Annotated in this window: 48 protein-coding genes, 5 tRNA genes and 1 other annotated feature (1 of these 54 running past the window's edge); of the genes, 10 read left to right on the forward strand and 43 right to left on the reverse strand. The window is 38.6% G+C overall.

From position 1 onward, the window contains the following. Positions 1-385 precede the first annotated feature (385 nt). From clpB to rluD, 3 genes are all read right to left on the reverse strand, one after another. Entirely contained in the window at positions 386-2,959 is a 2,574-nt protein-coding gene (gene clpB, locus C0T34_RS15525) for an ATP-dependent chaperone ClpB (protein ID WP_109850429.1), read from the reverse strand. Between the two features lie 145 nt (positions 2,960-3,104). Next, positions 3,105-3,836, reverse strand: coding sequence for a purine nucleoside phosphorylase YfiH (gene yfiH / locus C0T34_RS15530; protein WP_098943923.1), 732 nt, complete (start codon positions 3,834-3,836; stop codon positions 3,105-3,107). Next, positions 3,837-4,814 (reverse strand): 23S rRNA pseudouridine(1911/1915/1917) synthase RluD, encoded by a 978-nt coding sequence (gene rluD, locus C0T34_RS15535; RefSeq protein WP_075672439.1) that lies wholly within the window; start codon positions 4,812-4,814, stop codon positions 3,837-3,839. It abuts the gene before it with no gap. 135 nt (positions 4,815-4,949) lie between these two features. Between rluD and bamD the strand changes: the two genes are divergently transcribed. The 3 genes from bamD to pheA all read left to right on the forward strand — a co-directional run bounded on the left by bamD (position 4,950) and on the right by pheA (position 7,754). Next, complete coding sequence (bamD, locus tag C0T34_RS15540; protein WP_098943924.1) at positions 4,950-5,684, forward strand: outer membrane protein assembly factor BamD; 735 nt, start codon at positions 4,950-4,952, stop codon at positions 5,682-5,684. 271 nt (positions 5,685-5,955) lie between these two features. Then, positions 5,956-6,291 (forward strand): ribosome-associated translation inhibitor RaiA, encoded by a 336-nt coding sequence (gene raiA, locus C0T34_RS15545; protein ID WP_075672427.1) that lies wholly within the window; start codon positions 5,956-5,958, stop codon positions 6,289-6,291. Between the two features lie 155 nt (positions 6,292-6,446). Continuing rightward, positions 6,447-6,561 (forward strand) — a sequence feature (Phe leader region). Between the two features lie 35 nt (positions 6,562-6,596). Then, a complete protein-coding gene (gene pheA, locus C0T34_RS15550; RefSeq protein WP_098943925.1) occupies positions 6,597-7,754 on the forward strand; it encodes a bifunctional chorismate mutase/prephenate dehydratase in 1,158 nt (385 codons plus the stop codon). Positions 7,755-7,826: 72 nt separating this feature from the next. Here the strand turns inward: pheA and C0T34_RS15555 are convergent, their stop codons facing one another. The 8 genes from C0T34_RS15555 to ffh all read right to left on the reverse strand — a co-directional run bounded on the left by C0T34_RS15555 (position 7,827) and on the right by ffh (position 16,191). Next, complete coding sequence (locus C0T34_RS15555) at positions 7,827-9,167, reverse strand: anaerobic C4-dicarboxylate transporter (protein WP_075672423.1); 1,341 nt, start codon at positions 9,165-9,167, stop codon at positions 7,827-7,829. A gap of 851 nt (positions 9,168-10,018) precedes the next feature. Then, entirely contained in the window at positions 10,019-11,143 is a 1,125-nt protein-coding gene (tyrA, locus tag C0T34_RS15560; RefSeq protein WP_109850430.1) for a bifunctional chorismate mutase/prephenate dehydrogenase, read from the reverse strand. A 36-nt stretch (positions 11,144-11,179) separates the two neighbouring features. Then, a complete protein-coding gene (locus tag C0T34_RS15565) occupies positions 11,180-12,274 on the reverse strand; it encodes a 3-deoxy-7-phosphoheptulonate synthase (RefSeq protein ID WP_098943927.1) in 1,095 nt (364 codons plus the stop codon). A 408-nt stretch (positions 12,275-12,682) separates the two neighbouring features. Beyond that, positions 12,683-13,036, reverse strand: a complete 354-nt coding sequence (gene rplS, locus C0T34_RS15570; protein WP_023580978.1) for a 50S ribosomal protein L19 — start codon at positions 13,034-13,036, stop codon at positions 12,683-12,685. A 52-nt stretch (positions 13,037-13,088) separates the two neighbouring features. Further along, on the reverse strand, positions 13,089-13,841 hold the full coding sequence (gene trmD, locus C0T34_RS15575; RefSeq protein WP_006534750.1) for a tRNA (guanosine(37)-N1)-methyltransferase TrmD: 753 nt from the start codon (positions 13,839-13,841) through the stop codon (positions 13,089-13,091). A gap of 38 nt (positions 13,842-13,879) precedes the next feature. Next, positions 13,880-14,425, reverse strand: a complete 546-nt coding sequence (gene rimM / locus C0T34_RS15580) for a ribosome maturation factor RimM (protein ID WP_006534751.1) — start codon at positions 14,423-14,425, stop codon at positions 13,880-13,882. 18 nt (positions 14,426-14,443) lie between these two features. Next, on the reverse strand, positions 14,444-14,692 hold the full coding sequence (rpsP, locus tag C0T34_RS15585; protein WP_098943928.1) for a 30S ribosomal protein S16: 249 nt from the start codon (positions 14,690-14,692) through the stop codon (positions 14,444-14,446). Between the two features lie 137 nt (positions 14,693-14,829). Next, on the reverse strand, positions 14,830-16,191 hold the full coding sequence (ffh, locus tag C0T34_RS15590; RefSeq protein ID WP_109396311.1) for a signal recognition particle protein: 1,362 nt from the start codon (positions 16,189-16,191) through the stop codon (positions 14,830-14,832). 173 nt (positions 16,192-16,364) lie between these two features. Between ffh and C0T34_RS15595 the strand changes: the two genes are divergently transcribed. Both C0T34_RS15595 and C0T34_RS15600 read left to right on the forward strand, forming a co-directional pair. Further along, positions 16,365-17,165: an inner membrane protein YpjD gene (locus C0T34_RS15595; RefSeq protein ID WP_069367097.1), complete on the forward strand. Its 801-nt coding sequence runs from the start codon at positions 16,365-16,367 to the stop codon at positions 17,163-17,165. Between the two features lie 34 nt (positions 17,166-17,199). Next, a complete protein-coding gene (locus C0T34_RS15600; RefSeq protein ID WP_109850431.1) occupies positions 17,200-18,474 on the forward strand; it encodes an HlyC/CorC family transporter in 1,275 nt (424 codons plus the stop codon). 44 nt (positions 18,475-18,518) lie between these two features. Here C0T34_RS15600 and C0T34_RS15605 read toward each other — a convergent pair whose 3' ends face one another. From C0T34_RS15605 to gpt, 20 genes are all read right to left on the reverse strand, one after another. Next, on the reverse strand, positions 18,519-19,268 hold the full coding sequence (locus C0T34_RS15605) for a hypothetical protein (protein WP_098943930.1): 750 nt from the start codon (positions 19,266-19,268) through the stop codon (positions 18,519-18,521). Positions 19,269-19,461: 193 nt separating this feature from the next. Next, a complete protein-coding gene (luxS, locus tag C0T34_RS15610) occupies positions 19,462-19,977 on the reverse strand; it encodes an S-ribosylhomocysteine lyase (RefSeq protein WP_098943931.1) in 516 nt (171 codons plus the stop codon). Positions 19,978-20,139: 162 nt separating this feature from the next. Next, positions 20,140-21,720, reverse strand: coding sequence for a glutamate--cysteine ligase (gene gshA / locus C0T34_RS15615; RefSeq protein ID WP_098943932.1), 1,581 nt, complete (start codon positions 21,718-21,720; stop codon positions 20,140-20,142). A 175-nt stretch (positions 21,721-21,895) separates the two neighbouring features. Further along, positions 21,896-21,972: transfer RNA gene (locus C0T34_RS15620), tRNA-Arg, on the reverse strand. Between the two features lie 51 nt (positions 21,973-22,023). Then, positions 22,024-22,100 (reverse strand) — tRNA-Arg (locus tag C0T34_RS15625). A 55-nt stretch (positions 22,101-22,155) separates the two neighbouring features. Further along, positions 22,156-22,232, reverse strand: a tRNA-Arg gene (locus C0T34_RS15630). A gap of 89 nt (positions 22,233-22,321) precedes the next feature. Beyond that, positions 22,322-22,398, reverse strand: a tRNA-Arg gene (locus C0T34_RS15635). Positions 22,399-22,407: 9 nt separating this feature from the next. Beyond that, a tRNA-Ser gene (locus C0T34_RS15640) sits at positions 22,408-22,500 on the reverse strand. 465 nt (positions 22,501-22,965) lie between these two features. After that, positions 22,966-23,154, reverse strand: coding sequence for a carbon storage regulator CsrA (gene csrA / locus C0T34_RS15645; RefSeq protein ID WP_004244778.1), 189 nt, complete (start codon positions 23,152-23,154; stop codon positions 22,966-22,968). Between the two features lie 221 nt (positions 23,155-23,375). Continuing rightward, entirely contained in the window at positions 23,376-26,003 is a 2,628-nt protein-coding gene (alaS, locus tag C0T34_RS15650; RefSeq protein ID WP_098943933.1) for an alanine--tRNA ligase, read from the reverse strand. An 896-nt stretch (positions 26,004-26,899) separates the two neighbouring features. Continuing rightward, a complete protein-coding gene (gene recA, locus C0T34_RS15655) occupies positions 26,900-27,970 on the reverse strand; it encodes a recombinase RecA (RefSeq protein WP_098943934.1) in 1,071 nt (356 codons plus the stop codon). 107 nt (positions 27,971-28,077) lie between these two features. Continuing rightward, complete coding sequence (gene pncC / locus C0T34_RS15660) at positions 28,078-28,584, reverse strand: nicotinamide-nucleotide amidase (RefSeq protein WP_098943935.1); 507 nt, start codon at positions 28,582-28,584, stop codon at positions 28,078-28,080. Between the two features lie 36 nt (positions 28,585-28,620). Further along, complete coding sequence (gene lplT / locus C0T34_RS15665; protein WP_098943936.1) at positions 28,621-29,820, reverse strand: lysophospholipid transporter LplT; 1,200 nt, start codon at positions 29,818-29,820, stop codon at positions 28,621-28,623. Beyond that, positions 29,820-31,979, reverse strand: a complete 2,160-nt coding sequence (gene aas / locus C0T34_RS15670) for a bifunctional acyl-ACP--phospholipid O-acyltransferase/long-chain-fatty-acid--ACP ligase (protein ID WP_109850432.1) — start codon at positions 31,977-31,979, stop codon at positions 29,820-29,822. The genes lplT and aas overlap by 1 nt, the downstream gene beginning before the upstream one ends. Before the next feature lie 103 nt (positions 31,980-32,082). Continuing rightward, positions 32,083-32,595: a shikimate kinase AroL gene (gene aroL, locus C0T34_RS15675; RefSeq protein WP_098943938.1), complete on the reverse strand. Its 513-nt coding sequence runs from the start codon at positions 32,593-32,595 to the stop codon at positions 32,083-32,085. A gap of 145 nt (positions 32,596-32,740) precedes the next feature. After that, complete coding sequence (locus C0T34_RS15680) at positions 32,741-33,994, reverse strand: glutamate-5-semialdehyde dehydrogenase (RefSeq protein ID WP_109850433.1); 1,254 nt, start codon at positions 33,992-33,994, stop codon at positions 32,741-32,743. An 11-nt stretch (positions 33,995-34,005) separates the two neighbouring features. Beyond that, positions 34,006-35,109, reverse strand: coding sequence for a glutamate 5-kinase (gene proB / locus C0T34_RS15685; RefSeq protein WP_098943940.1), 1,104 nt, complete (start codon positions 35,107-35,109; stop codon positions 34,006-34,008). Positions 35,110-35,224: 115 nt separating this feature from the next. Continuing rightward, complete coding sequence (crl, locus tag C0T34_RS15690; RefSeq protein WP_098943941.1) at positions 35,225-35,626, reverse strand: sigma factor-binding protein Crl; 402 nt, start codon at positions 35,624-35,626, stop codon at positions 35,225-35,227. 71 nt (positions 35,627-35,697) lie between these two features. After that, on the reverse strand, positions 35,698-36,948 hold the full coding sequence (frsA, locus tag C0T34_RS15695; protein WP_098943942.1) for an esterase FrsA: 1,251 nt from the start codon (positions 36,946-36,948) through the stop codon (positions 35,698-35,700). A 203-nt stretch (positions 36,949-37,151) separates the two neighbouring features. Continuing rightward, a complete protein-coding gene (gpt, locus tag C0T34_RS15700; RefSeq protein ID WP_006534780.1) occupies positions 37,152-37,613 on the reverse strand; it encodes a xanthine phosphoribosyltransferase in 462 nt (153 codons plus the stop codon). 352 nt (positions 37,614-37,965) lie between these two features. Between gpt and pepD the strand changes: the two genes are divergently transcribed. Then, positions 37,966-39,423, forward strand: a complete 1,458-nt coding sequence (gene pepD / locus C0T34_RS15705) for a beta-Ala-His dipeptidase (protein WP_075672395.1) — start codon at positions 37,966-37,968, stop codon at positions 39,421-39,423. A 296-nt stretch (positions 39,424-39,719) separates the two neighbouring features. Then, positions 39,720-41,882: a TonB-dependent siderophore receptor gene (locus C0T34_RS15710; protein WP_109850434.1), complete on the forward strand. Its 2,163-nt coding sequence runs from the start codon at positions 39,720-39,722 to the stop codon at positions 41,880-41,882. Between the two features lie 77 nt (positions 41,883-41,959). Here C0T34_RS15710 and dinB read toward each other — a convergent pair whose 3' ends face one another. Continuing rightward, complete coding sequence (dinB, locus tag C0T34_RS15715; protein WP_109850435.1) at positions 41,960-43,015, reverse strand: DNA polymerase IV; 1,056 nt, start codon at positions 43,013-43,015, stop codon at positions 41,960-41,962. 233 nt (positions 43,016-43,248) lie between these two features. On the opposite strand from dinB, the gene C0T34_RS15720 reads away from it, so the two are divergent. Continuing rightward, complete coding sequence (locus tag C0T34_RS15720; protein WP_098943945.1) at positions 43,249-44,121, forward strand: glycerophosphodiester phosphodiesterase family protein; 873 nt, start codon at positions 43,249-43,251, stop codon at positions 44,119-44,121. Between the two features lie 98 nt (positions 44,122-44,219). Here C0T34_RS15720 and nqrM read toward each other — a convergent pair whose 3' ends face one another. From nqrM to C0T34_RS15760, 8 genes are all read right to left on the reverse strand, one after another. Then, positions 44,220-44,447 carry a (Na+)-NQR maturation NqrM gene (gene nqrM / locus C0T34_RS15725; protein ID WP_023580998.1) on the reverse strand — a complete coding sequence of 76 codons (228 nt, stop codon included), beginning with the start codon at positions 44,445-44,447 and terminating at the stop codon, positions 44,220-44,222. Between the two features lie 19 nt (positions 44,448-44,466). Continuing rightward, the gene (locus tag C0T34_RS15730) at positions 44,467-45,489 is read right to left on the reverse strand and encodes an FAD:protein FMN transferase (protein ID WP_098943946.1); all 1,023 of its coding nucleotides are present in this window, start codon (positions 45,487-45,489) and stop codon (positions 44,467-44,469) included. Between the two features lie 80 nt (positions 45,490-45,569). Beyond that, complete coding sequence (gene nqrF, locus C0T34_RS15735) at positions 45,570-46,796, reverse strand: NADH:ubiquinone reductase (Na(+)-transporting) subunit F (protein ID WP_023581000.1); 1,227 nt, start codon at positions 46,794-46,796, stop codon at positions 45,570-45,572. A gap of 16 nt (positions 46,797-46,812) precedes the next feature. Continuing rightward, positions 46,813-47,409, reverse strand: a complete 597-nt coding sequence (nqrE, locus tag C0T34_RS15740; RefSeq protein ID WP_006534792.1) for an NADH:ubiquinone reductase (Na(+)-transporting) subunit E — start codon at positions 47,407-47,409, stop codon at positions 46,813-46,815. Between the two features lie 5 nt (positions 47,410-47,414). Then, positions 47,415-48,044: an NADH:ubiquinone reductase (Na(+)-transporting) subunit D gene (locus C0T34_RS15745; protein WP_069367077.1), complete on the reverse strand. Its 630-nt coding sequence runs from the start codon at positions 48,042-48,044 to the stop codon at positions 47,415-47,417. Then, the gene (locus C0T34_RS15750) at positions 48,037-48,822 is read right to left on the reverse strand and encodes a Na(+)-translocating NADH-quinone reductase subunit C (protein ID WP_075672381.1); all 786 of its coding nucleotides are present in this window, start codon (positions 48,820-48,822) and stop codon (positions 48,037-48,039) included. Before C0T34_RS15750 ends, C0T34_RS15745 begins: the two co-directional genes overlap by 8 nt. Then, on the reverse strand, positions 48,815-50,053 hold the full coding sequence (locus C0T34_RS15755; RefSeq protein WP_088493505.1) for an NADH:ubiquinone reductase (Na(+)-transporting) subunit B: 1,239 nt from the start codon (positions 50,051-50,053) through the stop codon (positions 48,815-48,817). The genes C0T34_RS15750 and C0T34_RS15755 overlap by 8 nt, the downstream gene beginning before the upstream one ends. A gap of 3 nt (positions 50,054-50,056) precedes the next feature. Continuing rightward, complete coding sequence (locus C0T34_RS15760) at positions 50,057-51,397, reverse strand: Na(+)-translocating NADH-quinone reductase subunit A (protein ID WP_098943949.1); 1,341 nt, start codon at positions 51,395-51,397, stop codon at positions 50,057-50,059. 415 nt (positions 51,398-51,812) lie between these two features. Here C0T34_RS15760 and C0T34_RS15765 point away from each other — a divergent pair, with 415 nt between their 5' ends. Then, positions 51,813-52,580, forward strand: a complete 768-nt coding sequence (locus C0T34_RS15765; protein WP_098943950.1) for a murein L,D-transpeptidase family protein — start codon at positions 51,813-51,815, stop codon at positions 52,578-52,580. Here the strand turns inward: C0T34_RS15765 and C0T34_RS15770 are convergent. Then, positions 52,551-53,318 carry a class II glutamine amidotransferase gene (locus C0T34_RS15770; protein WP_098943951.1) on the reverse strand — a complete coding sequence of 256 codons (768 nt, stop codon included), beginning with the start codon at positions 53,316-53,318 and terminating at the stop codon, positions 52,551-52,553. The genes C0T34_RS15765 and C0T34_RS15770 overlap by 30 nt on opposite strands. A 53-nt stretch (positions 53,319-53,371) precedes the next feature. After that, entirely contained in the window at positions 53,372-53,950 is a 579-nt protein-coding gene (gene lpcA, locus C0T34_RS15775) for a D-sedoheptulose 7-phosphate isomerase (RefSeq protein ID WP_006534804.1), read from the reverse strand. A gap of 238 nt (positions 53,951-54,188) precedes the next feature. Between lpcA and fadE the strand changes: the two genes are divergently transcribed. After that, a complete protein-coding gene (gene fadE, locus C0T34_RS15780) occupies positions 54,189-56,636 on the forward strand; it encodes an acyl-CoA dehydrogenase FadE (RefSeq protein ID WP_109850436.1) in 2,448 nt (815 codons plus the stop codon). A gap of 110 nt (positions 56,637-56,746) precedes the next feature. On the opposite strand, the gene lysA is transcribed toward fadE, so the two are convergent. Next, positions 56,747-57,671 carry the 3' portion of a diaminopimelate decarboxylase gene (gene lysA / locus C0T34_RS15785; RefSeq protein ID WP_098943954.1) on the reverse strand. The gene runs 317 nt beyond the window's last position, so 925 of the gene's 1,242 nt are visible here — the last part of the coding sequence; its start codon lies off the right edge, out of view; the stop codon is at positions 56,747-56,749.

Consider the following 57,671-nt stretch of genomic DNA (forward strand, 5'->3'; position numbering starts at 1 on the left):
CGAGGAGGTGCATTCTACATCTTCCTCATTCAGTGTCAAGCGTTTATTTTCAAGGCTTTTCACTTTTTTCTTTGTTCTCTCAGCTAACTCACTTAGCGTGGTTTGCCGTGACAACGAGGGCGCATTATAGGGAGTTTTCTGAATGTGACAAGTATTATTTAAAAAAAACTTTCCGACAGCGCACTTAGTAATCAAATTAGCCTTTTTGGTATAAATAATAGACAACCTTTGTCTAAAAAAGTTTCAAATATAAAAAACACTATTTATAGATTATCTTTATTCTCCCTCATTAAGACATAAAACATAAAAAAAGAGGCTTATATAAGCCTCTTTTTCAATTTAATGGCATCTCTTCTTTATCAGAATCAATAGAGAAGAAGCTCTATTACTGTTTTGCAATTATCTTATTGTCATCTAAATCTAAGATAATCTCTTTACCTGGTAATAATTTGCCAGACAAGATATCTTGAGCTAATGGGTTTTCAACCTCTTGCTGGATAGCCCGTTTCAATGGACGTGCACCATAAATTGGGTCGAATCCAACTTCGCTCAATTTCTCTAATGCAGCGCCTGTAATTGTAACGTGATAACCACGCTCTTCTAAACGCTGGTATAAACGACGCAACTGAATTTGTGCAATCGCAGCAATGTTTTCTTTACCTAATGGATGGAATACCACAACCTCATCAATACGGTTAATAAACTCTGGTCTGAAATGATGGCCAACAACATCCATCACAATAGTTTTCATTTCAGGGTAATCAATTGTCCCGAAACGTTCTTGAATTAAATCAGACCCTAAGTTCGATGTCATAATCACAACTGTATTACGAAAATCGACAGTTCTACCTTGTCCATCCGTTAAACGACCATCATCCAATACTTGTAATAAGATATTGAATACATCTGGATGCGCTTTTTCAACTTCATCTAATAAGATGACTGAATAAGGGCGACGGCGAACGGCTTCTGTTAAGTATCCACCTTCTTCGTAACCAACATATCCTGGAGGCGCACCCACTAAACGAGAAACAGAGTGTTTTTCCATAAACTCAGACATATCGATACGAACCATTGCATCATCACTATCAAACAAGAAGTTCGCTAATGCTTTACACAACTCAGTCTTACCAACCCCTGTTGGTCCTAAGAATAAGAACGAACCAATTGGACGATTAGGATCAGATAATCCAGCACGACTACGGCGGATAGCATTAGATACTGCACTTACAGCCTCAGCCTGACCAATAACACGTCTATGTAATTCTTGTTCCATTCTTAGCAGTTTTTCACGTTCCCCTTCTAGCATTCTAGATACAGGAATACCTGTCCAACGCGCTAAGATCTCAGCAATTTCAGCATCAGTGACTTTATTGCGTAACAGCTTCATATGCTTATCTTCAGCTTTATTAGCTTCGGCAAGCTGTTTTTCTAATGTCGGAATTTGCCCATATTGGATCTCTGACATTTTAGCTAAATCACCACTACGGCGAGCTTGCTCTAATGCAATACGTGCTTGTTCTAATTCAGACTTAATATGCTGAGTACTCGTAAGCTCCGCTTTTTCTGCTTTCCACTCTTCTTCCAAAACAGAATATTCTTTCTCTTTTTCAGCAAGTTCTTCATTTAGCATTTCTAAACGTTTTTTACTTGCGTCATCAGACTCTTTTTGCAGTGCTTGTTGCTCAAGTTTAAGCTGAATAATACGTCTATCAAGTCTATCTAATGCTTCTGGTTTTGAATCCATTTGCATACGTAGGCTCGCACCCGCTTCATCAATCAAGTCAATCGCTTTATCTGGCAACATACGATCAGAAATATAGCGATGAGATAAAGTCGCTGCGGCAACAATCGCAGGATCGGTAATTTGAACATGATGATGAAGCTCATAACGTTCTTTCAGACCACGCAAAATAGCGATTGTGTCTTCTACTGTTGGCTCTGCCACATACACTTTTTGGAAACGACGCTCTAATGCTGCATCTTTTTCAATGTATTGACGATATTCATCAAGTGTTGTTGCACCGACACAATGCAACTCACCACGAGCTAATGCAGGCTTTAACATATTTCCCGCATCCATAGCGCCATCGGCTTTACCTGCGCCAACCATTGTGTGTAATTCATCAATAAACAGAATAACACTACCTTCCTGTTTAGATAAATCATTTAAAACGGCTTTTAAACGTTCTTCAAATTCACCACGATATTTAGCACCAGCTAATAACGAGCCCATATCCAAAGAAAGTACACGTTTATTTTTTAAACCTTCAGGGACTTCGCCATTAACAATACGTTGAGCTAAACCTTCAACTATTGCCGTTTTACCTACCCCCGGTTCACCAATAAGTACAGGGTTATTTTTAGTACGGCGTTGTAGAACTTGAATAGTTCTTCTTATTTCTTCATCACGACCAATGACAGGATCGAGTTTGCCTTGTTCTGCTCTTTCCGTTAAATCCACAGTATATTTTTTCAATGCCTGACGTTGATCTTCTGCATTTTGATCGTTCACTGTTTCTCCACCACGTATTTTTTCAATCGCTATCTCAAGACTTGCTTTATTCGCTCCGGCTACTTTTAGCATGTCAGCAACTTGACCACCGGTTTCCATAGCAGCTAAAAGAAAGAGCTCTGATGAAATAAATTCATCACCTTTTTTCTGTGCCAATTTATCGCACAAATTAAGGTGCTTAATTAAATCATTTGAGGGATGAACCTCTCCACCAGCACCTTCGACTTTAGGTAATCGAGACAAAGCATCATTAATTCGCTCGTTAAATTGCGATGCATTAACACCTACAGATGTTAATAGAGGGCGAATTGAGCCACCTTGTTGATTAAATAACGCACTCAGTAAATGTATGGGTTCTATAAATTGATTATCGTTCCCAAGTGCCAATGACTGGGCGTCTGCGAGAGCTTGCTGGAATTTATTGGTTAATTTATCCAGACGCATAACACCTCCAAGTAAAATTTAAAGTAAAATTCGTAACTGGAGAATAGATGAGGTCATTTTGACAATATTCAAGCTCAAAATAAAAATTTTGAGCAAAAATATTTATCAATATTTGAGATAAGTGAGAAAAACATTGAGAGGAAGTTTATTTAATCCAGATTAATGATGCCATTCGCCCTGTTATATGCTCTCGTCTATAAGAGAAAAAGCGCGATGGATCAGTTACAGTACAAAAATCACCACCATAAATCTGAGTTACTCCACTTTCCTGTAAGGTTATTCTCGCTAACATATAAATATTAGCTAAGTATTTACCATTGTGGGGAATAAAAGCAGGCTCAAAGGCAATATTTTTTTCGATAAACGCCAACCGAACTTCTGCACCGACCTCAAAAGCGGTTGCTCCAATTGCGGGCCCTAACCATGCCATAATTTGATCTTTAGGTGCTTTAAAATGCGCAAGTGTATTTTGTAATACACCGTGGCAAAGCCCTCGCCATCCACCATGAGCTGCGCCAACTTCTGTTCCATCAACAGTTGTAAAAAGGACAGGCAAACAATCTGCCGTCATAATTGCACAAACTTTTTTTTCAGTAGAGGTATAAAGGGCATCACCTTGTACTTCATTATTTTTCTCAGTATTTAGTGTAACAACATGAGTGCCATGAACTTGTTCGAGCCATAGTGGCATTTCAGGCAATTGAGCTTGTTGACAAAGTCTGCGTCTATTTTCTTCGACATCAGACAATTTATCACCAACATGAGTACCTAAGTTGAGGCTATTATAAGGTGGCAGACTAATCCCCCCTTCCCTCAAGGTACTACAAGACCCAATATTTTCAGGTTGTGGCCAATCTGGAAAAATCAATGAAGTCATTTACCAATCCATTTCATCTTTAAATTGTTCAACGTCAGCTTTTAGCACATCGATAAGCTTAACCATATCATCAGGTAATGGTGCATGCCATTCCATTTCAATACCCGTTATTGGATGATAAAGACGTAGCATCGTTGCGTGTAGAGCTTGTCTATCAAATAAACGTAACGTTTCACGTAATTCATCTGAAGCCCCTTTTAAAGGACGAGGTCTTCCTGCATAAAGCTGATCACCAATTAACGCATGGTGAATATGAGCCATATGAACACGAATTTGGTGAGTACGGCCGGTTTCTAAACGTAAACGCAAACGTGTATGAGCACGGAAATGCTCCATTACACGATAATGTGTTACTGCTGGTTTACCCATTGGGTGCACAGCCATATGAGTACGTTTAGTTGGATGTCGAGAAATAGGTTCATTCACTAATCCACCTGCCGTCATTCTTCCTGTTGCAACCGCTTCATACTCACGGGTGATTTCACGACGTTGTAAAGCTTCTACTAAATGCGTTTGAGCAGGAACTGTTTTTGCAACAACCATTAAACCTGTTGTATCTTTATCCAATCGGTGGACAATACCTGCACGAGGTACATTAGCAATCTCTGGATAGCGATAAAGTAATGCGTTTAATACGGTGCCATCTGGGTTACCAGCACCAGGATGTACAACGAGATCTCTTGGCTTATTGATAACTAAAATATCATCATCTTCATAGACGATATTTAACGGAATATTCTGAGGCTCCCAGCGAACTTCCTCTTCAATTAAGGCATCGACTTCAATTTTTTCACCGCCAAGCATTTTTTCTTTTGGCTTATTGATGATTTTATCGTTAACCTGCACTCTATTGTCTAAGATCCACTCTTTTATACGAGATCTTGAATAATCAGGGAACATTTCGGCCAAAGCTTGATCTAAGCGTTGACCCAGCTGTGAATCTGCGACTGTAGCATTAAGTCGTATTTGTTGAGACATAAATAATTTTCTATTAATTAAGTTAGTGTTTTGACGGCACAGCCGTTTCATTTAAAATGAGTTATAGTGTAACCGATTTCAGGGGAGCTTCACGGAGAGACTCCCCAAACCTATTCAGAGGATAATCAATACGTGATGAGACGCATTAAATACCTGGTGGCAGCGGCCACTGTAAGCCTGTTACTTGCTGGCTGTTCGAGTTCGGACAAAGACGCTACTGCCGATATGTCGCCTTCTGAGCTTTACTCAACCAGTCAGGAAAAATTGCTAGATGGCAATTATGGAGCGGCTATCAAACAATTAGAGTCTCTCGATAATCGCTATCCTTTTGGCCCTTACTCGCAACAAGTTCAACTCGATCTGATTTATGCTTATTATAAATCAGCGGAACTACCAATGGCGATTTCTGCAATCGACCGTTTTATGCGATTAAACCCAACCCATCCTAATATCGACTATGTTCTTTATATGCGTGGCTTAACAGCTCAAGCATTAGATGATAGTGCATTACAAGGGTTCTTTGGTATTGATCGTTCAGACCGTGATCCTCAACATGCAATCGTAGCATTTAAAGATTTTAGTCAATTAGTTCGTTACTATCCAGACAGCCTTTATGTCGCCGATGCAACCAAACGCCTAGTCTTTCTTAAAAACCGTTTAGCGAAGTATGAGCTTTCTGTTGCGAAATTCTATACTAAACGAGGGGCTTATGTCGCGGTTATTAATAGAGTAGAGCAAATGATGCGTGATTATCCTGATACACAAGCCACTCGTGATGCGCTTGTTTACATGGAAAACGCTTATAAAGAATTAGGTCTGACACAAGAAGCTGAAAAAGTAGCTGCATTGATTGCAGCAAATCCAGCCTAACTAAAACATCACCATCAAAAACAGCAGCTTATCGCTGCTGTTTTTTTATTCTTTTCTAGCTAAATTATCTTTACTTTTCATCAGCCCAACCTTTCTAATATGACTGAATAAATGCAACTTAACAAGCGGTCTTTTTCAGCTATTTATCATTTGTCACGTTTCTATTACTAGTTACACAGACATCTAACAAAAAGTGATTTTGATCATATTTTAAATTGTGTATCACGATATTCTGAAGTTATCGAAGACGGAGTAATAAAGAGGTAACTATATGATTATAAATATTACTAGTAAACAAATGGAAATTACCCCAGCACTACGTGAACACATTGAAAGCCGTCTAACTAAACTCAATAAATGGCAGGTGAATTTAATCAATCCTCATATTATTCTTACGAAAGATCCTAAAGGTTTTAGTGTTGATGCCAGCATTCATACACCAAATGGGCAACTGGTTGCTAATGCACAACACGCCGATATGTATGTTGCAATTAATGACTTACTTGCAAAACTTGAACGTCAATTAAACAAAGTTCAGCATAAAAACGAATCTCGTCGGGCTGATAACAGCCTGAAAGAAGAGAATTTACTTGTCGATGAAATGTAAATAGTAAAGCAAGATTAAAAATTAGAATAAATCACTGACTCAAAACGCCTCTGCGCATCCTCGTGATGCGCTTTTTATTGTATTTTTCTTGACTCCTTTCACATCATCATGTTTGATAGCTATATGTTAAATAATTTACCAATCAATATAATGAACAAACATTCACATTTGCCTTTCTTCTTTTTCTTTTTACTCTTTCATTAAGAGGCTTTGTCATTTCAGAAAGAAAAGTAAGAACGACAATAGCCTCCAACTGGAGGCTTTTTTATTTATGATGGTATGACATAACGGTATAGGGCTTAAACATGGAAAAACTCGATTTATTAGCAATCAGAGATAAAATCACGACGTTAGATTCAGAATTACTAACGTTGTTAGCAAACAGACGCCAATTATCTGCTGATGTCGCTCAATTTAAATTGAATACACATCGCCCTATTAGAGATAAAAATCGTGAGCGCGAATTACTTGATTTATTAATTGAGAAAGGAAAAAACGTTGGGCTAGATGGTTTTTATATTAGTCGTATTTTTCAAATGATCATTGAAGACTCTGTCTTAACGCAACAAGCCATCCTACAACAACATCTTAATGCAACACCTAATGAGTCAGCTAGAATTGCTTATTTAGGGCCTAAAGGCTCCTATTCACATATTGCCGCTCGTCAATATGCAGCTCGCCATTTTGATACCTTCGTTGATTGTACTTGTCAGAAATTTGACGACATTTTTACACTTGTCGATACCGGTCAAGCTGATTACGGTTTACTGCCAATTGAAAATACCAGCTCTGGTGCAATTAATGATGTTTACGATTTACTGCAAACAACATCAATCTCTATTGTTGGGGAAATTCGCATTCCCATTAATCATGCACTTTTAACGAGTGTTGATAGCAGTCCAGAAGAATTGCAAACTATTTATAGTCATCCTCAACCCTTCCAACAATGTAGTCATTATTTAAATCAGTATCCAAACTGGAAGATTGAATATTGTGAAAGCACAGCAGCTGCAATGGAAAAAGTGGCTCTTGCACAATCGCCACACGTTGCTGCTATTGGTAGTGAAGCCGGTGGCTCTCTTTATGGCTTAAAACCCTTAGCCAATAATTTAGCAAACCAGCAAATAAACGTAACTCGCTTTATTGTTATTGCGCGAAAAGCGATTGATGTTTCAGACCAAGTTCCTGCTAAAACAACCTTCTTAATGGCAACAGGGCAACAAGCGGGTGCATTAGTTGATGCATTAATGATTTTAAAAAAATACGACATTATTATGACAAAACTCGAGTCGCGTCCTATTAATGGTACTCCTTGGGAAGAAATGTTTTATATTGATGTTCAAGCAAATTTACGTGATATCAATATGCAAAAAGCCTTACACGATTTATCACAAACAACACGCTCATTAAAAATATTAGGCTGTTACCCTTCAGAAAATGTTGTTCCTGTTGAAGTGAAATAACCTCATACAAAGATAAAAGCCAGATAGCATATAACTATCTGGCTTTTCTTTTACGTTCTTATTTAACGTTAATTATAAGAAACCATACATCGCAGCAAATACCCAGCCAAAGACACAGGAAACTGTTACACCAATTAATCCTGGTAAAATAAAGCTATGGTTAATAACAAAACGCCCTATTCGAGTTGTACCAGAACGGTCAAATTGAATTGCCGCTAAGTCACTAGGATAAGTTGGTAGAATATAATAACCATAGCAAGCTGGTGCCGATGCAATGATATATGCAGGATCAACACCAATACCCAATGCTAAAGGAACAATCGCAGCCAAAGCCGCCGCTTGAGAGTTAACAAACTTAGATACTAATAATAAAACAACTGCATAAGCCCAAGGGTATTCTCGTACTAATTGCCCCAATGCAGCTTCTATTTCTTTCATATGCGCAGAGAACATTGTCTCTGCCATCCAAGCAATACCATATACAGCAACAATTGCTATCATCCCTGAACGGAATACTTCATTTTTAGAAATAAGAGAAGGGTTGGTTTTACAAATAATAATAATTGATGCACCAGCTAATAACATAAACATCTGAATAACGAGCACCATAGATAATGGTTTACCATTAAATACAGGACGTATTTCAGAGAAAGCACCTAATATTGCAACAACAGCAATTGCACCTAAAAATATCCACATTGCTACCCAGTTTTTCATTGGGAGCTTTTTATCTAGAAGTGTTGCTGTATCACCATAAACATAATCATGGTTTTCAGGCACTGAAACAAATTCTTGGAAGCGTTGGTCTTTATCTAAGTCTTTCCCTCTAAACCAGCTAAAGATACCAATGGCTAAAATACCAATAAAAGTTGAAGGGATCGTAATTGCTAATAAATCTAAAAACTCAAGGTGTTTACCATTAAAAGTTACATCACCGAGCATTGCGACTAATGTAACAACGGCAACGGAAACTGGGCTGGCAATAATCCCCATTTGAGAGCCAATTGTACTTGCCGCCATTGGTCTTTCAGGGCGAATATTATTTTTAATCGACACGTCATAGATAATTGGCAATATGGTATAAACAACGTGTCCAGTACCGCATAATATTGTAAGAGTACAAGTTACGAGTGGTGCAACAATAGAAATATATTTTGGATTTTTACGTAATAACTTTTCTGCTATTTGCAACATAACATCTAACCCACCAGATGCTTGTAATGTTGCTGATGCAGAGACAACGGCAATAATAACTAGCATTACATCAACAGGTGGTTTTCCCGGAGGGAGTTTAAAAATGAAAACTAAAATAACCAGACCTACACCCCCTAATAGACCTAATGCAATTCCCCCTTTCCTGGCCCCATAAAATAGACATACTAATATAATGGCGAGTTGTATTAAAAAATCCATAAATTACCCCTTGAAAAACACGTCGGAATATAAATAAAAAATAATACAATTGAATTTTTAGCACTTCTTGCAAAAAAAAGAGTTTATAAAATATAATTTACGATAATTGTTATAACCATTTTTTTGATCATTGTTATAGTTTTCATAATACCTTTTAATTTCATTCAGTTTTAAGATCTCATCAACAAATAACTTTTAATAAAAAGACAATATCGAACATTAATTATTCTTTAATTAAACTCAACAATAACAATTAAATAACAATAAATATAATATAGATTAGTTTTTTTATAAAACTAGATATTTATCCCATTGTTTTTAAATGTATATTTCTCTATTTTTATTTTCTGAATAAAAATAGGTGATTTTTATCTATTATTAATTTTTTGAAATGACAGGGAGCTAATATGAATACTTTTATCATACTGATTTTAAGTCTATTTTTTACTAATAACGTAGATGAAGTTCAATCAAAAAAGAGTTATTACGCTTATTCATTAACGATTCAATCAGATTTGAGTCGTTGCACAGTAAGCCCTTGTCCTGACCCCAAAAACTATTGACTTATAGCATATTGTTTAAAAAGAAATTTTATGAATAAAAAATATATATTAATACTCTCATTTTTATTCACTAATTATGCAAGCACTCATTTTTATGAAGAAGCAAAAGAAAATAGAGCATCAATAAATGAATATTCTTAAAGTAATAGCAATACTTCTGATCCTAGTGGTTGTGTTTGGTCACCTTATGATGATGAGTGGAGATAAGCTAAACACGAAATAATTAATAAAATAAAAAGGCCGAACAATTTATTTATTGCTCGGCCTTTTATATAATAAATAATTTAACTAGATTCGGCTATCATTCGCTTTTTGCAATAATACACCACTCTCTTTCATAAATTGAGAAGCATAATCACCAAACCAATCACTCACGTTATTAAATGAATGGATAAACTCGCTCTTTGCATTTATATCTAATAGATCGATAGCTTGACCTAATGAGTGATGATATCTACGAATTAATTCAATATTCTCTTTCGATGACAAAATAATATCAGCATAAAGTTGTGGATCTTGAGCAAATAAGCGCCCTATCATTGCCAATTCTAAGCGATAAATAGGTGATGAGAGTCTCAGTAAACTGGCTAAATCAACTTTTTCTTTTGCTAAATGCTGGCCATAAGCAAAAGTAGTAAAATGTCGAAGAGCTTGAATAAAACTCATGTTTTTATCATGCTCTTCTGGCGCAATAGCCTCAATTCTTGCTCCCCATACCATTAACTGCTCTAACAACCATTCAAATGCAGTATGGTTTCGTCCTTCACAGTACGCCACAACCTGTTTTGCTAAGCTAGGTACATCAGGGCCAAACATTGGATGAAGACCTAAAATAGGCCCACTATGTGCTTTTAACATCGCCTCTAGAGGGGCTTTTTTAATAGAAGCGAGATCTACAAGTAAACAGTTTTCAGGTAATACAGGAAGTTTTTCAATAACCTCAACAGTTAAATGAATAGGCACACTGATAATCACCATTCCTACATCATCAAAAATAGCGGGTGACTTAGTTTGCCATTCATCCGCTTCTAAGCTTTCAACTTGATAACCAGAGAGTGTAAACAAACGAGAAAATAGTTTACCCATCTTCCCATTTCCTCCCACAATAACGATTTTACCAAGTTGAGGGTTGAGAGTTTTAAATCCTTTATCATTCTCTTTAGTATAGGATTCTCGCATCACTCGACGTAATACATCTTCAATTAAATCAGGGGAAATTCCCATCTTTTGTGCATCATTACGACGAGAAGCAAGCATGGAGGCTTCTCTATCAGGTGCATAAATCGGTAAGCCGTGGCGGTTTTTAACTTCACCCACTTCAGCTACCAGTTGCATTCTTTTTGCGAGTAAAGAAAGCAGTGATTTATCTACCTGATCAATTTGCTCACGCAAACCTTGTAATTCTTCAGCCATCTATGCTTGCCTCTTTTTTCTTTATGATTATCTAACTTAACTAACTTTTTTTAACTGTGCTTCACGCTGAGCCAAAATCGGAGAAAGTTGAGCATGTAAATTTCTTAACACTGACTCTGTTGTTTCCCAACTAATACATGCATCTGTTACTGAAACACCGTATTTCATTTCACTACGCAATTGCTCTGATGATTGATTGCCTTCATTAATATGGCTTTCTAACATAATACCAGTGATAGATTCATTACCTTTAGTAATTTGCTCAATCACTGAATCAACCACTGCCGTTTGACGACGGAAATCTTTGTTAGAGTTACCGTGGCTACAATCAATCATTAATGATGGTTTTAACCCTGCTTTTACCATTTGCGCTTCGCATTGAGCAACATCTTCTTCATGGTAATTTGGTGTTTTACCACCACGTAAAATCACATGACCATCAGGGTTACCTTGTGTTTGTAATAAGCAAACTTGTCCTGATTGATTAATTCCCATAAAACGGTGTGGCATAGAAGCCGCTTTCATCGCGTTAATTGCGGTATCTAAATTACCATCTGTTCCATTTTTAAATCCAACAGGCATTGAAAGCCCTGATGCCATTTCACGGTGAGTTTGAGATTCAGTAGTTCTAGCACCAATTGCAGACCAACTAAATAAATCACCTAAATATTGTGGATTGTTTGGATCTAACGCTTCAGTTGCCAGAGGCAGGCCTAATTGTACAAGTTCGGTCAGCAGCTTACGGGCAATATGTAGCCCTTTTTCCATTTCAAAGCTACCATCCATAAATGGATCGCTAATTAAGCCTTTCCAGCCAACAGTTGTACGAGGTTTTTCAAAGTAGACACGCATCACAATGTACAGACTATCACTTAATTCAGACGCTAAGACTTTCAGGCGTTTTGCGTAATCTAACGCAACATCGACATCATGAATGGAACAAGGCCCACATACCACGAGTAAGCGAGGATCACGACGTTGAACAATTTCAGAAATTGTTTGACGTGACTGAGCAATGGCATGCAGATCATTGCGACTCAATGGGTATTTTTGTTTTAACTCTTCTGGAGTAATTAAAACCAGCTCTTCGCTGATATTCACATTATTGAGTGCGTCTTTTTGCATGATCATAATCTTTACCTTTTTTATATCTATCATTGTGATTTTTTGTGTGTCTGAAAGATAAGATAACACGCAATGTAAAGAAATCAATCCATATTTTTAATAAATTTGACATTATTGTAATTCAATCTTTACACCAATGGTTTTTATTATAAATAAATAATAAATAACAATTACTTACAAACATTAAGCAAGATAAAAATAACGTGATGAGGATTAAATTAAAACGCAAAAATGTAAATAAATATTTACACAGTATCTTTTAATGAATCTCGACATAAGAAGAATAGATAAGATGGGGATATAAGAAGTAAAAGAGAAAAAAACTAATAAATAATATTTTCAATATAAGGGATATAAAAAAAGGTCAGCAAATGCTGACCTTTTAACAATAACTTTCGGATGTGCGAAAGCGTATTATTTAGCGTTAAGACGCTCTTTGATACGAGCAGCCTTACCTGAACGCTCACGCAGGTAGTACAGTTTAGCTTGACGAACCGCACCACGACGTTTAACAGTGATGCTATCTACGACTGGAGAGTGAGTTTGGAATACACGCTCAACACCTTCGCCATTAGAAATTTTACGAACAGTGAATGCAGAGTGCAGACCGCGGTTACGAATAGCGATAACCACGCCCTCGAATGCCTGCAGACGTTTTTTAGAACCTTCAACAACCCATACTTTAACTTCTAAAGTGTCACCAGGACGGAATGAAGGAACATCTTGCTTCATCTGTTCTTGTTCGATTTGTTTAATAATATTGCTCATAATAACTCTCTTACCCTAGGTAAACTGATATTAATGACATCTTGTGTCAGACTTACTCTGCTGTTCCTGACAGATGTTCCCGTTGGAACTCTGTTAACAGCACTCTTTGCTCGTCAGTCAGAGCTAGGCTTTCCAGAAGCTCAGGTCTTCTTAGCCAGGTTCGACCCAGTGATTGTTTCATGCGCCAGCGATTAATATGAGCATGGTTACCTGACAGTAAAACTGCCGGAACTTCCATACCATCTAAAACCTCTGGGCGAGTATAGTGAGGATGATCCAGTAAACCTTCAGCAAAAGAATCTTCTTTCGCAGAGGCAGCGTGTCCGAGAACACCCGGTACAAAGCGCGCTACTGCATCTATCATTATCATGGCAGGTAATTCCCCACCACTTAATACGTAATCACCTACAGACCACTCTTCATCGATTTCCGTCTGAATGACACGCTCGTCTATACCTTCATACCGACCACAAACTAGAATTAGCTTCTCATTTGTTGCCAGTTCACAAACTCCTTGTTGATCGAGTTTGCGTCCCTGAGGTGATAAATAAATCACCTTTGCTCCATCACCTGCCGCAGCTTTCGCTTGATGAATGGCTTCCCTTAAAGGTTGAACCATCATCAACATACCGGGACCACCGCCATAAGGACGATCATCAACGGTATTATGTCTGTCGTATGTAAAATCTCGGGGATTCCAACATTCTACATTGAGCAGACCATGCTTCACTGCCCGACCAGTCACCCCGTACTCGGTTATAGAGCGGAACATTTCTGGAAATAGGCTAATTACCCCAATCCACATTTTTGTGTCCCACTATTGAGAACCGTTAACCGGATAATCTAAAAACCAGGATCCCAATCAACGATAATTTTTTTCGCTGAGAGATCGACTTTCTTGATAACCTGCCCATCAAGAAACGGAACTAACCGTTCCCCGATACCGAACGCATCTTTCAGATTCGCTTTAATTACCATGACATCATTTGAGCCCGTTTCCATCATGTCTGTAACGACACCCAGATCGTAGCCTTTATCTGTTTCTACATGGCAACCCATCAGATCTTTCCAGTAATATTCACCTTCAAGTTCTGGAAGTTGCGAAGCATTCACGACAATTTCAAAATTAGTCAGGAAATTGGCCGCGTCTCTGTCATCAATACCTTTTAGCTTGACGATAATATCTTGGTTGTGATGTTTCCAACTTTCAATTTCAATGGTTTCCCACTGTCCATGACGCTGAATAAACCACGGTTGATATTCAAAAATGTTTTCGGCGTGTTCGGTGGAGGAAAAAACTCTGAGCCAACCACGGATCCCGTAAGGTGAGCCCAACTTACCCATAACAATAGGTTCTACAGGCTCTTTTAAGGTTTTTTGTTCGCTCATTGTTACCACCGCGACAGATTAAGCGCTTTTCTTCGCTGATTTGATCAGGGCAGCAACACGTTCTGAAACTGTTGCGCCTTGAGCAACCCAGTGTTCAACACGGTCTACGTCTAAACGTAATTCTTCTGCATTACCGGTTGCCAGTGGGTTATAAAAGCCTACACGCTCAATGAAACGACCATCACGCGCATTACGGCTATCGGTTACTACTACTTGATAAAACGGACGCTTTTTTGCGCCGCCACGAGCTAAACGAATTGTTACCATAACATCCTCATTAGTTAATAAAACAACCAGACGCCATCGAGGAACGGAGTCCGATTGTCATATAAAAAGCCCGAAAAGTTTACTCACTTTGGCGAAAAAAGCAATCCAAAGCACGTTTTTTTTCAGGCTTTTTGATTTTATCGGCCTGGGAATCCAGGTGGCATCATACCTTTCATGCTACGCATCATCTTAGCCATGCCACCTTTTTTCATTTTTTTCATCATACGTTGCATATCATCAAACTGTTTTAATAAACGGTTGACGTCTTGCACTTGTGTTCCTGAACCCGTTGCAATACGGCGTTTTCTGGAACCTTTGATGATTTCCGGTTTTTGACGTTCTTTTTTAGTCATAGAATTAATAATCGCTTCCATTTTCACTAAAATTGAATCATCCATTTGTGATTTTACTGCATCTGGCACCTGAGACATACCCGGCATTTTGCTTAACATACTCGCCATGCCGCCCATGTTCTTCATCTGCTTTAATTGATCTAAGAAATCATTTAGATCAAAGCCATCACCTTTTTTAAGTTTTGTCGCTAACTTTTCAGCTTGAGCTCTATCAACTTTGCTTTCAATGTCTTCAATCAAAGACAGAACATCACCCATGCCTAAAATGCGAGAGGCGATACGGTCTGGGTGGAAAGGTTCTAAGGCTTCTGTTTTTTCCCCAACACCGAGGAATTTGATTGGCTTACCAGTGATATGGCGAATTGATAATGCCGCGCCACCGCGCGCATCACCATCAACTTTGGTTAATACAACCCCTGTTAATGGCAATGCTTCATTAAATGCTTTTGCTGTATTTGCCGCATCTTGCCCCGTCATAGCGTCAACAACAAACAGGGTTTCAACTGGATTAATGGCTTTATGGAGAAGTTGGATCTCTTCCATCATGCCTTCATCTACGTGTAAACGACCTGCTGTATCCACCAGCAATACATCATAGAATTGAAGTTGTGCATGTTTTAATGCATTACTTGCAATTGTGACTGGATTTTCTTGAACAGTCGAAGGGAAGAAATCAATGCCAACCGTTTCGGCTAACGTTTCAAGCTGTTTAATCGCTGCTGGGCGATAAACGTCAGCAGAAACAACAAGAACTTTTTTCTTCTTTTTCTCTTTTAAGAATTTACCTAATTTTGCGACACTGGTCGTTTTACCGGCACCTTGTAAACCTGCCATTAACACAACGGCTGGCGGTTGTGCTGATAGATCAAGGTCAGTATTCACTTCCCCCATCGCATTGACGAGTTCATTTTGAACAATCTTCACAAACTCCTGACCCGGTGTCAGGCTTTTGTTAACTTCATGCCCTACTGCGCTCTCTTTGACGCGCGCAATAAAATCACGAACCACAGGTAAGGCGACGTCGGCTTCTAATAAAGCCATACGTACTTCACGCAGTGTCTCTTTAATGTTTTCTTCGGTCAGTCTTCCTCGACCACTTATATTGCGCAATGTGCGCGATAGTCTGTCACTTAAATTCTCAAACATTATCTTAGCTCAGTGTTAAAGTTGGGCTTATCGGTCATGTATGCCACCGATTATATCACGATGACTCGCGGATCTCTGCATAGAGATTTAAGCTTAATGACTTCAATAGTTGGAGCCGTATGCTCCTAGCGCTATACTAGGAAGTTATTCAAACAATATATGTAAGCGAAACTATGCCCGTTATATCAATCTCTATCGTCGCTGTCTGCGCTTATTTACTCAGTCTGGTGCTGTTTTTGCCCGGTCTGTTACGAAAAGAGCAGAATGGATACCGCGGATTAGCTCTACTATTTGCGGTAATTGCACTGATTGCACATGCCATTTCATTAAAATTTTTAATTTTCCGTCCTCACAGCGGACAGAACCTTTCACTCACCAATCTAGGTGCAATTGTTAGTCTGATGGTCTGCGTTATTATGACGATTGTGGCTTCTCGTGGCCGAGCATGGTTCTTACTGCCTATTGTTTATTGTTTCGCAATAGTCAATCTTGTTATTGCAGCATTGATGCCGGGTGAATTTGTTACACATCTTGAAAGTAGCACATCACTCTTTATTCATATTGGGCTGGCTTTATTAAGCTATGCCACACTGTTAATTGCCGCTTTATATGCCTTACAACTTAGTTGGCTTGACTATCAACTAAAAAATAAGAAACTAAAATTCTCACCTCAAATGCCACCATTAATGTCAATTGAGCGTAAAATGTTTCATATCACACAAGTGGGTGTGGTATTACTGACACTGACCTTATGTACTGGTTTGGTGTATATGGATAATATTTTTGGTAAAGAAAATATCCATAAATCTATTTTCTCTATCATTGCTTGGTTTGTTTACATCATTTTATTATGGGGACATTTCCGAGAAGGATGGAGAGGAAAGAAAGTCATTATCTTTAATTTAATTGGCGCTATTATTTTAACATTAGCTTTTTTTGGTAATCGTTTATTACAAGAGTTAGTGCTTAATTAATTTTCTATTTTAGGGTAGCAAAAGGATCTCAATTTTGGAGCATGTGTCGACAACTACGCTCATTATCATACTTGTATGTATGATTATTGCCTCAGCTTATTTTTCCGGGACTGAAACCAGTATGATGACGATTAATCGCTATCGTCTTCGTCATGCTGCAAAACAAGGAAACCGCTCTGCAAAACGTGTGGAAAAATTATTACAACGTCCTGACAGATTGATTAGTTTAGTATTGATTGGCAATAATCTGATTAATATTGTTGCGTCTGCACTAGCTACCATTGTTGGTATGCGTTTATATGGTGATGCTGGTGTAGCAATAGCCACTGGTGTGCTGACCTTTATTATCCTTATTTTTGCTGAAGTGCTTCCAAAATCAATTGCGGCACTTTATCCAGAGCGCGTTGCTTATCCAAGTAGCGTTATTCTCTATCCTTTGCAAAAACTGATGCTTCCTATTGTTTGGTTTTTTAATAAAATCACATTAATACTGATGCGTATTTTTGGTATTAAATCCCCAGTAATACAGGGAAATGCGGTATCAAAAGAAGAGTTAAGAACTATCGTTAATGAATCAAAATCAAAGCTTTCGCAAAGAAACCAGAATATGTTGCTATCGATTTTAGATTTAGAAAAAGTAACAATTGGCGATATTATGGTGCCAAGAAATGAAATTTTTGGTATTGATGTCAATGACGAATGGAAATCTATCGTAAGACAGTTAACTCATTCTCCTCACGGTCGAATTGTGCTTTATCGTGATACTCTTGACGATGCGATTGGCATGTTGCGAGTACGAGAAGCTTATCGCTTAATGACTGAGAAAAAAGAGTTTACCAAACAAATTCTGATGAAAGCTGCCGATAAAATCTATTTTATTCCAGAAAGCACACCGTTAAACCTGCAACTCGTCAACTTCCAACGTAATAATGAAAAAGCGGGTGTTGTGGTTGATGAATATGGTGAAATTCAAGGTTTAGTAACCGTTGAAGATATTCTTGAAGAGATCGTAGGTGACTTTACTACCTCGATGTCCCCTTCTTTAGCAGAAGAAGTTATCCCTCAAAAAGATGGTTCATTATTAGTTGATGGTACAACAAATATTCGGGATATCAATAAAGCTTTTGGTTGGCATTTACCTGAAGATGAAGCTCGAACAATTAATGGTGTCATTATTGAAGAGCTAGGTGACTTACCTATTGTCGGTAATAAAATAAAAGTGAGTGATTACGAATTTGAGATACTTGAAGTTCAGGATAACGTCATCAAAAAGGCGTTAATTCGCCACCTTTCAATCCCACATTATTAGTGAATACAAAATAAGCGCCTTTTAAGGCGCTTATTTTTTACTGTTTATCCTAGTTCAAATCGTAATTTGCTATTACGAAAATCAAACTCTCTGGCGGGTTTCATATAGAAAGGCTCTATTGCTTGCTCTTGTATTAGTTTTGTTGGCTTTAATTGTTGATAATCAGAATAGAAACCATGATTCTTGACCCACATAACTAAGTTTAATGCAGGCTGATAAGAATAATCAGCGCCATACTCTTCACGCCTACAAATAAAACATGCCGTCTCTCCTTTATTCAAAGTAAGAGAAAGGGACTTGCGCGGAAAATTAGTAATAAGCGCCCCCTCATCGTTTATCGCTTCAATATTAAAATGATGAGGTGCTAAGCTACAAATATTTTCATATTTTAACTGTGAACTCTCACCGCTATAACTGTTTGTTTTAATTTCATCTTGTTGAAAATACCAACGATATTGCTCTTCATCTTTTTCTTTATAAAGATAATCACCACTTATTTTCATTATGGTGTTTGTTTGTGGTTTAGTGATCTTAGCAAATAATTCAGGATTGAGTTCGGACGAGAACAATAACGAATCAGGCTTGATAATAAGCTCTGGTTTGCACTGAGTGCGTTTAACATACTTTTTGTGAACGCGTTCTAAGTAACGATATTCAAGTGCTTTAGAACGCCCTTGATAGAAAAAGGCATCTTTAGGAAATTGAGTACGTAATGTGCCTTTACCTACAAAATAAAATTCTCGAACAAAAAATTCTAACACTAATTTAGGTGATGAGAATTTGTGATTTTCCATAACAAAAGTGTACTCCGTGTATTAAGCATAAATTTAATCCATTACTGTGCTAACAATATAAGAAGATAAGAAAATAAAACAATGGAGTGGCGAAAAGAAAAATAATAAAGGAGATAAAAATAAAAAAGAGACAATAAATCAGAATGCGAATTTTCTGATCTATTATCCCCTAACGTCATAAATTGACTATCGCTTAGATATGCAACTCTTTTAAAGTCTCTTCAGGCAGTGCTAATTCATCGTTATGATTAATGCCAATGCTATGAGATAAAATATCGCGTGCAATATCTTGGGCTTCTGTCAGTGAATGCATTTCATAGGTACCACATTGGTACACGTTCAGCTCTGGGATATGGTTTTGATCTTTTACTTTCAGAACATCTTCCATTGCTGCTTTCCATGCATTAGCTACACGTTGTTCTTCAGGTTGCCCAATTAAGCTCATGTAGAAACCTGTACGGCATCCCATTGGAGAAATATCAATTATCTCAACACCATTACCATTAAGATGGTTACGCATAAATCCAGCGAACAAATGCTCTAATGTATGAATTCCTTTCTCAGGCATGGCTTTTTTATTAGGCACAGTAAAACGTAAATCAAATACCGTGATAGTATCACCTAATGGCGTTTTCATTGTTTTAGCAACGCGTACAGCAGGTGCTGACATACGAGTATGGTCAACAGTAAAGCTATCCAATAAAGGCATAAAAAACCTCCTAAGAAAAATTTAAATATTTTTAAGAAAAAATGAAACTTTCTGCAAGTAGCTCGGTCTTAGTAATGAATACGCGCAAATTGTTATCATCCCTATTTCTCTATAGAATTTTTTAGCCACACAAATCTTAGTGTGGCTTTTTTCTATCTAAGTTTAGGAAGCCACGTTATCGGTGTTTGACCCCGCATGGATCTTCAAATACTCATCAAAAGAAATGGTATCACTCTTTTCTAACTCTTCTTGACGTTTTATGGATGAAATTCTCTCATGATCAAAAGCTTCATCAGTTAACGTTTCATAAGGTGTTTTAATTAATTCTTGGTAATATTCTTCAGCTAAAGACAAGCCAAAACCACCAATACCTTGTGTTTTAATTTTGTCTAAAAGTCTGCCAGAGAAGGTTAATTCAGGATTATCAAACATTTCTTCTAACTTAACGCAAACTTCCATATATTTAGTGCCTGAACAGCAATCAAGAACGTTAGCAACACGTTCTAAATCTGCAAATAAGGCTTTACCAACTTGCGCTAATGGCTCTTTTCTTTCGCCACAACCCATTCCAATAACTTGACCTGGTTTACGTCCTTCTAGAATAACGTTATTCCAATTTGAACGGCAGCACGCTAATTCAGAGGCACTCATCTCAGGAGCATCAGCTAACACACACCAGATCAGGAATAAATCAAGGAAGCGAATTTGAGTTTCATCAACACCAATTGGCGTAAATGGATTGATATCAAGTGAGCGAACCTCGATATATTCAATACCACCACGTAATAACGCATCTGAAGGTGATTCATCACCTTTAACAACACGCTTAGGACGAATAGGTGCATAGAGTTCATTTTCAATTTGTAACACATTGGTGTTTAACTGAATATACTCACCGTCTTTCTTAACACCTAATTTAGCAAACTCTTCAGAAGGCTTATGAATCGCTTTTTTCAGCCCTTTGACATAAGTTTCAAGATGATTAAAGGTGATATCTAAATCACTTTGAGATTTATTGGTATACCCTAAATCACTTAAACGTAATGAAGTTGCATAAGGTAAATACTTCGCCCCTTTAGATGTGCTTTCAAATGGTAGATTTGTTTCTCTTCCTTTCAAGAAAGATCCACAAATTGCCGGTGATGCACCAAAGAAGAATGGAATGATCCAGCCAAAGCGATAGTAGTTACGAATAAGGCGCAAGTAACCGTCTGAAATCGCCTCTTTCCCACTCTCTTCATCTTTTACATTTGCCCAGGCTTGCCAAAACTCGATAGGCAGTGAGAAGTTGTAATGCACACCTGAAATAGTTTGCATTAACGCGCCATAACGATTTTTAAGCCCTTCACGGTAAAGTGTTTTAAAACGCCCAACATTAGATGTGCCAAATTGAGCCAGCGTAATCTTATCTTCCGCTTCAATAAAGCAAGGCATACTCATAGGCCACATACGTTCATTATCTAAGTGACGTGCTGTATAGCGATGTAAATCACCTAAAAAATGCAAGGTATGTGCAATGTTGTCATCAACAGGTGTAATAAACTCTAATAGAGACTCAGCAAAATCAGTTGTGATCCATTTATGAGTTAATGATTTACCTAATGAAATAGGATGCTTTGTTGATGCTAAATTGCCTTCTGGCGTAACTCTTAAGGTTTCACGCTCTATACCACGGTGGATGCCACATAAAACTTTAGGGTGTGCTTCCAACCAAGAAAGCGCTTTTGATACGTCCGGGATCAAAGGTGACCTCCCGCGTTGATTGATGTTAGTAAATAGATAGGAGTTACTTTATCGCAAAGTCACTAAATTGTCGCTGATTAGATGATGTTAGCATTGTTAGTTGGTGCTAAACAAAGACGTTATATAAGAGAACGCAGGAAAGTAAAAAGCCCCGCAATTAGCGAGGCTTTTAAGATGGTGCATCCTGGAGGATTCGAACCTCCGACCGCTCGGTTCGTAGCCGAGTACTCTATCCAGCTGAGCTAAGGATGCAGGTCTGACGTTTTTGCTAGAAATAATTAAACTAAGATATCTAATAAAAGATGGTGCATCCTGGAGGATTCGAACCTCCGACCGCTCGGTTCGTAGCCGAGTACTCTATCCAGCTGAGCTAAGGATGCGTCGTCGTTATCTTTCTAGCTGCTCATATTGCAATTGGCAATCTGAGTAATGAGATGGTGCATCCTGGAGGATTCGAACCTCCGACCGCTCGGTTCGTAGCCGAGTACTCTATCCAGCTGAGCTAAGGATGCGCCGTTGTAATACTTTACGCTTTTAATGCAAATTATTCACCATTTGCACCAAAATAAAAACCCCATACATTAATCATGGGGTTGGAATATGGTGCATCCTGGAGGATTCGAACCTCCGACCGCTCGGTTCGTAGCCGAGTACTCTATCCAGCTGAGCTAAGGATGCAAATCTAAATGGCGGTGAGAGAGGGATTCGAACCCTCGATGCAGCTTTTGACCGCATACTCCCTTAGCAGGGGAGCGCCTTCAGCCTCTCGGCCATCTCACCATATTTAGAACCACTCGAAGAAGTTCTTACTGAACATCTCGTCTCTGTGTGGCGCACATATTACTTTCTCAGCCTAAGAAGTCAAACAATTTTTCTCAACTTTTTACGAATATACGTTTGTTTGAACACTTCACAAACAAACTGATGCGTTTATCATCAAGATTGGCTAAAAAAGTCCTAAACACAATGATATCGCTGATGAAAAATCATTCAAGTATTTTATTCTCTTAGTAAATAAATTTATTCACACAGCAAATAATTATGAAGCGAATGATTAGAGGTAAAAAGACTTTCAATTCTGTCAATCAGAATAAACGGATAGTGCAATAATAAATACAGCTCAAGGAGAGCAAAGATAGGAACAAAGAAGGGAATCAAAAGTCTTATAAAGAGAAAAGCGCCCAAACCCGGCAAAAGTGTGGACGCTTACGAATGAATTGTAACTAACTAAAAATAGGAATTAGTTTAGTAGTTATCAGTAGGCTGAGTTTTCTCGGCCTGAATTCGTTGATAGATCTCTTCACGATGGACAGATACTTCTTTGGGTGCATTTACGCCAATCCGTACCTGATTACCTTTAACCCCTAAAACGGTTACGGTCACATCATCGCCTATCATAAGCGTTTCACCAACTCGACGAGTTAGAATAAGCATTCTTTGCTCCTTGAAAATTTACAAGAGTCGGGTCTCTAGAATTTCCCGGCCATTATCCATCATACATTGTCAATTCGTATAATCATTATTTATCACAAGTAACTCATACTTCATAACAAAATATAAATTTAGTGATTGATTATTTAACGGATTACCAATATCTCTATAAGGCGTTATCCCTACATAAACAGGGATAGCGCCTTTTTTCAGGTTGCTATCGCTTACAGATGCGATTCAACCCACTCGTCAACACTTGCCAAAGCTGCTGGTAAAGCTTCAACGTCAGTACCACCAGCTTGAGCCATATCAGGGCGACCGCCACCTTTACCGCCAATTTGCTGTGCAACAAAACTAATTAGCTCACCCGCTTTAACTTTAGCAGTTAAATCTTTAGTGACCCCAACAATTAAGCTCACTTTACCATCAGAAATAGTAGAAAGCACAATAATTGCAGAACCTAATTGATTTTTTAAATCATCAACCATTGTTCTTAACATTTTTGGCTCAACACCATTAAGCTCACGAACTAAAAGTTTGATACCTTTCACGTTTTTAGCTTGGCCACCTAAAGAGGAACTCTCCTGAGCAGCTTGCTGATCTTTTAGTTGTTGAAGTTCTTTTTCTAATAAACGATGTTTTTCTTGGACTGTTTTGATTCTTTCGACCAAGTTTGTCCCATCGCTTTTTAGAACTTGAGCAACAAGAGAGATAAGATCTGATTGTTCATGAATACTCTCAATTGCTGCAATACCAGTAATCGCCTCAATACGGCGAATGCCAGCTGCCGTACCTGACTCACTGACAATGCGGAATAAACCAATATCACCCGTTCTAGAAGCGTGAGTACCGCCGCAAAGCTCAGTAGAGAAGTCACCCATTGTTAAAACACGAACTCGTTCGTCGTATTTTTCACCAAAGAGTGCCATTGCACCTTTTTCTTTTGCATCTTCAAGATCCATTAACTCAGTGACAACTGGCGAGTTAAGACGGATTTGCGCATTTACAATATCTTCAATTTGTCGTAATTGTTCTGGTTTAACCGCTTCAAAATGAGAAAAGTCAAAACGCAGATATTTATCATTAACTAAAGAACCTTTTTGAGTAACGTGCGTACCCAGAACTTGGCGCAATGCTGCATGCAATAAGTGCGTCGCAGAGTGATTTAAACGAATAGCGTCACGACGAGCAATATCGATAGTGGCATTGATTTTATGGTTAACAATAAATGACCCTACGTTAACTTTACCAATATGACCAATAGCTTTACCGTATTTTTGCGTATCTGTGACTTCAAACAAGCTATCTTTGCCTGTTAGAACACCTTTATCACCAACCTGACCACCAGACTCTGCATAAAATGCGGTTTTATTTAAGAAGATAATACCTTCTTCACCTGCTTTTAATTCAGTGACTGATTGTCCGTTATGGAAAATAGCGGTAATTGTGCCCTGCTGTTCATCATGATCATAACCAGAGAACTCACTGCGACTATCCACTTTAATTAAACTATTATAGTCAGTACCGAAACCGCTGGATTCACGAGCGCGTTTACGTTGCTCTTCCATCGCGACTTCAAAGCCTTTTTCATCAACTTTGATATTTCTTTCACGACAAACATCGGCAGTTAAATCAAGAGGGAAACCATAGGTATCATAAAGACGGAAAGCCGTTTCACCTGGAAGAACGTCATCTGTTAATTGAGCAAGTTCTTCATCTAATAGTTGAAGACCACGTTCTAGCGTACGAGCAAACTGCTCTTCTTCTGTTTTTAATACTTTTTCAACGATGGCTTGTTGGCGTTTTAATTCTTCACCAGCTTCTGCCATAACTTCAATTAATGGAGCCACTAGCTTATAGAAGAAGGTATCTTTAGCGCCAAGCATATAACCATGACGTACTGCACGACGAATAATACGACGCAGAACATAGCCACGGCCTTCATTAGAAGGGATAACGCCATCGCAAATAAGGAATGAGCAAGAACGAATATGATCGGCAATAACGCGTAATGATTTATTTTCTAAATCCGTTGCATTAGTCACTTGAGCAACAGATTTAATTAAAGAACGGAATAAATCAATGTCATAGTTAGAGTTTACATGCTGTAAAACAGCGGTAATACGCTCTAATCCCATACCTGTATCAACAGAAGGTTTTGGTAATGGGTCCATTGTACCGTCTGACTTACGGTTAAATTGCATGAAGACGATGTTCCAGATCTCAATATAGCGATCACCGTCTTCTTCTGGTGATCCTGGAGGCCCGCCCCAAATGTGGTCACCATGATCATAAAATATTTCAGTACAAGGTCCACAAGGGCCAGTATCCCCCATTTGCCAGAAGTTATCTGATGCGAATGGTGCGCCTTTGTTATCACCAATACGGATTATTCTTTCTGCTGGAATACCAATTTCTTTATTCCAAATATCATAAGCTTCATCATCGGTGGCATATACCGTTACCCAAAGTCTTTCTTTAGGTAAGTTGAACCACTCTTTGCTTGTTAATAATTCCCAAGCAAAATTGATCGCATCATGTTTGAAATAGTCACCAAAACTGAAATTACCTAGCATTTCAAAGAAGGTATGGTGACGAGCGGTATAGCCCACATTTTCTAAATCGTTATGTTTACCACCTGCGCGCACACAGCGTTGCGCGGTTGTCGCTCGGGAATAAGGTCTATTATCCAATCCAAGAAACACATCTTTGAATTGGTTCATCCCTGCGTTTGTAAACAGCAATGTTGGATCGTTATTTGGAACCAAAGAACTGCTAGGTACTATTTGATGTCCTTTAGTATGAAAAAAGTCGAGAAACGCCTGACGGATCTCAGCGGTGCTTTTGCTCATAATTATCCCGAAATCAAGCTGGAAAAACAGAAATTAGAAATCTAGTTAGAGGAGGTTTATTGTTACCTCTACTTAGCCAACGAATACATAAGTAGGGATAAGATAGAATTTCTTCTGTCAGAAGTAAAACCCCCGATAAACTTATTCGTGTTGACATTGTAAATCGTCTAGTTTTTTTCTGAAAGTGGGATTGTTATCTGAGAATGGGACTTTTCTCTATTTAAGAGCAATTATCTTGGGAAATGTTAACAACTGAAAGTATTTTCATTTTGTAATTATTAAAAACTATTTGTTATTACTGATTTTTTATGGGGCTACTCTCTATACGTTTCTTTTCTCCAAATAATCTCTTTTTCTCATGGTAATTAGTCATAAATACATAAGCACTATTACTTAAATAAGAAATTAAAAGCACGATAACTTACTAAAATAAAAGCGCTTGTCAGTATAAAATTCATCTTACATCTCAACAAACCTTTAAATACAATTTAAATTAGATCCAAATATCTTGAAGGTATTTATCTTTATATGTCAATTATTTACTATCTGGCGCAACTAGATTATCGTAATGATTCTTATTTATATTAATTATTGATAAGGATATATCACCAAAATTTCACTATATAAAATTTCATACAACTATAGAAAATAGGTTAGTAAAAAATATCGTTATATTAAATAAAGTAGTGTTAAAGGCTATTTTTCATAGGAAGAAAACAAAATAGGCCTAATTTTAACCCTATTTTGAATAAAAAATACGGTATATAGCAAAAAGGAAGCCTTTTTAGAGCTTCCTTTTTTAAGTGAGTTAAATCACATTAATTGACTAGTATTTTACAACTACGATAATCGTAATATGTTTTAATACGTATTCAATTTAGGCATTGGCAAAAGAATTATTCTTCTGTTTCTTCAATATCTGCTGCATCATCGCTATTGTTAGTAAAATCAGCTGCACTAGTAAATTCGCCAGCATGATTTAATAACATTTCACGTAGTTTGGTATTTAACTCATCGTACATTTCAGGGTGTTCTTTTAGGTAAGTTGTTGCATTGGCTTTACCTTGACCAATTTTCTCACCATTGTAGCTGTACCATGCACCCGCTTTCTCTACCAATTTATGTTTAACACCTAAATCAATCAGTTCACCAAAGGTGTTGATACCTTCGCCATACATAATTTGGAATTCAGCTTGTTTAAATGGTGCTGCAATTTTGTTTTTCACCACTTTAACGCGAGTTTCACTACCAACAACTTCATCACCGTTTTTAACAGAACCTATACGACGGATATCTAAACGAACAGAAGCGTAGAATTTAAGTGCATTACCGCCTGTTGTGGTTTCTGGGTTACCAAACATAACACCGATTTTCATACGAATTTGGTTGATGAAAATAAGTAATGTGTTGGAATTTTTCAGGTTACCCGCTAATTTACGCATAGCTTGGCTCATCATACGAGCAGCTAGACCAACGTGCGAATCACCAATTTCACCTTCAATTTCTGCTTTTGGTGTTAAAGCAGCAACGGAGTCAACAACGATAACATCAACAGCACCAGAACGAGATAATGCATCACAAATTTCTAAGGCTTGCTCACCAGTATCAGGCTGAGAACACAGAAGGTTATCAATATCTACGCCCAGTTTTTTAGCGTAGATAGGGTCTAAAGCGTGCTCAGCATCGATAAATGCACAAATTTTACCTTCGCGTTGAGCGGCTGCAATAACTTGTAGTGTTAGCGTAGTTTTACCAGAAGATTCTGGGCCATAGATTTCAACAATACGACCGCGTGGTAAACCACCAGCACCCAAAGCAACGTCTAATGATAAAGAGCCCGTAGAGATGGTTTCAACATTCATGGAACGATCTTCACCCAGACGCATGATAGACCCTTTACCAAATTGCTTTTCAATTTGACCAAGTGCTGCGGCCAATGCTTTTTGTTTGTTTTCATCAATAGCCATGTTATCTCCCTCTGGGCAGTGAAGCATAAATATGGGTCACTACCATTAAAACGTATATGATTTTGCTTGTTGAAACTCATTATACTGTATAATCATACAGTATCAAGTTAATTATTAATAATTTCTTTAAGAATTGATTTTAAAGAAAAAATAACAGATTCAGCTCTTACTTGCTCTCGTGAACCACTGAATATACAGTGTTTTGCCGTAATTTGAATACCTGTTGGTGTTTTCATTGCAAAGCCGAACCAAACTAAACCAACAGGTTTTTCTTCACTCCCACCACCAGGGCCTGCAATGCCACTAACTGATACTGCAAAATCTGCATTAGCTGTTATCAGCGCCCCTTTAGCCATTTGAAGAACAACTTCTTCACTCACCGCACCATATTTAAGCAAGGTTTGCTCATCAACGCCTATCATTTCATGCTTTGCTTCATTGCTATATGTTACAAAGCCACGATGATAATATTCAGAACTTCCTGCAATATCCGTGATAACTTTCGCAATCCATCCGCCAGTGCAAGATTCAGCCGTTGTTATCGTACTCTTCTTTCCAATTAACACTTTACCCAACTCAATACTTAGGCGGGTCATTTCATCGTAATTTATCATTAAGGTTCATCTAACCTCTATTCTAAATCTCACTGTTTAAGATTTCTTTCTGGTGCAATCCCATAACCATAAACCACCAATTGCTAAGGCAAAAATAGCACCAAAGCCAATCCCAATAGCAACGACTGATACACCAATGCTCGTAACCAGTGAAAATAATCCAAGCATTAATAGCATTGCTGTATTTTCACCAAGATTCTGTACAGCGATAGCATTGCCAGCACCTACACTGTGCTTTCCTTTGTCTTGTAATAGCGCATTCAGAGGAACGACAAAGAAACCACCAAAAACACCGATGATAATAAGGATCAGATAGGATGGAATAATTGAAGTTTGCAATGAGAAGTAAACAACACCAAGGCCAATTAAAATACCGGCAGGCATGCAGCGACGTACTGTTTTCAGTGTCACAAATTTAGCGGCTAATCCAGCACCGACCACAATCCCGATAGCAACCATCGCATTTAATACAGTAGGGGTCGTATTGTCAGTCATGCCTAAAGCAATAGGCACCCATTGAACAAGTAAAAAGCGCAATGTGACTCCTGCGCCCCAAAACATGCTGGTTCCTACTAAAGAAAAGCGACTTTCTTTGTCAGCCCATAAAGTACGTGTAGCCTCAAGAAACTGAATGAACATTTTTTTAATGTTCCAACCACGGCCAATTTGAGCTGCTGATAATTTAGGTATACCTAAGTTAACAAATACAGCTAAGCCATACATTGCCGCACAAACACCTAATGCAAAAACAATGCTCCAGTCTGAGAGTAAACCACCAATAACTGATCCCAGTAAAATAGCGGCAATGGTAGATGCTTCCATTAAGCCATTTGCTTTAACTAAACGCTCACCATCTGTTAATTCACCTAAAATGCCATATTTAGCAGGAGAATAAACAGCGGCACCAATTCCGACTAAGGCATAACCAAGGAAAGGATCTGAACCTACACAGATAAGAAATGCGCCTACGAATTTTAGAAGGTTGCCACTGAGCATAACCCTGCCTTTAGGATTACGATCAGCAAACTGTCCTACAAAAGGTGCTAAGAGAATAAAAGCCAGCACAAAAACCATTTGTAAAACAGGTTGGCTCCACTCTGGGTAAAGTGCCGATTTAAACTGAGCGAGGATCGCAAACAATAATGCATTGTCAGCAAAAGCAGAAAGAAATTGCGATATCAATACCGCTTTCATTCCTCTACTCATTAAAGGAGGCTGGCTAATATTCTCTGACATTAGTTATTTTCCTGTTCAGCAAGTTTTTTCAATGAGACAAAATCCGTTTTCCCACTTCCTAAAACAGGAATTTCTTTGATAAAACGAATATCCTTTGGTACAGCAATTTCTGCAACACCTTCCGATTTTGCCAATGCTGACAGCGTACTACGATCTAATTGCTTATCAGTTGTGAACAGTACTAATGATTCACCTCTGCGTTTATCACTTATTGTCACAACGGCGTGCTCACCTTTAGATGCTTTACGAGCAAGTTGCTCAACACCCTCAAGAGAAACCATTTCACCCGCAATTTTTGCAAAGCGTTTTACACGCCCTTTAATAGTACAAAAACCTTCACTATCAATAGCAACGATATCACCGGTGTCGTACCAGCCTTCTTCGTCAATACCTTCAGCATTGGTTGCGACAGGGACTTCCAATTTTTCAGGTGATTCTACACGTAAGTATCCCATCATTACGTTAGGGCCACGTAGTTGTAGTCTACCGCCTTCGGTAATACCATTCATTGGAATTAAACGCCCTTCCATACCGGGTAATAAACGCCCCACTGTATGAGCTTTGGCACTCATAGGCACGTTGATTGAAACAACAGGTGCGCATTCTGTTACGCCATAACCTTCTAAAATACGAATACCGAATTTCTCTTGCCATAAAACACGGGTCGATTCAGAGAGCTTTTCAGCCCCAGCAACCACATATCTGACTCTGGCAAAATCATAAGGATGGGCAAATTTTCCGTAGTTTCCTAAAAAGGTTGATGTACCGAATAACACCGTACAGTTTTGGTCATAGACCAATTCAGGCACGACTCGATAGTGTAACGGACTTGGATAAAGAAAAACGCGTGCACCCAAGCAAATTGGAGTCAGTAAGCAAGCAGTTAAACCAAATGCATGGAATAACGGCAATGCTGACATAAATTTGTCTTTCGGTGAAAAATCAGCAATTGCACGAATTTGATCAACGTTAGCCAATAAACTTGAATGACTGTGAACAACACCTTTGGGCGTTCCTTCAGAGCCTGATGTAAATAGAATAACGGCAGCATCATTTGCGTCTTGCGGTAACATCGCTTTTTTAGGCGTAATGAGATGTTTGAGGATCCAGCGTTTATCTTCACTGGTAACAGTATCTTTTAGATCCTCAAGATAAATCCAATTTGCTTCAGGGGTTTGCTCAGGAATATGTAACAAATTCCCTTTTTCTAAAAATTGGCGTGATGTAAAGATAGTTTTGATTGATGCGGCTTTCATCGCATTTTGTACACCTAAACTACCGGCCGTGTAGTTAAGCATTGCCACAACACGTTGACGCATTGTTGCACCTAATAGTGTAGCCGCTGTGACGGTTGTATTTGGAAGCAGTAAACCGATACGTTCTTTGGGTTCTGTGTAGCGCTCAATCAATCGGCTGATCCCTAGCGTTTTTTTCAGTAACCCTTGATAAGAATCTTCTTTTAGGGTGATATCAGAAATTAGTGGACTGAATCGACCATATTGAGACATTGCCTGTAAAAACGCTTCATACAGCGTGATATTATGTCGCGTTTGCATGATGGCTTCCATCATGATGTCACGCATGGCTTCACCTGCTAATCGGCGACGTTCAGAAGATTTTTCAGCTTTTGGCATCGGTAAATCAACAGCAGGGAGTACCTTGATGGTAATTCTAGGAAAGAATTGAGACTTTACTCGTAAGCTTTTACGTACTCGTGAAAAATAGCTGAATTCAGCGCCTTCAATTCTGACAGGAACAACTTTAGCGCCTGATTTTGCGGCAATAAAAGCAGCACCCTCATAAATTTTCATCAAACCATTTGTTACTGTGATCCTTCCTTCAGGAAAAATCACAACGGGACGACCTTTATCCACTTCTTTAACTAACTGACGAACAGCCATTGGGTTGGCGGGATCTAAAGGTACGATATCGGCATAACGACCTAACCATCTTGTCGTTTTTGCAGAAGCAACAGAGGTATAAACAGCAAACACAGGATTAATAGGCAGGAATAAACGTAATAATATACCATCAATAAAAGAAGTATGATTTGGCGTAATTATACATTTTTCATATTGTGAAAACTGATTAACAAGTCCTTCAATTCTTATTCTAAATAAGAATTTAAATAGTGTTTTAAAAAACGCTATCAACATCATATCCATATCTCATTTTGCTATAATTAGCCTTACTATAAATAGGATGTGATGAAAATAAAATAGATGTTCCCTGTTTTATCCTTTATATCAGACGACTTCTTAATTATTTCGTGAGTTTTGCGAGAATTACCTCAATAATCTTATTAATAGGTAATCCAGCATCGACAATAATATCAGCACATTGCAAATATAAAGGTTCACGTTTAGCCAAAACGTCATTCATTTCTGAAACTAACGTTTTACCCGTTAAACTTGGTCTTTGTGCTTCATTCGGATCTTGAGATAAACGCTCAACTAAAGTCTCAAGAGATGCCTGTAAATAAATAATAACACCTGAAGATTTCATATAAGCACGATTTTGATCTGCCAAAATCATACCGCCCCCCGTTGAGATAACTTGATTAGGTTGGCTAACTTGGATGAGCGCTTCTGATTCAGTTTGTCGAAAAAACTCCCAACCTTTCTCTTGAACCATAGAAGATATAGTTTGTTGATATTTTTGAGTTATCCAATCATCCGTATCAATGAATCTATAATTTAACGAGAGGGAAAGTGCTTTACCTACTGTTGTTTTTCCTGCACCTCTAGGTCCGATAAGGTAAATTGTACTATCCATAAATGCACTATCTCCATAGTGTGTTCCCTTTTAGGGGTGTAATTAAAAATTTACATACTGTAAAGTATAAAATATCATACCTGATGTAACAAAAAAATAAAGCCACACTTTAGAAAAAGTATGGCTTATTTATTCATATTAACAATTAGCTACGAATTGTATTATCGCCGTAGCCAATCCATTTGTAGGTCGTTAGGGCATCTAATCCCATCGGGCCTCTAGCATGTAATTTCTGTGTACTAACAGCAACTTCGGCACCTAAACCGAATTGTCCGCCATCAGTAAAACGCGTACTTGCATTAACATACACAGCAGCTGAATCAACTTGACGAACAAAGAGATCAGCATTAGTGATAGATTGCGTTAAAATAGCATCAGAGTGTGCAGTTCCATAACGGCGAATATGGCTAATTGCCTCAGTTAAACCACTCACCACTTCCACATTTAAATCAAGTGATAACCATTCATCGCAATAATCAGCATCTTTCACATCAACAATAGTAGCTCCGCCTTTTTTCAGCCCTGCCAATGCCTTTTCACTTGAATGCAAAATCACTTTTTGAGCCGCCATAGCATCGCTTAACTGCGGTAAAAATAACGCTGCGATATTCTCATGTACTAAAAGCGTTTCTAAAGAGTTACACGCACTTGGACGTTGTACTTTTGCATTTACGATAACTGTTAATGCTTTTTCTAAATCTGCGCTTTCATCCACAAAAGTATGGCAAACTCCGATGCCACCAGTAATAACTGGAATGGTTGATTGCTCACGGCAAAGTTTATGCAATCCTGCGCCACCTCTTGGAATAAGCATATCAATATACTCATCCATTTTTAGCATTTTAGCGACTAACTCACGATCAGGCTTATCAATTGCCTGAATAGCGCCAGCTGGAATACCACATTTTTCTAATGCTTGTTGAATTACCGCAACAACTGCTTGGTTAGTATGATGGGTTTCTTTTCCACCACGAAGAATAGCCGCATTACCTGTTTTCAAACATAAAGAAGCTACATCAATCGTGACATTAGGGCGAGCCTCATAAATAACACCCACAACACCCAACGGCACACGGCGACGCTCTAAACGTAAACCACTATCTAGCATACGGCCATCGATAACTTGACCCACTGGATCTTCTAAGCGGCACACTTGTCGTACATCATCGGCAATTGCTTTTAAACGTGCAGAATTAAGTAATAAACGATCAAGCATAGCGGCATTGATATTGGCTTCGCGAGCCGCTTGCATATCTTTTTCATTTGCGGCAAGAATTGAAGCTTCTTGTTGTTCTAATAAATCAGCCATAACTAATAATGCCTGATTTTTTTGCTCTGTTGATAGTTGAGCTAAATGCCAAGATGCCTCTCTTGCAGATTTACCCATTTGTTCTAACATCAGAAGGCTCCTTAGCTAACAATCATATCATCACGATGCACAGCAACACTGCCATACTCGTAACCCAAAATTTGACTAATTTCCTGTGAATGGTGTCCTGCTATTAAACGCAATGCATCACTATTATAGTGTGCAACACCATGAGCGAGATCTTTACCTTGTAAACTTTGAATGCGGATAACACATCCACGAGAGAAATCGCCTTTAATTTCTTTGATACCTTTTGGTAAAAGGGAACTACCTTTTTCTTTAATTGCGTTTTCAGCCCCTTCATCAACCACTATCTCACCAGCAATTGGCGCACCAAAGATCCACCGCTTACGCGCTTCTAATGGGCTTTGTAAGCCATGAAATAATGTTCCAACAGGCTCATCATTAATGACTTTGGCAATAACTTCAGGTTGTACGCCGGCGGCGATAACAACATCAATGCCTGCTCTTCCTGCAACGGTTGCGGCTTGCAATTTTGTTGCCATACCGCCCGTACCTAACCCTGATACGCTATCACCCGCCATTTGACGTAACTCATCATTGATATCAAAAACTTCAGGGATCAGTTTAGCATCTGGATTACTACGGGGATCAGCCGTGTAAAGCCCTTCAATATCCGTTAGTAATAACAGTTTATCAGCACCACCTAAAATAGCGGCTAGTGCTGATAAATTATCGTTATCGCCTACTTTAATTTCCGCGGTGGCAACAGCATCATTTTCATTGATAACGGGAATAATATGGTTATCTAACAGCGCATGTAATGTATCACGCGCATTCAGGAAACGTTCTCTATCTTCAATATCGGCACGCGTTAATAACATTTGACCAATATGAATACCATAGATAGCAAATAACTGTTTCCATACTTGAATTAAGGCACTTTGCCCCACAGCGGCAAGCAACTGTTTTGACGCAATAGTTGCGGGCAAATCAGGATAATTCAAATACTCACGTCCTGCTGCAATTGCACCAGAAGTGACAATAATAATCCGGTGCCCTTTTTCGTGTTGTTTAGCACATTGGCGAACCAGCTCAACAATATGAGACTGATCCAGACGTCGTGAACCACCAGTAAGTACACTTGTCCCTAATTTAACAACCAGCGTTTGGCTGCTACTCATAACATTTACCATTCTTGTTGATTATTTAAAAAGATAATACACAGTTTTATCAGGAGAGAAGCGTTATGCCAACTGACATAACGCAAAATCTATGAAAAGTTGCCCTAACACAAAATTAGGGCTGAATGGGAAGAGGAAATTTGTTCATTTTTTCATCTGGGATGAGTGTCATTTCTAATTCACTCACCGCGAGTTGAAGAAATTCATGAAAACGAATAAGTGTTTCATTGATTGACTCAACAACATCATTCTTACTTATGTTCTGATGGAGCCAATCACCATTTTTATCGAATAGCCCAATTTGATAATGATAAATAAGCTGTTCATTATTACGTTCTAATTCCATCCACCAGCCCCAAAACTCTCGTTTTTCCGGCGCGACTTTTTTATTTACACACACTGCTAAACAGTCAAAAAAGAACTGGCTCTCTTGGCATTGTTGCTCTCGGATATATGGGCCGATTTGAGCAAAACGCTTCAATAACTTACCTTGGGTAGGGTTCAAAGATGAAGTCATAAATTCAGTCTCCTTAGAAACTCTACTGTTATATAATCTAATATAATTAGCAAGTTATTGTTCAAAATTAATTATATTAATTTATCATAGATCCAATCTGCACTTTTTTGTAACGCGAGCTCTAAACCTTCATAAAGCGGTTTATCATTAATAGCAAGGATGTCACCATCCATAGAGGAGCGTGCAATTAATTGCGAATCCTCTTTAGGGCTCATTTCATCCCCTTTCCAATAAACACCCATCATAGGAACAGGCATACGCCGCCCAATCAAACCTTGGTTTTTCAGGGAATAACTACTCAACGATAATCGAAGATTATTCTCGTCAATATTCCATAACCCTAAGCGGCTCGCTAATACATCAAGATACATCACAGGAATTTTTTTCTGTAATTCAGCTTGGGTAAAAAAAGTGTGGATCAACGGGCCTAAAGCAACAACACCTTTAATCAATTTTGGGTAGATATAAGCTAAACGCACGGCAATATTACCGCCAAAGCGAAAGCCCATCACACCAACACGAGTATGATCAATCCAAGGTACTTCAGAAAGTTGCTTTAGAACTTCACCTTGTAAATAGCATGTATCTTCCGTTAGTTTTTGTTTTACTGAATAACCAATTGCGGGCATATCCAGTGTTAACATTGCAATACCTTTAGGGGAAAGATAATCACGGAAGAAACTAACATAATCGCTTTGTAAGCCGTCTAACCCACCGCAAAATAACACAGTAGGATAAGGGCCTCTGCAATCTTTCGGTAAATGGAGAAAACCTGTTGTCGTCCCTTTTCCTTCTAATTTAAATGTCAGTTTTTTGACGTCAAAAGAAGAAAATTTCGTCGCATTCTCAAAGGCTTTCATCGACAAAATAACGGCTTGATCCGCTAAAAAATCACCATTAATAAAGGGGTATGCGGCAATACTATAAAGATGTGCGGCTTGTAACCAACAATCTGCTGCGACATCACCAGACTCTTCACGTAATGCTTTTTGTTGCCAGATCATCGCTTGATGCGACCACTCAAATGACCAACCACCTTTACGATACCCGACAACGGTATCAATAAATTTATCATCACTACGAGGGGCATCCTGTACCGCAATTCGGCTTAACACCTCTTCTATCTCAATAGGAGAAATTCCACGCCAAATCCAAAGTAAACGTTGAATAGTTCGATACCAATTTTTCTGGCTCGTACCATTAAGCACGGTATAGGTATTAATATTCGATTTGGGATGGGTGTACTGAATTAGCGTTGAGGTTTCAGCGTGTTTTGCTCGTGGCTTAAATAAAGTTTCAGAAAGATTCGTATTGTTTGCCATATCACTCTTCAAATCAGTGGATATCGTATAAAAGGGGCTAAAAAGTCTGGCTTTATCATAGCATGAAATTGGCTGGAACAATGTGTATCACGACAAGCAATCGCACGAAGGCATCATTAAGAGGAAGAGAAAAAAAGCTTAAAAACAAAAATCCCCGCCTAAGCGAGGATCTCAATTAAAACAGCAAAACGAATGCTATCAACTTATTTTTGATCGCAAACTGGTGGAATAAAGGCAACCCCCATATCCCAAGGTTGTTCAATCCATGTATTTTGCGGAATATCAACCACAAAATCATCCACTAAAGGACGCCCTTCTGGTTTTGCAAAGATAGTGACGAAATGGGCTTTTGGATACATTTCACGAATAACTTTAGCAGTACCACCAGTATCAACTAAATCGTCAACAACGATAAAGCCTTCACCATCACCTTCTGCTTTTTTTAAGATTTTGAGGTCGCGCTGATGATCGTGGTCATAGCTAGAAATGCAGACTGTATCCACATGACGGATACCTAATTCACGAGCAAGTAATGCAGCAGGGACTAATCCCCCACGGCTGACAGCAATAATGCCTGTCCACTGTTCGACTGGTAATAAACGTTGCGCCAATTGACGGGCATGTATTTGCAACATATCCCACGTTACAACATATTTTTCGCTCATAATATTGTGATCCTAGCTACTTGAATTTCGAGAGAAGCTTTTTTGCGGAAAAAAAGGTTGCGCGAGATTATAGTGATTTGAGCGCCTAAAAACCAGAGAAAACGTGAAAACAGGTGAGATTATCCTTATTTTTTTCTGTAATATCTTTTTATGATTAAAAAACAAACTATATAAAAAATGAATACAAATAGAGATCTAATTTCTTAGATAGAGATGTGAATAGAATGACGCATTCATCAGAAGAAAGTGATATTCTCAACTATATTGGCGTATAACGCTCAGAATAATAAAGCTAGCCCTTAAAAAAGCGGTAGGCTATCAATAACACAGATGCTGTTAGAGGAGATCCATCGTGTCTGAACTATCTACTCTATCCCCACAACCACTATGGGATATTTTTGCAAAAATTTGTTCGATTCCACATCCATCACATCATGAAGAAGCCTTAGCTTCCCATATTCTTTCTTGGGCAAGTGAAAAAGGTCTTTTTGCACAGCGCGATGCAGTTGGCAATATTTTAATTCGTAAACCAGCAACTAAAGGCATGGAAGATCGTAAAGCCGTTGTTTTACAAGCACACTTAGATATGGTGCCACAAAAAAATAACGACACCGTTCACGACTTCACAAAAGATCCGATTCAACCTTACATTGACGGCGAGTGGATCAAAGCTAAAGGCACTACATTAGGTGCAGATAATGGCGTAGGTATGGCATCTGCATTAGCTGTTTTAGCTGATGATACTGTTAAACACGGCCCATTAGAAGTTCTGTTAACCATGACTGAAGAAACAGGCATGGACGGAGCATTTGGTTTACAACCAGGTTGGTTACAAGCTGATATTCTTATCAACACAGACTCTGAAGAAGAAGGTGAAATCTACATGGGTTGTGCGGGTGGTATTGATGTTAAAACCACAGTAAGCCTTTCTTACGATGCAATTCCAGCAGGCCACGTTGTTAAACAACTGGTTCTGAAAGGATTAAATGGTGGTCACTCAGGTGGCGATATCCATTTAGGTTTAGGTAACGCAAATAAATTATTAGCGCGTTTCTTAGCAGGTCATGCAGAAGAATTATCACTGAAATTAATTGATTTTCATGGTGGTACACTGCGTAATGCTATTCCTCGTGAAGCAAACATTGTTTTTGCAATTCCAGCGGATAAAGCAAGCCAACTAGACGCAGTAAAAGCGAAATTTGAAGCTCTGTTAAAAACAGAATTAGCTATTGCTGAAAAAAATCTAAAAGTTGAATTAATTGATACAACAACAGATAAAAAAGTTTTCACAGCAGATTGCCAAGAACGCTTAATTAACCTACTTAATGCTATGCCAAATGGCGTTATTCGTATGAGTGACGACGTTGAAGGTGTTGTTGAAACTTCATTAAACGTAGGTGTTGTTAGCATTGTTGACGATAAAGTAGAAATCCTATGCTTAATTCGTTCTCTGATTGATAGCGGTAAAACCTATGTTGTTAGTATGCTGACAGCATTAGCAAAACTGGCTAAAGCGGATATCGAAACCAAAGGCGGTTACCCAGGTTGGAAACCAGATGCAGACTCTCCTGTTATGCATTTAGTTCGTGACACTTACCAACAACTGTTTGATAAAGTGCCAAACATCATGGTTATCCACGCAGGTCTTGAGTGTGGTCTGTTCAAAAAACCTTACCCAGATATGGATATGGTTTCTATTGGGCCAACAATCCGTGGTGCTCACTCACCAGACGAACGTGTTCACGTTAAAAGCGTCGGTCAATACTGGCAATTATTAACTGCGATTTTAAAAGCGATCCCTGCTAAATAATTTCGCTTTAATATTAATAATGGAACCCGCTTAATTGGCGGGTTTTTTGTGCCTAAAACTATCACCAAGAAATAAATTATCCCCTCAAATTACACGCTATTTCCCTTAAAGATCATAATTTATTCCTTATATAGCCAATTACATAATCACTTATTCCATTATCGAATAAAAAATAAATCTTAATGAATTAAATATATAGAATGCTAATCATTATCATTAGTATTAATGTTTTCGGAGTGATATTTTCATGGCTTCCATATTTAAAGTTAAAAAATAAAAAACTAAAGGGTTCTATTGTGTCTAATAAAAATTACGTTGCTAGCGTCTTTCTCGCCTTACCTCTAAGTTTACTTTCTGTTCAAATTCATGCAGCCGTCAATCAAAACATACCTGAAAAGATAATTGTTACGGCATCTCCATCGCAAGATCCTCAAGCGCCTGTTTCCGGTTTTGTGGCAACAAAAACGTTATCAACAAATAAAACACCGAGTGAAATTGAAAAAACACCACAATCCATTAGTGTGATCACGCGTGATCAAATGGATGCTCAAGATGTCAGTTCAGTTTCTCAAGCATTACGTTATACGCCCGGAGTTTTCACAGAATATCGTGGAAGTTCTAATCGTAATGATGAGGTTTTTATTCGTGGATACAGTTATGCCCCCCGTTTTCTTGACGGCCTAAGTTATGGAATGGGCGCTTCATCATCAACGGGTGCAATTGATCCCTGGTTATTAGAGCGCGTTGAAGTGGTCAGAGGGCCTGCATCCGTTCTTTATGGCCAAGTCAATCCGGGTGGCCTTGTGGCAATGACAAGCAAAAGACCAACTGCATCCCCTATTCGCCATATTCAAGTACGAGCAGGCAATGATAAATTAGCAGAAACCGCTTTTGATTTTTCAGGTACATTAAGTGATGACAATCGAGTGCTTTATCGCCTAAACGGTGTTGCAAAAACACAACACACTCAAATAAAAAACTATAAAGAAGAACGTTTTGCACTTGCTCCAGCTATTACTTTCTTACCTAATGAACAAACTCGCTTAACGCTACTAAGCTTTATTCAGCAAGAGCCTGAAGCTGGATATCGTAATTTTTTACCTGCTTATGGTACGGTTAAAAGCACTCCGGCAGGTACTATTCCCTTTGATTTTGATGTTAACAATCCCGATTACCATAAATCATGGCGTCAACAATATGGTATAGGCTATGAATTTGAACACGAATTTAGTGATTCACTAAAAATTGTACAAAATGCTCGATATAGCCATATTAATCAGAAATATAAATATCTTGTATTTGGCTCTTTAAGAAAAGATAACCCTTATGTTCTTGAACGCCGAGCACAACAAGAGCAACGTGAAACAGATACTTTAGGAATAGATACTCGTTTACAAGCCGACTTTACCACTGCAAAACTTAATCATACTGTGATTGCTGGTATTGATTATCAATGGAGCAAAGATCAAGATAATTTGCTTCGAGCAATAGGGCCAGAGTACGATCTTGACTGGCGTAATCCTAACTATCATTATCCTATCGATATGAGTTTACAAAAACCTGCGACCGATCAGCTACAAAAACGTGATCAAATTGGGTTATATCTACAAGATCAGATCCAATGGAAAAATTGGATCTTACTTGCAGGATTACGCCAAGATTGGGCTCAAGTTCGTACTCATGATTTCTTAGCGAAAAGCTATGATCAGCAAGATGATCATAAACTAACGGGTCGTGCTGGGCTTTTATATGCTTTTGATAATGGTATTTCACCATATATAAGCTATAGCACTTCGTTCGAACCTAATTTACAAACTCGCCGAGCACCAGGAAGTGCCCCTTTTGAGCCTAGCGAAGGTCGTCAATTAGAGGCCGGAATAAAACACCTCACACCAAATGAGCAAACATTGGCAACACTCTCTGTTTATCAATTACAACAACGTAATGTTACCAACTACAATGCTGAAAAAGCGTATTTTGAACCAGTGGGTGAAATTAGAAGCCGTGGTGTTGAAGCACAAATTAATAGCCAATTAACTGAAAACATTTCATTTATCAGCAGTTATTCTTATACCCATACTGAAGTAAGAAAAACCATTATTGCGGGAACACAAGGAAAAGAACTCCCTAGAGTTCCTAAACATATAGCATCACTTTGGGGTCAATATGATGAAACCTCTGGGCTATTTAATGGCGCTAAAGCGGGTGTTGGTGTCAGATATCTGGGTGTATCTCAAGGCGATACCAAAAATACAGTTAGTGTACCTGCAGTGACTCTTTACGATGCGATGATTGGTTATTCATTAGGTGAATTATCACCTTCTTTAAAAGGTGCTGAAATTCAGCTTAATATGAATAATATTGCGAATAAACATTATGTTGCATCTTGTGCTGGTGATACGGCTTGTTTTTATGGCATTGGAAGAACGATGACAGCAACAATGAATTATCGTTGGTAATGCTACATAGATTAACTACATAAATTAACTGTGTTAACCATAGTCTATCTATTGATTGACTATGGTTTTTTTAATTTTTATAACGCTAAAAGAAGTTGTCGCTCTATTTGTGGATCTTGCAAGGTGACATGAAATCCGATTAACCGAACACCTCTACCATTTCGACGCTCATGCCATGCTTGATAGGCAATATTGATTAAATCGGCTTTTTCTAAAATAGGATGAGCATGCTCTTGTGTTGTTAATTGAAAATCATCAAATTTTAATTTAACGCCTTGCCTTGCTATTCTTAGATCCGGTTTAACTTTTGTTAATCGCCTTTCTAATTCGCTATACAATCCATCAAGTAATGCCAAACAATCATCCCAAGAATTAATATCTGAGGCAAAAGTACGTTCAACTCCGACTGATTTCCTGAGTCTATCTGGATTAATTTCACGTTCATCAATACCATGACTGCGTTCCCATAAATTTTGACCAAATTTTCCAAACGCTTTTACTAAAGAAATGACATCGGTGCGACGAATATCAGCACAAGTTTCTAACCCCATTTCTTGCAAACGAGCAAATGTCACCTTACCTACACCCGGTATTTTATTAAGTGGTAATTTTAAAATAAAATCATCGACTTGTTCTGGTGTAATAACAAATTGCCCATTTGGTTTATTCATATCAGAGGCAATTTTTGCAAGAAATTTAATCGGTGCAATACCTGCGGATGCCGTGAGATTTAACTCATCAAAAATTTGCTGGCGAATTTCTTGAGCTATCAGCGTTGCTGAGCCATGACAATGCTTACTGTCAGATACATCAAGGTAAGCTTCATCGAGTGAAAGAGGTTCAATAAGATGAGTATAACGAGAAAAGATTTGGCATATTTTTGCTGATGTTTCTTTATAGAGAGCCATCCTACCGGATAGCACTTTTAAGTGAGGACATAACTTCAACGCTGTTGCCGTTGACATAGCACTACGGACACCAAAACGACGGGCGGGATAATTCGCCGTGCAGATCACACCTCGACTAGAAGCATTGCCTCCAACCGCAATAGGGATCTCTTTTAGTGCTGGATTATCTCGCATTTCAATCGCAGCATAAAAACAATCCATATCAACATGAATAATTTTACGCATACAATCACCTCACCTTGTTTACTGTTTAAATATACAGTAAATGAATATTAACTACAATTTTTATTCGCTCTTATCTCCCTCGATTGAGGTGTATTTCCCATAAAAATCTGAATTAGTCTGTTTATTTATAGAATTGTCACAAAGTGATGATAGATTATTTTTGCTCGTTGATTAATTACATTACTTTTGAATATTGTTTTGTAACTATATATAAAACAAGGAAATAATTTTTCATGATCAAATTATTCATCGCTATTTCTCTCTTTTTTTATTCTGTAATCCTTATGGCATCTCCTAAAATTATTGCACATCGTGGTGGCACAGCTGATGCCCCTGAAAATACTGAAATTGCTATAAAAACAGCGCTCTCTAATCAAGCTGATGCAATTTGGATCACTATTCAATTATCAAAAGATAATATTCCTGTTCTTTATCGCCCTAGCGATTTAAAAAGCTTAACGAATGGACAAGGCAGTATTTCTGAATTTACTGCACAGCAACTGAAGCAATGGGATGCCGGCTATAAATTTGGTGAAGCCCAGCAATTTCCTTATCGAAATAAAGGTGTCACCATTCCGACATTGGATGAGATCTTAACTCAATTCCCCACAACACAATTTTATCTTGATTTAAAATCACCAGATGCTGATCCAGCAACTCAAGGTGAGGCATTAATAACTGTACTTAGTAATCATAACGCACTGGATAGAACCCGCGTTTATTCTACAAATACTGCATTTCTTGATGCTTTGCCGACTAATGTACAACGTTTTGAAAGCCGTGATATCACTCGTGATATTCTAGCTAATATCACTATGAGCCATGTTTGCCTGTTACCTGAAAACTTAGATATTACTCGTTGGTATGGACTTGAGCTGCACCGCAAAGTCGAAGTTGTTGAGAAGTACACATTAGGTGAAGCGCGCTCTGCTTCAGTTCTGAGTTGGGATAAAGATGCGATGTCTTGTTTTCGTGCTGGAGGCAATGCTCATATTGTTCTTTTTGGGATCAACACAGAGAAAGACTATATTCAAGCCACTGAATTGGGTGCTGATGCGGTTATGGTCGATTCACCCGCAAATATGAAAGCATTTAGAAAAGAGTAAACGCCCTCGCTTTTATCTTCGTTTCCTTAGAAAGGGATAAAATAAAAAAGAGTGATGTGAATATACACACCACTCTTTTTTTTATTTTTGTATCTTATTTAAAGAATTCTATTTTTATTAAGCAATTCTTCTCTTGCTGCATCTTTTGCCATACGTTTTTTACGTGCATCACAAGGTTCGGGGCAATCACACTCTTTCTCTATGCCCATAGCACCTAAACCGCCACAGCTACCTTGAAGGCTTTTACGTTTTACAATATAGCCTAACGCCATACCAAAGAAGGCAATCAAGAATAAGATGAAGGCAAATAGAAATATTTTTAACATAACCTTCTCTCCTTAAATTCTACTTTTTCAAGAATGGGGCGAACGCTTTACTATAACGCTCTTCAAACCCATTATCAGTTTTCACTATCATAAAGACAGGAATATTTAGCTCGTTTGCTACGGCTAACCCTTTTTCAGGCCCTAAAACATTCAATCCTGTCGAAAGTCCATCAGCACTCATGCAAGTTGGCACGATCACAGTGATAGAAACTAGGTTATGTGTAATAGGATGACCAGTGGTTGGGTCAATAGTATGAGAAAAACGAACACCATTTTCTTCAAAATAGTTACGATAATCACCAGAAGTGGCTATTGAATTATCACCCGGCTCAATAATTAACTGAACACTCTGTTTTGTGCCATCATTAGCTGGTTTTTCAATCGCTATACGCCAAAGCTTGTCATTACCATTCACACCTTGGGTTCTTACTTCACCACCAATATCAACCATATAGTTAGTGATATTCTGTGAAATTAAATATTCAGCTACAGCATCAACACCATAGCCTTTCGCAATTGAAGAGAGATCGACATAAAGTTCAGGGATCTTTTTAATTAACGTATTACCTTCTACAGCAAGGTAATTAATACCAATCCACTGTTTACGTTTTGCTAATTCATCTTCAGAAGGTTGATGCGTAAATCGGCCTTCTGGACCAAATCCCCATAAATTAACTAACGGCCCCACAGTCACATCTAAAGCACCATCAGTCATTTTATTAATACGAATAGCTTCACTGACTACTTTAGCTGTCGCAGGTGAAACAGGAAATGGGGTATTAATTTCACGACTTTGATTGAAACGACTGAGTTCAGAATGAGGACGATATGTTGACATTTGATCGTTAACTTCTTCAAGAATACGATCAATCTCTGTTTGTAAGACGTTTTGTGGAGGTGAATTACTATCAGGAACATATTTAATCGAGTAATAAGTTCCCATCGTTTCTCCTTCTAATACCTGCTGCTTTTCACCACATGCAGATAATAGAACTAATGCAGACAGCATCACTATCCAATTTATCATCTTTCTTTTTAACATAACTCTCTCTTCTGATCATGAGCGCCCACATCAGTGGGCGCTTGTCATTTCATTCATTTATGCTTTATCGGAAGTTAGGATCAACCGCCAAAGTCATCCAGCATAATGTTTTCATCTTCAACGCCTAAATCTTTGAGCATTTTAATAACTGCTGCGTTCATCACTGGTGGTCCACACATATAGAATTCACAATCTTCTGGTGCTGGATGATTTTTGAGGTAGTTCTCAAACAACACATTGTGAATAAATCCAGTATAGCCAGTCCAATTATCTTCAGGCAATGCATCTGAAAGTGCGACATTCCATGTGAAGTTTTCGTTTTCTTTTGCAAGCATATCGAAATCTTCTGTATAGAACATTTCACGAACAGAACGCGCACCATACCAGAAGCTGATTTTACGTTTAGAATGTAAGCGTTTTAATTGGTCAAAGATATGTGAGCGCATTGGCGCCATACCTGCACCACCACCAATAAAGATCATTTCAGCATCAGTTTCTTTGGCGAAGAATTCACCAAATGGTCCTGAAATTGTCACTTTATCACCCGGTTTTAATGACCAAATATACGATGACATAATTCCTGGTGGCACATCAGGATTACGTGGCGGAGGTGTTGCAATACGCACGTTTAACATGATGATGCCATGCTCTTCAGGATAGTTCGCCATTGAATAAGCACGTACAGTAGTTTCTTTAACATCAGAAACATAACGGAATAAATTAAATTTATCCCAGTCTTCACGATACTCTTCAGGCACATCAAAATCTTCGTAACGTACCGTATGAGGAGGACATTCGATTTGAATAAATCCACCAGCACGGAAAGGTACAACCTCACCTTCAGGAATTTTTAATACTAACTCTTTAATGAAAGTGGCTTTATTATCATTTGAGATAACTTCACATTCCCACTTTTTAACACCAAAGATTTCTTCCGGTAATTCTAATTTCAGATTGTTTTTTACGTTTACCTGACACGCTAAACGACAACCTTCTTTAGCTTCACGTTTGTTAATATGCGAAAGTTCTGTCGGTAAAATATCACCGCCACCTTCCAGCACTTTAACGCGACACTGACCACAAGAGCCACCGCCACCGCAAGCTGATGAAATAAAAATACCTTCATTTGATAATACGTTAAGTAATTTATCACCTGCTGGTGCATCAAAGCTTTTTTCTGGGTCTCCATTGACCTCAACTGAAATATCCCCTGTATTGACCAGTTTTGATTTTGCGAACAAAATCAACGCTGTTAATACCAATACAATCAGGGTAAACATCACGACACCTAGAATAATTATATCCATGAGTTCTTCTCACCCTTTATAGCTGAACACCAGAGAAGGACATGAAACCTAATGCCATCAACCCTGTGGTGACAAAAGTAACGCCTAACCCTTTCATACCTGCCGGTACATCCGCGTACTTCATTTTCTCACGGATAGAAGCCAGTAATACGATGGCTAACATCCAACCAATCCCAGAGCCGAAACCATAAACAATAGATTCACTAAAGTTATAGTCACGTTGTGCCATAAACGACACACCACCGAAAATGGCGCAGTTAACGGTAATAAGTGGCAAGAAGATCCCTAGTGCGTTATACAGCGCAGGGAAATAACGGTCTAAAATCATCTCTAGGATTTGTACCAGTGCTGCAATAACACCAATGAAAGTGATAAAGTTTAAGAAACTTAAATCGACACCTTCCATCAATGCATTATCACGCAACACATAGTTGTAAACCAAGTTATTCAACGGTACAGAAAGACCCAGAACAACGGTAACAGCGATACCTAATCCAAAAGCAGTTTTTACGTTTTTAGAAACGGCGAGGAATGTACACATCCCTAAGAAGAATGCGAGCGCCATATTCTCAATAAAAACAGCACGAACAAACAGGCTTATATAATGTTCCATGGCGATTAGTCCTCTTCAACCTGTGCAGGTTTTAATGTACGTAATCCCCAAATTAGCAAGCCAATAATAAAGAACGCACTTGGTGCTAACAGGAATAAACCATTTGGCTGATACCAGCCACCATTTTGGACAGATTCCATTACTGTAATACCAAATAATTTACCAGATCCGAAAAGCTCACGTAAAAATCCGACAAGGATCAAGATAACGCCATACCCTAAACCATTACCAATACCATCCATAAAGCTTTCAATAGGCGGTGATTTCATCGCATACGCTTCAGCACGTCCCATTACAATACAGTTAGTAATGATAAGACCGACGAAAACAGAAAGTTGTTTAGAGATTTCATATGCATAAGCTTGCAGTATTTGGTCAACAACGATAACTAATGAAGCAATAATCGCCATTTGAACAATAATACGAACACTACTTGGTATGTAATTGCGAATGAGTGAAATAAAAAAGTTTGAGAACGCAGTAACCAGCGTTACAGCAATTGTCATCACTAATGCAGTTTCAAGTTTTGTTGTCACCGCCAATGCAGAACACACACCTAATACCTGTAAGGCAATTGGGTTGTTATCTAACAATGGTCCAAGTAAAACTCGTTTAATTTCTTTTGTATCAGCCATTGATTTCTCCTTCACGAACTTTTTTCAGGAATGGGCCGAAACCTTTTTCACCTAACCAGAAATCGAACATATGCTGGATACCATTCGAAGTCAGTGTCGCACCTGAAAGTCCATCAATACCATAAGGGCTGCCAGATGCACCACCACGTACTATTTTTATGGCTGGCACACCTTGCTCATTGATTAAGTGCTTACCTTTCCATTGTGCTTTCCATTGTGGATTATCGACTTCACCACCAAGTCCCGGCGTTTCACCATGAGAATAATAGGTAATACCTTTTGAAGTGACTCCATCAATATCTACGGCGACAAAAGCATACATTACAGACCATAAACCAGAGCCATAAACAGGTAATACAACTTCCGTCGTTTTACCTTGTTCATCAAGTACAAAATAAACCTCTGCTGTGTTAGCACGACGGCGAATTTTAGCAATATCTTCCTCTGGGGATAAAGCGATTGACGTCTCATCACTGCGTAGCTCTGTGTTTAAATCAAAATTGCCTTTACTATCAGTCAGTTCACCTGTCTGAAAATTAACAATTTTTGCTTTAATACGCGTGTCATACACTTTCAGTACATCTGTCGCACTCATTTTAGGTACGAGTAGCCCCGCAACATCAAGAATATTACGTTGTTTATCAAGAAGTTTTTGTTCTTCTTGTTTAGACTTCAGTCCAACAGCTGCTCCTGCTACTACCACAGAACACACAAGACATAGAATAAATACAACGAGGAACGTTCTTGCGACGCTATCTTTGTTTTTCTCTTTAGCCACGAGCTTTTCTCCGCTTAATATTCGCCTGAACAACCACGTAATCGAACAGTGGTGCAAATAAGTTTGCGAATAAGATTGCCAGCATCATACCTTCTGGGTAAGCCGGATTGACGACACGAATAAGCACAGCCATTACGCCAATCAAAATACCGTAAGCCCATTTACCTTTATCAGTAAACGATGCGGATACTGGATCTGTTGCCATAAACATCATACCGAAAGCAAAACCACCTAATACTAAGTGCCAGTGCCAAGGCATTGAGAAGAGAGGATTGGTATCTGAACCGATGAAATTAAACAGGTATGACATTGCAATCATGCCTACCATTACCCCAGCAACAATACGCCATGAAGCAATACGAGCAAAAAGAATGACTGCACCACCGATTAAAATCATCAGTGTTGATACTTCACCGATCGACCCTGGAATATATCCAAGGAAAGCATCCATCCAAGAGATAGGCTGTTGAGTAACTGTATTTACTAATGCACTTTCACCCGATACAGACCATTGTGATAATGGTGTCGCACCAGAGAAGCCGTCAGCTGCAGTCCAAACCAAATCACCTGAAATTTGAGCAGGATAAGCAAAGAACAGAAATGCACGACCAGCTAATGCTGGGTTTAAGAAGTTACGCCCTGTACCACCAAAGATTTCTTTCGCGATAACAACACCAAACGTAATACCTAATGCAGCCTGCCAAAGTGGTAATGTTGGCGGAACTATTAAGGCAAATAAGATTGATGTAACAAAGAAGCCTTCGTTAATTTCATGTCCACGAATAAAGGCAAAAAGAACTTCCCAAAATCCGCCAACCGCAAAAACAACTAGATAAATAGGTAGGAAGTAAGTTGCACCAAGTAGCATCTTACTTGCCCAACCTGCATCTGTTGTTAATGATGCGCCGAGGAATTCAGCAAGGCGATAGTGCCAATCTGAAGCAATGATTTGCTGTAATTCAGCACCACTATATAACTGATTAAGTGCAGGGATCGCTTGATGACCAACATTATACATTCCCCAAAACATTGCTGGGAAAACGGCTAACCAAACTAAAATCATCATGCGTTTTAGGTCAATGGTGTCACGAACATGACCACCATTACGCGTGACAGTACCTGGCGTATAAAATACCGTGGTCACTGCCTCATAAAGTACATACCATTTTGCTAATTTGCCACCGGGCTCAAAATGGTGCTCTACTTTTTCAAATAAATTTTTCAAACCCATGAGTTACCCTTCCTGCTCAATTTTGGTCAATACTTGGCGCAGTGCTGGGCCATACTCATATTTGCTTGGGCAAACATAAGTACATAATCCCAAATCTTCTTCATCCAATTCCAAACAACCTAATGCTTGAGAACTGTCAGTATCACCTACAACTAAATCACGTAATAAATGCGTTGCCATAATGTCTAACGGCATCACACGCTCATAGTTACCAATTGGTACCATTGAACGTTCGCCACCATTCATTGTGGTTGTAAATGCAAAGCGTTTATTTTTTAAGAAGTGACCGATAGTTGTACGAGTGATAGAAAATTTATCGCTACCCGGCATACCCCAACCAAATAACTCTTTATCACGGCCTTCGCGTAATACAGAAACTTGGTTATGGAAACGACCTAAATAGTGATGAGCCTCATCAGATTTCCATCCCCATAATACAGAGCCAGAAATAATGCGGTTTTCACCATCAACTAATTGATCTTTACTTAACTCATAGAGATCAGCCCCTAAACGAGTACGCACTAAACGAGGTGCTTTTACTTGAGGGCCTGCTAATGCAACAACACGCTCTGTATATAGAGAACCTGTTGTAAACAAATAACCAATAGCAATGACATCTTGATAATTTAAATGCCAAACCATTTTCTTAGCACTAACAGGTTCTAAGAAATGGATATGCGTACCAACTAATCCTGCTGGATGTGGGCCTGCAAATTGGTTATAGCTAATCTGTCCGTTATTTAATTTTGTCGGTGATTTTTCACCATGACAAACATAGACTTTGCCTTCGGTTAAACGAGTTAAAACAACAAGGCCATCATTAAATGCCTTCTCATTTTGCTCAATAATAACCATAGGATCTGCTGCAAGTGGATTTGTATCCATTGCAGAGACAAAAATGGCAACAGGTGTTGTGCCTAAATGTGGAGTACGGCTATAAGGACGAGTCCTTAGCGCAGTCCACATTCCCGAATTAACAAGATTAGTTTCAACTTGTTCGCGGGTCAGGTCTGAGAGCGTTGAGCTATCATAACGGTTAAAGGTAATTTCTTCGTCACCATCAATTTCGATAACGATAGATTGGAACACACGACGTTCGCCGCGGTTAATTGCAACGACTTTACCACAAGCAGGGCTGGTGAAAACAACACCGGCATTCTTTTTATCTTCAAAAAGAATTTGCCCTTTTTTTACATGCTCACCTTCCGAAACCATCATAGAAGGACGCATACCGACATATTCTTCACCTAGCAATGCTATGCGTCGAATCGCGGGTCCGTCTTCTATCACTTGGGCAGGCGCTCCTGCAATTGGGAGGTCGAGTCCTTTTTTAATTTTAATCATAAGATTTGCACAAGTTTATCAGTTAAACCCTAAGCTACAAATTCACCCCGAAAATGTAGCGACTCTGTAATAAAAACATCTTAAGGTGTTTTTGAACCCTAAGTTATTTATCTCCGATAATTGTTACTATTTTCTCTTATTCTGCCGAACTGAATTTTATCATCTCAGCCTAAACCTGTCTGACTATTCGAGTGATTTAGCTCAAGCAAATGGGAATATTATTTTGACTGAAACGTTAATAACTCGTATAAACCGAATTAAAATATCATTTTTTTCGACGAGCGATTAAATTTCATACAGAATATTTTGTAAAAGAAAAGAAACTATATCAGATTTTAATTTACAAATTTATTGCTTCATAGCAATCTACGATCTACTTTATCAACAAATTTTAAGCTAATTTCCTGATAAAACTATGACCAGTCACGCAAAACAACTAATCAGTTTTTTAACATTAATGTTAATTTCCTTATTAGTTAACGCTGAAAATAGTTCAAGCTTTCTAATGAAACCTGTTAAAAAAAGTACAGGGCAACCTATCTATATTCAAATTTTCAAAGAAGAAAGCTTACTTGAACTTTATACGGAAAAATTAGATGGGCAATTAGAAAAAGTACGTACTTACCCTATTTGTAGCTATTCTGGAGGTCTTGGACCTAAAAAGTTTCAAGGTGATTTAAAAAGCCCTGAAGGTTTTTATCAGGTCAATTTCTCGCAATTAAATCCGAACAGTCGATTTTACCGAGCTATTAACCTAGGATTTCCTAATCAGTATGATAAATCAAAAGGATACACAGGCGACTTTTTAATGATCCATGGGGCATGTAAATCGGTTGGTTGCTATGCAATGACAGATTCGGTAATGGACGAAATTTATCAGTATGCTGAATTGGCGCTACAAGGAGGTCAATCTACGATTAATATTCATATTTTTCCATTTAAGATGACCGATGAAAATATGAAAAAACACCAGTATTCAAAAGATATGGATTTCTGGCAACAGCTTATGCCTGCCTACCAATATGTTGAAGAACGCAAACAAATCCCTTCTGTTACTGTTCAGAATGGGCGTTATTACGTTAATAGCACTTTGACTTCATCTAATAGTGTAAATTCTGTCCTTAACTTATCGAAAAATAGCGAAAGCAAATGGCTACAGAATACGCACACCACGATCAAATAAGACAAACTCGCCAGCAGGAATACGCTGCCAAGATTCATTTCCAGTCAATGGTAATGTTGAAATAACAGAAACCACATCATCTGATTGGGTGTGTTGCTGGAAATCAATTTCTACATCTTGATCAAGCAATTTTGCTTTGCCGAAAGGCGCCTTACGTGTAATCCAGTGTAAGTTAGTTGAACAATATGCCATGACAAATCGACCATCTGACAACAGCATATTAAAGACTCCTTTTTGCTTTAATTGAGAAGCTAAAATAGCGATAAAACGAAATACAGCAGGCCAATTCACAGGGGTTCGTTTATAACGATTTTCAAGTTGATTTAAGATCCAGCAAAACGCTTTCTCACTATCCGTCTGCCCTATCGCCCGAAAACGCCCTGTTGCAAGAGATTGATAGCCTTTTAGTTGACCATTATGCGCATAAGTCCAGTTTTTTCCCCATAACTCACGGGTAAAAGGATGGGTGTTTTCTAAAGAGACATTACCTCGATTCGCTTGACGAATATGAGCAATTACAGCCTCTGATTTAATTGGATACTCTTGAACAAAGCGAGCGACTGGCGATATTGCGCTGGCTTGAGGATCTTTAAATGTACGACATCCCAATCCTTCGTAGAAAGTAATTCCCCAACCATCTTTATGAGGCCCTGTCTTACCACCTCTTGGAATTAGCCCACTTAAACTGAAATTAATATCTGTCGGTACATTTGCACTCATGCCTAACAACTCACACATCGCTCACTCCTTCTTGCCGATGTTTATTGCTAACTTATAGCAATATCAACAAATTATTTTTCCATTTCTTTTTCAATTAATTGGATCAGAATATGGATAACTTTGATATGAATTTCTTGAATACGATCAGCGTAACCAAAATGAGGTACACGAATTTCAATATCTGCTGTACCATCCATTTTTCCGCCATCTTTGCCCGTTAATGTAATGACTTTCATGCCTTTCTCACGCGCAGCACTAATTGCTTTGATGATATTGCCTGAATTGCCTGAGGTTGAAATACCCAGCAGAACGTCACCTTCTTTACCCACAGCTTCAACATAACGAGAGAAGATATATTCATAGCCAAAATCATTACTCACACATGAGATATGGCTTACATCTGAAATTGCAATGGCAGGATAACCAGGGCGATTCTCACGATAGCGCCCAGTGAGTTCTTCTGCAAAATGCATTGCATCACAATGAGAGCCACCATTACCGCAAGATAATACTTTACCGCCTGCTTTAAAAGAATCTGCTAATAACACTGCAGCTTTTTGGATAGCTTCAATATTTGCATCATCTTGAAGAAAGCGAGAGAGTGTATCTGCTGCTTCTGTTAATTCACCACGGATAAGATCTTGGTACATAGGATTTTTACTCCAGAAAGGGTAATCGAAATTTTCTGTTTCTCAGTGTAACGGATTAAATGTCATGAAAGAAGATACCTATTATCGACAAATGCTAACTTCTCTCATTTACGAATAATTTGTGAGCTATATTGTAATTAGAATGTAAATATATTGATAAAAGTTAGTGACTGGATTAGATCTAAATAACAAACAACAGGTCTGACCTCTGATCTCTTGCTAAATACAGGAGTTTATTATGACACTACTCAGTATCGTACTTTTTATTATTCTTATTGGCGTGCTTAGCTATCGCAAATTCGGTATTGCGCTAAGTAGCCTCTCACTTATTGCTTATACATTAGTAATGGGTATCGCCAATATTTGGAGTTACTGGTTACTTCTCCCCGTTGCATTAGTTTTATTACCCTTTACTATTCCTTCTATTCGTAAAGCCTATATCTCAGTACCTGCACTTAAAGCATTTCAAAAAGTCATGCCCTCTATGTCTAAAACAGAACAAGAAGCCATTGATGCAGGTACAACATGGTGGGAAGGCGAGCTTTTCCGTGGTGCTCCCGATTGGAAACAACTTCATAATTACCCTAAACCACAGTTGACAGCTGAAGAGCAAGCTTTCCTTGATGGACCTGTCGAAGAAGTTTGCCGTATGACAAATGACTTTGAGATCACTCATGAATTAGCTGATCTACCTCCTGAAATCTGGCAATACCTTAAAGATAATCGCTTCTTTGCGATGATCATTAAAAAAGAGTACGGCGGGTTAGAGTTTTCAGCCTACGCTCAATCACGCGTATTGCAAAAACTGTCAGGAGTATCTGGTATTTTAGCCATCACCGTAGGTGTACCTAACTCTTTAGGCCCCGGCGAACTACTGCAACACTATGGTACTGATGAACAGAAAAAGCGCTATTTACCCGGTTTAGCCAAAGGAGATGAAATTCCTTGTTTCGCATTAACAAGCCCAGAAGCGGGCTCCGATGCAGGTGCTATTCCTGACAGTGGCGTAGTCTGTATGGGTGAATGGCAAGGCGAGCAAGTACTTGGTCTTCGCTTAACATGGAATAAACGCTATATCACTCTTGCCCCTATCGCAACCGTATTAGGATTAGCATTTAAATTACGCGATCCTGACCATCTATTAAGTGATGACGAAAACCCAGGTATTACCTGTGCGTTAATTCCAACTGATGTCAAAGGTGTTGAAATCGGTCATCGTCATTTCCCACTCAACGTGCCATTTATGAATGGACCGACTCGTGGTAAAGATGTTTTTGTTCCTATCGATTACATCATTGGTGGACCAAAAATGGCAGGTCAGGGTTGGAGAATGCTGGTGGAATGTCTCTCAGTTGGTCGAGGGATCACTCTACCTTCAAACTCTACTGGCGGTTTAAAAAGTGTGGCTATGGCAACAGGCGCTTATTCTCGTGTCCGTCGTCAGTTCAAAATTCCAATTGGTAAAATGGAAGGTATTGAAGAGCCATTAGCTCGTCTGGCTGGTAATGCCTATCTTTTAGATTCTGCGGCAACCTTAATTACTACAGGTATTATGTTAGGAGAAAAACCTGCCGTATTATCCGCTATCGTAAAATACCATTGTACTCATCGAGCACAGCGTGGCGTTATTGATGCAATGGATATCGTTGGTGGTAAAGGGATCAGCCTTGGGCCATCGAACTTTGTCGCACGTTCTTATCAAGGCTCTCCAATTGCCATCACGGTTGAAGGTGCCAATATTTTAACTCGTAGCATGATCATTTATGGTCAAGGTGCTATCCGCTGTCATCCTTATGTACTAGATGAAATTGCAGCGGCTCGAGATAACAACCTACATGATTTTGACCGTGCTTTATTTGGTCATATCGGTCACGTAGCGAGTAATACCTTACGCAGTCTGTGGTTAGGTATCACAAATGGTCGATTAAGTAATTCGCCAACTAATGATGAAACTCGTCGTTATTATCAACAAATTAACCGTTTGAGTGCCAATATGGCGCTGTTGTCTGATGTTTCAATGGGAGTTTTAGGTGGAAGCTTAAAACGTCGTGAGCGTATTTCAGCACGCTTAGGTGACATATTAAGTCACATCTTCCTCGCTTCTGCTGCGCTTAAGCGTTATGAAGATGAAGGCCGTCATACTGCAGATTTACCTCTCATACATTGGAGCGTAAAAGAGTGTTTATACCAAGCTGAAAATGCAATTGATGAACTGCTACGCAATTTCCCAAGCCGTGTTGTTGCAAGCACTATGCGAGCAATTATTTTCCCGCTGGGTAAAGCTCAAAAATTACCATCAGATAAATTAGATAGCAAAGTGGCGCAACTTATCCAACAACCTTCTGAAACCCGTGATCGCATTGGTAGAGGCCAATACTTAACACCGAGCGAGCATAATCCACATGGTTTAATGGAAGAAGCACTACTGGATATTTTAGCGGCTGAACCTATTTTCGACCGTATTTGTCGCCTCTATGAGAAGAAATTTAACTTTACTCAATTAGATAAATTAGCGGACAAAGCACTGGCTGATAAACGAGTAACTCAAGAAGAAGCTGATATCTTACGTAAAGCAGAACAGAGTCGCTTACGGAGTATCAATGTTGATGAGTTTGACTTTGATGCATTGGCGGTGCCTGCAAAAAAGCCGAAAGCTGACAAAGTCAAAACAGACAAAGCAGCCTAACAATCGAGATAAAGGGAAATATTTCGCTTGATAAAACACAAACACCTCATTACTTTTAGTGATGAGGTGTTTTTTTATTAAGAGCCAATTATTAGGCTCCCAAAAATTAATTAGCAAGCTAACTCCAATGCTAATAACTCTTCTATTGTTTGGCGACGACGAATTAATTGAGGAACACCCTCTGTTATCAATACTTCAGGAATAAGTGGTCGGCTATTATAATTTGATGACATTGACGCACCATACGCCCCTGTATCATGGATCACTAAATAATCGCCTACCTGTGCTTGAGGCAATAAACGAGGAACAACTGTGCCTCCCTCTTGCTGAGTAAAAACATCACCCGATTCACACAGCGGGCCTGCCACGATCGTCTCTTGTAATTCTGTCATTGGTTTTATTTGACCATGACTATCTAAAACTGAAATATGATGATAACTGCCATACATTGCAGGACGCATTAAATCACTAAATCCAGCATCCACCAGCACATAATGACGACTTCCCATTGATTTAACGGCTCTCACTTGTGAAATCAATACACCGGATTCAGCCACTAAAAAGCGTCCCGGTTCAATCTCTAACTCAATAGAATGCCCTAAATGTTGTGCAATACGCTGACGTGCTTTATCCCATAAAGAAAAATAGTGATCCAGATCGACTGTTGCATCACCTTCTTGATAAGGTGTTGATAATCCGCCTCCTGCCGAAATAGCTTGAATATCAACTTGAGAGGTAAGCACTTGCTCTACCATTGCATCGCAGACACAAGCAAGATGTTGATAGTCAACACCCGAGCCAATATGCATATGAAAACCAACTAGAGTTAGATTGTATTGCTGGATCACAGCTAACGCTTCTGGCACATCTTCGTACCAAATACCATGCTTACTGTTTTCACCACCAGTATTGGTTTTTTGGCTATGCCCATGACCAAATCCGGGGTTAACTCTTATCCAAACAGCATGACCTTGATTGCGTTCACCCAATTGACGAAGCATATCAATAGAGCCTGCATTAACAGGTATGTCTAAT

Origin of the sequence: Proteus sp. CA142267, assembly GCF_003336825.1 — a bacterium.
Classification (GTDB): domain Bacteria; phylum Pseudomonadota; class Gammaproteobacteria; order Enterobacterales; family Enterobacteriaceae; genus Proteus; species Proteus terrae.

What these genes read in the sequence shown, in the direction of transcription:
- fadE (WP_109850436.1), top strand. Translation starts at nt 54,189, where the DNA reads ATGACACTACTCAGTATCGTACTTTTTATTATTCTTATTGGCGTGCTT.
- C0T34_RS15720 (WP_098943945.1), top strand. Translation starts at nt 43,249, where the DNA reads ATGATCAAATTATTCATCGCTATTTCTCTCTTTTTTTATTCTGTAATC.
- pncC (WP_098943935.1), bottom strand. Translation starts at nt 28,584, where the DNA reads ATGATAAATTACGATGAAATGACCCGCCTAAGTATTGAGTTGGGTAAA.
- C0T34_RS15755 (WP_088493505.1), bottom strand. Translation starts at nt 50,053, where the DNA reads ATGGGTTTGAAAAATTTATTTGAAAAAGTAGAGCACCATTTTGAGCCC.
- proB (WP_098943940.1), bottom strand. Translation starts at nt 35,109, where the DNA reads ATGAGTAGCAGCCAAACGCTGGTTGTTAAATTAGGGACAAGTGTACTT.
- C0T34_RS15595 (WP_069367097.1), top strand. Translation starts at nt 16,365, where the DNA reads ATGCCCGTTATATCAATCTCTATCGTCGCTGTCTGCGCTTATTTACTC.
- nqrM (WP_023580998.1), bottom strand. Translation starts at nt 44,447, where the DNA reads ATGTTAAAAATATTTCTATTTGCCTTCATCTTATTCTTGATTGCCTTC.
- yfiH (WP_098943923.1), bottom strand. Translation starts at nt 3,836, where the DNA reads ATGACTTCATTGATTTTTCCAGATTGGCCACAACCTGAAAATATTGGG.
- C0T34_RS15565 (WP_098943927.1), bottom strand. Translation starts at nt 12,274, where the DNA reads ATGATCATGCAAAAAGACGCACTCAATAATGTGAATATCAGCGAAGAG.
- rluD (WP_075672439.1), bottom strand. Translation starts at nt 4,814, where the DNA reads ATGTCTCAACAAATACGACTTAATGCTACAGTCGCAGATTCACAGCTG.
- aas (WP_109850432.1), bottom strand. Translation starts at nt 31,979, where the DNA reads ATGATGTTGATAGCGTTTTTTAAAACACTATTTAAATTCTTATTTAGA.
- luxS (WP_098943931.1), bottom strand. Translation starts at nt 19,977, where the DNA reads ATGCCTTTATTGGATAGCTTTACTGTTGACCATACTCGTATGTCAGCA.
- C0T34_RS15745 (WP_069367077.1), bottom strand. Translation starts at nt 48,044, where the DNA reads ATGGCTGATACAAAAGAAATTAAACGAGTTTTACTTGGACCATTGTTA.
- tyrA (WP_109850430.1), bottom strand. Translation starts at nt 11,143, where the DNA reads ATGGCTGAAGAATTACAAGGTTTGCGTGAGCAAATTGATCAGGTAGAT.
- csrA (WP_004244778.1), bottom strand. Translation starts at nt 23,154, where the DNA reads ATGCTTATTCTAACTCGTCGAGTTGGTGAAACGCTTATGATAGGCGAT.
- lpcA (WP_006534804.1), bottom strand. Translation starts at nt 53,950, where the DNA reads ATGTACCAAGATCTTATCCGTGGTGAATTAACAGAAGCAGCAGATACA.
- alaS (WP_098943933.1), bottom strand. Translation starts at nt 26,003, where the DNA reads ATGAGCAAAAGCACCGCTGAGATCCGTCAGGCGTTTCTCGACTTTTTT.
- C0T34_RS15765 (WP_098943950.1), top strand. Translation starts at nt 51,813, where the DNA reads ATGACCAGTCACGCAAAACAACTAATCAGTTTTTTAACATTAATGTTA.
- C0T34_RS15730 (WP_098943946.1), bottom strand. Translation starts at nt 45,489, where the DNA reads ATGTTAAAAAGAAAGATGATAAATTGGATAGTGATGCTGTCTGCATTA.
- rpsP (WP_098943928.1), bottom strand. Translation starts at nt 14,692, where the DNA reads ATGGTAACAATTCGTTTAGCTCGTGGCGGCGCAAAAAAGCGTCCGTTT.
- pheA (WP_098943925.1), top strand. Translation starts at nt 6,597, where the DNA reads ATGGAAAAACTCGATTTATTAGCAATCAGAGATAAAATCACGACGTTA.
- raiA (WP_075672427.1), top strand. Translation starts at nt 5,956, where the DNA reads ATGATTATAAATATTACTAGTAAACAAATGGAAATTACCCCAGCACTA.
- C0T34_RS15770 (WP_098943951.1), bottom strand. Translation starts at nt 53,318, where the DNA reads ATGTGTGAGTTGTTAGGCATGAGTGCAAATGTACCGACAGATATTAAT.
- aroL (WP_098943938.1), bottom strand. Translation starts at nt 32,595, where the DNA reads ATGGATAGTACAATTTACCTTATCGGACCTAGAGGTGCAGGAAAAACA.
- C0T34_RS15680 (WP_109850433.1), bottom strand. Translation starts at nt 33,994, where the DNA reads ATGTTAGAACAAATGGGTAAATCTGCAAGAGAGGCATCTTGGCATTTA.
- frsA (WP_098943942.1), bottom strand. Translation starts at nt 36,948, where the DNA reads ATGGCAAACAATACGAATCTTTCTGAAACTTTATTTAAGCCACGAGCA.
- ffh (WP_109396311.1), bottom strand. Translation starts at nt 16,191, where the DNA reads ATGTTTGAGAATTTAAGTGACAGACTATCGCGCACATTGCGCAATATA.
- lplT (WP_098943936.1), bottom strand. Translation starts at nt 29,820, where the DNA reads ATGTCAGAGAATATTAGCCAGCCTCCTTTAATGAGTAGAGGAATGAAA.
- crl (WP_098943941.1), bottom strand. Translation starts at nt 35,626, where the DNA reads ATGACTTCATCTTTGAACCCTACCCAAGGTAAGTTATTGAAGCGTTTT.
- clpB (WP_109850429.1), bottom strand. Translation starts at nt 2,959, where the DNA reads ATGCGTCTGGATAAATTAACCAATAAATTCCAGCAAGCTCTCGCAGAC.
- nqrF (WP_023581000.1), bottom strand. Translation starts at nt 46,796, where the DNA reads ATGGATATAATTATTCTAGGTGTCGTGATGTTTACCCTGATTGTATTG.
- trmD (WP_006534750.1), bottom strand. Translation starts at nt 13,841, where the DNA reads ATGTGGATTGGGGTAATTAGCCTATTTCCAGAAATGTTCCGCTCTATA.
- C0T34_RS15605 (WP_098943930.1), bottom strand. Translation starts at nt 19,268, where the DNA reads ATGGAAAATCACAAATTCTCATCACCTAAATTAGTGTTAGAATTTTTT.
- rplS (WP_023580978.1), bottom strand. Translation starts at nt 13,036, where the DNA reads ATGAGCAATATTATTAAACAAATCGAACAAGAACAGATGAAGCAAGAT.
- C0T34_RS15555 (WP_075672423.1), bottom strand. Translation starts at nt 9,167, where the DNA reads ATGGATTTTTTAATACAACTCGCCATTATATTAGTATGTCTATTTTAT.
- rimM (WP_006534751.1), bottom strand. Translation starts at nt 14,425, where the DNA reads ATGAGCGAACAAAAAACCTTAAAAGAGCCTGTAGAACCTATTGTTATG.
- bamD (WP_098943924.1), top strand. Translation starts at nt 4,950, where the DNA reads ATGAGACGCATTAAATACCTGGTGGCAGCGGCCACTGTAAGCCTGTTA.
- nqrE (WP_006534792.1), bottom strand. Translation starts at nt 47,409, where the DNA reads ATGGAACATTATATAAGCCTGTTTGTTCGTGCTGTTTTTATTGAGAAT.
- gpt (WP_006534780.1), bottom strand. Translation starts at nt 37,613, where the DNA reads ATGAGCGAAAAATATGTTGTAACGTGGGATATGTTGCAAATACATGCC.
- recA (WP_098943934.1), bottom strand. Translation starts at nt 27,970, where the DNA reads ATGGCTATTGATGAAAACAAACAAAAAGCATTGGCCGCAGCACTTGGT.
- C0T34_RS15760 (WP_098943949.1), bottom strand. Translation starts at nt 51,397, where the DNA reads ATGATTAAAATTAAAAAAGGACTCGACCTCCCAATTGCAGGAGCGCCT.
- dinB (WP_109850435.1), bottom strand. Translation starts at nt 43,015, where the DNA reads ATGCGTAAAATTATTCATGTTGATATGGATTGTTTTTATGCTGCGATT.